Source organism: Lysinibacillus alkalisoli, from assembly GCF_014643595.1.
GTDB lineage: Bacteria > Bacillota > Bacilli > Bacillales_A > Planococcaceae > Metalysinibacillus > Metalysinibacillus alkalisoli.
This window is the reverse complement of sequence record NZ_BMJT01000004.1, coordinates 230,686-288,356: the sequence shown is the minus strand read 5'-3', so window position 1 is coordinate 288,356 and position 57,671 is coordinate 230,686. Positions and strand designations below refer to the sequence as shown.

Genomic DNA, 57,671 nt, shown 5'->3' with positions numbered 1-57,671 from the left:
CTACAGCTGGGTCTAGTGTACCTGTATGACCTACTTTTTTTGTTTGTAATATCTTTCGTAAATGAAAGACACAATCATGGGATGTCATACCCTGCTCTTTCCACAACGGTAAAATACCATGCATGACGCGTCTCCTCCTTTAAATAAAATGACTGTACAGCACAAAGAGCGTGCTACAATTATTGTAGTCACGCTCTTGTTTATTATTTTTCGTCATTAATTTGACGAAGTAATGTGTTAATGCGATTACCATATTCTACTGAGCTATCAAACTCAAAATAAATTTCTGGTGTGCGACGTAAACGAATACGTTTGCCAATCTCGCTTCTAATAAAACCAGATGCTTTTACTAACGCTTGCAATGTTTCTTCTCGTTCTCTCTCATTTCCAAGCGATGTAATATACACGGTTGCTTGTTGTAAATCACCTGTTACTTCAACATCTGTAACAGTGACAAAGCCCACACGTGGGTCTTTGATTTTACGCGTAATTAAATCGCCTAACTCTTTTTTCATTTGCTCTGCTACACGGTTTGAGCGTAAAGACATAATAATGTCACCTCTCGACTATACATAGTCGCGCCAAATATTCAACTCTTCCCACTGCGGATTCGAAGCTAGATAATGCAAGGCATTAGTTAACTCTCGATCTGCCGCCTCTCGTGATGAGGCAATCGTTACAATGCCTAACCGGACTCTTTGCCACGTGTTTTGGTGGTCAATTTCTGCGATTGAGACATTGTACTTTTGCTTAGTACGAGTGAGCATACGCTGTAATACGGCGCGCTTTTCTTTTAACGAATGGGCAGTCGGAATGAAGTATTCACACTCTGCGTAGACGATCATTATCTTTTAATTTCTTCCATAATGAAAGCTTCAATAATGTCGCCTTCTTTAATATCGTTGTAGTTTTCAATCGTAATACCACATTCGTAACCTTTTGCTACTTCTTTAGCTTCGTCTTTAAAGCGTTTTAATGTATCTAATTCGCCTTCGTAAATCACCACGTTGTCGCGAATAATACGTACGCCACTATCACGTGTAATTTTACCTTCTGTTACATAAGAACCTGCAATCGTACCTACTTTAGATACTTTAATGGTTTGACGAACTTCAGCTTGACCGATCACTTTTTCCTCATATTCAGGGTCTAGTAAACCTTTCATCGCTGCTTCGATCTCTTCAATTACTTTATAAATAACGCGGTGTAAACGAATGTCTACTCCTTCTTCTTGTGCGGCACGTTTTGCATTCACATCTGGACGCACATTAAAACCAATCACAATCGCATTAGACGCAGCGGCTAAGCTAATATCAGATTCTGTAATTGCGCCTGCACCTGTGTGAATGATCTTAACATTTACACCCTCTACATCAATTTTCATTAATGAAGCTGCCATTGCCTCTACAGTACCTTGAACATCGGCTTTTACGATTAAGTTTAATTCTTTTACGTCGCCCTGACTCATTTGCTCGAATAAGTTATCTAATGTCACACGTTGCGTTTCAGAACGCTGTGCTTGAATAGCTGTTGTCGCGCGTGCCTCACCTACTGCGCGCGCTGTTTTCTCGTCTTTAAAGACTACAAAGCGGTCACCTGCTTGAGGTACTTCATTAAGACCTGTAATTTCTACAGGAGTGGATGGGCCTGCTACTTTTACGCGGCGACCAATATCATTCACCATAGCACGTACACGACCAAATGCTGTACCTACAACGATTGGTGAGCCTACTTCTAATGTTCCATCTTGAATAAGTAGTGTAGCAACTGCACCGCGACCTTTGTCTAATTGCGCTTCAATGACTGTACCTAGCGCTAAACGGTCTGGATTCGCTTTTAACTCTGCTACTTCCGCTACTAATAATACCATTTCTAATAATTCATCAATACCTTCGCCTTTAAGCGCTGAGATTGGTACGAAAATAGTTTCGCCACCCCATGCTTCTGGTACTAATCCATGTTCTGTTAACTCTTGCATAACGCGATCTGGATTGGCTGTTGGCTTATCCATTTTGTTAACAGCTACAATGATGGGTACTTCTGCTGCTTTTGCGTGATTGATAGCTTCTACAGTTTGTGGCATTACACCATCATCTGCTGCTACAACTAAAATCGTTAAATCCGTCACTTTAGCACCACGTGCACGCATAGTTGTAAATGCTGCGTGTCCTGGTGTATCTAAAAATGTGATTTTTTTGTCGCCTTCTGTTACTTGATAAGCACCGATATGTTGAGTAATACCGCCTGCTTCTCCCGCCGTTACTTTTGTTTGACGAATAGAATCAAGCAATGTTGTTTTACCATGGTCAACGTGCCCCATAATTGTAACAACTGGTGGACGTTCGACATAATCTTCTTCATTAATTTCTTGATTTTCTTCTTCAAAATATGTTTCTAAATCCGTACGGTCAATGCGAATTTCTTCTTCTACTTCTACACCATAATCTGCACAAATTAACTCGATCGCATCTTTATCTAACTCTTGGTTAATAGTAGCCATTACACCTAAGCCAAACAATTTTTTAATGATTTCTGATGGCTCACGATAAATTTTCTTCGCTAACTCTGCTACAGATAAAGACTCATAAAATGTGATTTTTTCTGGCAGTTCTTTTGGTGCTACTGGTGCCACTGGTTGACGTGGTGGACGACGACGGCCACCATGAATACCAGGACGTTGGCGCTGATTACCTCGTTTGTTGCGGTTATTTGCATTGCCTTGCTGGGCACCTTGCTTTTTATTACCTTGTTGATTATTCGGTTTATTGCGATTTTGATTTTGTGATGCTGAACTTGTTGTAGTGCTTTGGCCCTCTTTAGCTTGTGGCTTATTTGCAGGCTTTGGTTTTGATGCATTATTTTGATTTTGTGGTTTGTTTGTAGGTTTTTTAAATATTTTATCCAACTTATTAATTACCTCTTTTTCAAGCGTTGACATATGATTCGTTACTTTTTCGTTTAATTGCGTCAGTTGTTCAATAACTTCTTTACTTGATTTATTTACTTGCTTTGCGTACTCATGAACTCTGATTTTGGTCATCTGCTCACCCCCGATTATTTTTCGTTGAGTAGACTAGACAATTTTTGTGCAAAACCTTTGTCCTTAATAGCAAGAGCTACTCGTGCCTCCTTGCCAGTCGCATGCCCCAAATCATAACGATTGCTAAAAACATGATACTCAACATTGTAATACTTACATTTATCTGTAATCTTCTTTGTCGTATTATGTGAAGCATCTTCTGAGAGAATGACAATTTTTGCATGCCCGCTTCTAATATCTTTCACGACAAGTTCTTCTCCAGAAGTTACCTTTCTTGCACGTGCGGCAATACCGAGTAGATTTAAAACAGCTTGTTCATTCATAGAAGTGACTCCCTGCGAATTAGCAAAATCAATTCTTCATATACTTCTTCTGGGATTTGCACGCCTAGCTGATGCCCTAATGTATTTTTACGTTTCGCAAGTTCAATCACTTCTTCTTGCTTAGAAACGTAGGCGCCACGCCCAGGTTTTTTACCAGAGATATCAACGCTCACTTCGCTCTCTTTAGAACGAACAATGCGAATCATTTCCTTTTTCGGTAACATTTCACCTGTCACGACACACTTGCGTAATGGTACCTTCCTTTGCTTTGACACCAGCACCACCTCCTTTACCTTACCATGACTGTTTTAGTCTTCTTCTGAGTATAAATCAAAGACTTCTTCTTTTGGTTCATATGATACAGATGTTTCAGATGGGTAAATACCCAATTCACGCGCATCCGTTTCACTCTTAATATCAATCTTCCAGCCTGTTAGTTTAGCAGCTAAACGTGCATTTTGCCCACGTTTACCAATAGCTAATGATAATTGATAGTCTGGTACAACGACTGTTGTTGATTTCTCTTCTTCATCGACTTGTACATCAAGTACTTGTGATGGGCTTAATGCATTTGCTACGAAAACAACAGGATCTTCTGACCATTCTACAATATCAATTTTCTCACCATTTAATTCATTAACAATAGTCTGTACACGCGCACCTTTTGCACCTACACATGAACCAACAGGATCAATTTCTTCATTATGCGCAAAAACAGAGATTTTTGAACGATCGCCTGCTTCTCGTGCAATAGATTTAATTTCCACTGTACCATCATAAATCTCTGGCACTTCCATTTCAAATAAACGGCGTAATAAACCAGGATGTGTACGGGAAACAATAATTTGTGGACCACGTGTCGTGCGCTCTACTTTTGTAATATACACTTTAATGCGCTCATGTGGTGCATATGTTTCACCTTGAATTTGTTCATTGACAGGTAATGCTGCTTCTACTTTACCAATGCTAACATAAATGTTACGTGCATCAAGTCGTTCTACAATACCTGTTACAATATCTTCTTCTCGGTCTACATACTCTTCATAAATTAAGCCACGTTCGGCTTCACGCACACGCTGTGTTACTACTTGTTTGGCTGTTTGTGCTGCTACGCGCCCGAATTCATTTGGTGTTACTTCTTGTTCAACAATATCTTCTAATTGGTAAGCTGAGTTAAGACTACGTGCTTCTTCTAATGAGATTTCTAAGCGTGGATCAAAAACTTCCTCTACAACCTCTTTACGAGAAAATACACGTGCCTCCCCATTGTTAAAATCAACACGTACGTTTTGAGCTTGATTGAAGTTGCGTTTATAAGCATTAATCAAAGCTGCTTCTAACGCTTCCATTAATACTTCTTCAGAAATGCCTTTCTCTTCCACTACGGCAGCTAACGCCTTCATTAATTCACTACTCATCTTTGTTCACTCCTATTTATTTTGCAGAAAAATCAATCGCAAGACGGGCAAAGGCCACCTTGTTTGTTTCGATTGTTACTGTTAGTTTACGTGTTTTAATTTGTGCTTCTACAGTTATGGCTTCTTCATTGTAATCCGTTAAATAACCATAAAATTCTTTTAAATCTTTTACAGGTTCATATGTTTTAACATACACATATTTGCCTACTGCTTTTTCAAAGTCTGTAGCCTTTTTTAAAGGACGCTCCGCTCCTGGTGAAGATACCTCTAAATAATAATTAGGCTCAATGGGGTCTTTTTCATCTAGTACAACACTTAAGCGTTCACTCACTTGTGCACATTGGTCAATATCAATACCACCTTCAGGAGTATCGATATACACACGTAAAAAGTAAGTGCGCCCCTCTTTGACGAATTCGACATCGACTAGCTCTAATTGTAATTCCTCTACAATAGGTAGCGCTAGTTGTTCTACAACGGATGCGATTTGACTCATCTATTATCCTCCTGACATGTTATAAATCGACATAACAACACAAAAGAGCGGGGAAAACCCCACTCTTTTGTTGCGCATGTATCAACAAATATTAAATTAACATTATCATAATTGGCCCTATTTTGCAACTTGACTAAAATAATGATAATTGATTAGCATCAGGCATGCCTTCTAAACAACCTAGCTGATCCATATATTCAATAATTGTCTTTGATACGCGACCGCGTTGCTGCAAATCTTCTTTTGACAAAAACTCGCCATCTTTACGTGCTTCAACAATTACTTTAGCTACGTTTGTACCTAAACCTGGAATCGCATCAAATGGCGGTATTAATGTATTACCTTCAATAATAAATTCGCTTGCTTGTGAGCGATACAAGTCTACTGTTTGGAAGCTCATACCTCGCTCACACATCTCAAGAGATAATTCTAGTACAGTTAATAAGTTTTTTTCCTTAGTCGAAGCATCTAAACCTTTTTGTTCAATCTCATCAATTTTAGTGCGAATCATAGCAGGCCCTTGCACCATTGCTAATAAATCAAAGTCTGCTGCACGTACTGTAAAATAAGCCGCATAATATAAAATTGGGAAATGCACTTTAAACCAAGCGATGCGTACTGCCATTAGCACATATGCAGCAGCATGGGCTTTAGGGAACATATATTTAATTTTTTTACATGAATCAATATACCATTCGGGCACTTTATTTTCGCGCATGGCTTCTTCAAACTCGTCTGTTAAGCCACGCCCTTTACGTACAAATTCCATAATATTAAACGCTAATGATGGCTCTAAACCTTGGTAAATTAAATACACCATAATATCATCACGACAACCAATTACCTCACTTAATACACAAGTACCATCTTCAATTAATGTTTGTGCATTGCCAAGCCATACGTCCGTACCATGCGATAAACCTGAAATTTGTACTAACTCTGAAAATGTAGATGGTTTTGTACTCTCCAACATTTGGCGCACAAAACGTGTACCAAACTCTGGAATACCCAATGTCCCTGTTTTACAATTAATTTGCTCTGCTGTTACACCTAATGTATCTGGTGAACTAAAAATACGCATTACTTCTGGGTCATCTGTTGGAATTGTTTTTGGATCAATGCCAGATAAGTCTTGTAACATACGAATAACAGTAGGATCATCGTGTCCTAGTATATCCAATTTTAAAATGTTATCATGTATCGAATGGAAGTCAAAATGTGTTGTTTTCCATTCTGCATCTTGAGCATCTGCTGGGAATTGCACAGGTGAAAAATCAAAAATATCCATATAATCTGGCACGACAATAATACCTCCTGGATGTTGACCAGTGGTGCGTTTTACACCTGTACAACCTTGTACAAGGCGCTCTACTTCTGCACCCCTATAATGAAGCCCATGGTCATTTGCATAGCCTTTAACATAGCCATAAGCTGTTTTTTCAGCTACTGTACCAATCGTGCCCGCTCGAAATACATAATCCTCACCAAATAATACTTTTGTATAATTATGTGCCTGTGGCTGATATTCGCCTGAAAAATTGAGATCAATATCTGGCACTTTATCTCCTTTAAATCCTAAGAAAGTTTCAAACGGAATATCTTGACCGTCTTTTTTGTAAGGCGTTCCGCATTTTTCACAATCTTTATTTGGTAAATCATACCCCGAACTCACACTACCATCTGTAAAGAAATAAGAATGCTTACAAGATGGACAGATATAATGAGGTGGTAAGGGATTAACTTCTGTAATCTCCATAAAGGTAGCTACTAACGATGAACCTACTGACCCTCGTGAACCTACTAAATAGCCATCTGCTAGAGACTTCTTAACAAGTTTTGCCGAAATTAAATAAATTACACCAAACCCATGCCCTAAAATAGACTTTAATTCCTTATCGATTCGTGCTTGAACAATTTCTGGTAATGCTTCACCATAAATAGACTTCGCCATCTCATAAGTTAAACTAGTCACTTCCTCATCAGAGCCTTCAATCTTTGGTGTGTATAAATCATCTTTGATTGGCTTTACATCACCAATTAATGCTGCCACTTGGTGTGTATTGGTCACGACAACCTCTTGTGCTAATTCTGGGCCTAAAAAATCAAATGCTGCTAACATTTCATCTGTCGTACGGAAATGAACCTCTGGTAATCCTTGACGATTTAACATATTTGCATTGCCTTGTGAGCCTACTAAAATTTGACGGTATTTAGCATCCACTTCATGAATATAATGCACATTACCTGTAGCTACGACAGGTTTACCCATTTTTTTACCTAACTTTACTAACTTACGTAATACGTCCTCAACTGCCCAACGATCACGCAATATCTCTCGCCGTACAAGATGATCATATACAACAGGTGGATGTACTTCGATATAGTCATAAAACTGAGCAATTTTCTCAGCTTCATCCATTGATTTTTGCATCATAGCTTCAAATAATTCACCTTTATCACAACCCGAGCCAATAAGAATACCTTCCCGGTACTCCTCAACCGTAGAACGTAATAATCGTGGTATACGATAAAACGTTTGAGTATGTGAGATGGATACTAACTTAAATAGATTTTTTAAACCTTCTGCATTTTGTGCTAATAACGTACAGTGAGTAGGTCTTGCTCTTTTATAGGCATCTGCACCGCCAGCATGTGCGTTAAATTCATCATGTTGGGTAATGTCTTTCTTCTTCATCGCTTCGTTTAATAAATGTAAAAATAAATGACCAGTTGCTTCTGTATCATAGATCGCTCTATGATGTTGAGTCAGCTCAATATTAAATTTCTTACATAATGTATTCAGCCTATGGTTTTTCATCGTTGGATAGAGCATTCTTGCTAATTCAAGTGTATCAATCGTAGGGTGCTGTGTATCCGCAATTTCGTATTCACGATATGCTGCATATAAGAAGCCCATATCAAACGCTGCATTATGTGCAACGACAATAGCGTCGCCAATAAAGGCATGGAACTCTGTTATGACATCTTTAATCTCTGGTGCGTTGCGAACCATGGCATCTGTAATGCCTGTTAAATCTGTAATCATGGCACTAATTGGTTCATGTGGATTACAAAAACGCTCAAAGCGGCCAATCTCTTCACCGTCTTTATACTTAACCGCTGCTAATTCAATAATTTTATTATACGTAGAGGAAAGACCTGTTGTTTCCACGTCAAATACTACATATGTGGCGTCTTCTAAGTTTTGTGACGTAGGATGATAGGCAATTTGCACGCCGTCATCCACTAAATTAGCCTCCATACCATAAATGACTTTAATGTTATTTTTCTTACCAGCAGCATACGCATCAGGGAAAGCTTGTACAACTGCATGGTCTGTAATAGCAATCGCCTGATGTCCCCATTTGGCTGCTTGTGTGACAAGTTGCCCCACATCTGCCACAGCATCCATTTGGCTCATTTTACTGTGTGCATGTAATTCTATGCGCTTTTGTCCATCAGGTGCTTGGTCTTTACGCATTTGCTTATTCACTTCAACTAAATTACGCATCATAATCGTTAACTCTTGAGAAAAGCTATCTGTTTGTGCAGGCCCCTCAAAACGTACCCACATACCCTTTTTTAACCGGGCCAATTGAGCTTCATCCGCTGGACCATCTGTAAATTTTTTCACTGTGAATGAATCTGTATAATCTGTGATTTTGAGTTGATAGATTTTTTTATCATTGCGTAACTCTCTTACATCGATAGCAAATATTGTACCTTCTAAAGTCACCCAACGCTCATCCTCTAGAATACTTGCCATTTCTACAGGCTCGCCTTTTATAGGTTTACCAATAACGATAGGACCTGCTGGCTCGTCTACTGCTTCTCCTGTTTGCTCTCTCTCTGCCATTTGTTTATGAATGCGCTCTGCTGTTTCTAATTCTACCTTACGTTTATGTTCCTCTAATGCTTGTTGCTCAGCTTCTACTTTCGCAATGTCTTCTTGCTTATCACTCACCTTAAATACAAATTGAGCCATAGGGAAACCAAAATTACGCATACTATCATTTAGTCTGTCTACATACGTGTTTTGCAACATCTTCATTTCTGCTTCTTCTAAACAGAGCAATGTTAACTTGTTATTTTCAAGTTGCGGTAATTGTGATAATAAACGTGTAGACATAAATGGTGTGACGTCTGCTGTATACTCTACAATAGATGGCCAATAGGCTTGCACCTTTTTCTCATCTAGTACAGTAACTTTCGTTTGTACGGTAAAAACAACATGCGCAATATGTGAAAACTGCTCGTGTAAACGAATACGTAACAAATCATACATAGCAAATGGTAATACATCTGTTAATGTGAAGGTAAATTTCCATAGTCTTGTTTTTTTATGCACGGTTAATCGCGTTAATTCCCCACCTTCAAAAAAGGTAGCATGTGCATCTTCTGTTAAATTTAATTGTTGTAATAATACTTGTAAACGCGACTTTGCTGCTTCATTATTTTCCATTTACAATACCTCCCTAGCAATAGAAATGAGGAATGGCGCTAGCGCGCTATTCCTCATCGTCCGATACCGTTACTACATGCCTTTAATTCCGAAACATTTCTGTCAATTTGTCAATTAATTCTTCTTTTTGCCAATCATACGTTTCACCTGTCGTACGAACTTTAACTTCTACAATGCCTTCAGCTGCCTTCTTACCAATCGTTACACGAACAGGTAAGCCAATCAAATCTGCATCTGTAAATTTAACACCTGCACGTTCATCACGATCATCGATTAATACTTCAAAGTGGTAAGATTTTAATAAGCCATACATATCTTCGGCTAGCCCTAACTGCACTTCGTCTTGTATATTAACTGGAATCAAGTGAACGTGAAAAGGCGCGAGATGTTTAGGCCAAGTAAAGCCACCATCATCATGATATTGTTCAGCTAATGCTGCTACTAAACGAGAAATACCCATACCGTAACAACCCATTTGGAGTGCGGTTTGTTGTCCTTCTTCATTAGTAATAATAGCAGCCAGCTGCTCACTATAAACCGTACCTAGCTTAAAAATATGCCCAACTTCAATACCTCTACCAAATTTTACCGTCGTCGCACCATCTGGACTAACTTCACCTTCTTGTATATACCTAATATCACCAGATATATTAATGGCAAAATCTCTTTCTGGATTTACGAATTGATAGTGATAACCTGATTCATTGGCACCTGCTACAGCATTACGCATAGCAAGTACAGCATGGTCAGCCACTACTCTAATATCAAGTGGTAATTTAATTGGGCCCACATAACCGACCTCACACCCTAAAACTTCTGCTACCACTTGTTCATCAGCTAATGCTACTGTATGTGCTTGTAGCAATACCTTCACTTTAGCCAAACTAACATCGTGATCGCCGCGCACTAATGTTACCACAATATCACCATCGACTAACAACACAAGCGTTTTAATACATAATTTTTTTGGCATATCAAACCATTCGCTTATTGCTTCAATCGTGCGTTGTTGTGGTGTAGCAACTAGTGTCAACTCTCGCATAGGTTCTTCTGACGTTTCATACACGGTATTCACTTCAGCTAATGAGAGCGTAGCCGCATATGTGCCATGAGGTGTATAGGCAAAAACATTTTCTCCATTTGGGGATACTACTATAAATTCATGTGTGTCCTTCCCGCCAATGAGATCCGACTCCGCTATTACAGCGTGATATTGCAAGCCTAGACGCGTAAAAATAGACGCATACGCATTAAACATTTCATTATACATATCATCTAAGCTAGCTTTTGTATCATGAAATGAATAGGCGTCTTTCATAATAAATTCTCGTGCACGTAATAACCCATGACGGGGTCTATTTTCATCTCTAAATTTTGTTTGGATTTGATACATCATTAATGGTAAGCGTTTATATGTGTTGATTTCATCGCGCACTAGGGATGTTATACATTCTTCTTGCGCAGCAGCTAACATGTATTTACGCTCATGCTGGTCTTGTAATGTAAATACTTCTTTGTTGTTTGTATGCTGCCTACCTGAAGTCTGCCATAACTCTACTGGTTGCATAATAGGTAATATTGTTTCTACTGCATTCAATTTTTCAAGCTCTTCCCGAATGATTTTTTCAATCTTTCGTATAACACGTGTGGCAAGAGGTAAGTAAGAATAAATACCGCTTGCCATTTGACGAATAAAACCTGCGCGCAACAAATGTTGATGTGATCGTAATTCTGCATCTGCAGGTATTTCGCGTAACGTGGGAATAAAGATTTGACTTTGTTTCATGCATATCCACCTTTTATTTCTTTATAGTTTAAAAGAAGAAACGTTGAATATCATTCCATGTAACAGCAATCATTAATAATAAAAGTAACATAATGCCTACAAAATGCACCATGCCTTCTTTACGACGATCTACTGGTTTGCCACGTACGGCCTCAATCATAATGAAAATTAAGCGACCACCATCTAAAGCAGGTATTGGTAGTAAATTCATAATCCCTAAATTCACACTTAACATACCTGCAAAGCTAATCAAGTTAGCTAAGCCATTTGAAGCAACCATGTCTGTTACTTTATAAATTCCAACAGGACCAGATAAATCATCAATAGAAAACTGCCCTGTCACCATCTTACCTAACATTTTAAAGATAAGCGTTGCCCAGTACCATGTTTGTTCACCGCCATCTTTAATTGATTGGATGACACCATGTTCCATAGCACCGCCGTATGTTACGCCAATAACCCCTTTACGAAACTCTTCCTTACCTTGTTTCATAACACTTTCTTGTACTTTCATCGTAAAGGTCATGGGCTTATTATCACGAATAACGTCCATCTGGATCTCTTTATTAGCACTTTCTTGAATCATGCCAACCATTTGATCCCAAGCTGTAATTTTTTTGCCATCAATAGCGGTCACAACATCACCCTTTTGTAAGCCTACTTCTTGTGCTACACCATCGGATGTTGTATCGCCTAATATAGGTTCGTTTTTAGAGACGCCCATAAATAACGCACCTGCTGTAAAAATAAAGAAGGCTAAAATGAAGTTAAACAACGGACCCCCAAAAATGGTAGCAAAGCGATGTCCCACTGATTTGGATTCAAATTGACGATCAAATGGCGCAATGACATTTTCCTGCCCATTCTCAACTACAACAGCTGTGCGTGCCACTTGATAGCGTACAAACTGCTCTTCTTCATCATACCCTTCAATCCAAAGGTCATGAATCAAATCTGCCTTCTCTACTTCCATAAAGACGATATCTGACAACTGTTTATCATTTTGATTTAAAATGACTTTCGTTACAATATCTTCATCATTTAACTGTAAAGCGACGCGATAACCTGGCACTAATTCCACTGTATCCATCTCTGCACCTGCATAACGCACATAACCACCAAGTGGCAATAAGCGAATGGTATACAATGTCTCACCTTTTTGGATACCTAATAACTTTGGACCAAATCCAATCGCAAACTCACGTACTAAGATCCCTGCACGTTTAGCAAAGACAAAGTGCCCTAACTCATGGAAAAATACGAGTGACCCAAAAATTATAATGAATGCAATCGCTGTTTGCATAAAATCCCACCTTTAATTTAAACTTGATTAACCTTTTGTTATTTTATCATGTCTGTCACTTGTTTTCTCGTTTCACTATCTACATGTAAGATTGTTTCTAAATCAGGTTGTCGAATAGTTTGATGTTCATGCATAACGCGTTCAATCACTTCATCAATGTCAAGGAAGCCAATTTTATCCTGCAAAAAGGCTGCTACAGCTGCTTCATTAGCTGCATTCATCGCTGTTAAAATGGTACCTCCTTCTCTACCTGCATCAAATGCTAATTGCAACGCTTTATAACGCTTAAAGTCCATTTTCTCAAAATGCAATGTACCAATATCAGCCAAGCTCAAACGCTGGCTATTTTGTAATGGTATTCTTTCTGGATACGTTAGTGCATATTGAATTGGCGCACGCATATCTGGTGTGCCTAATTGTGCAATGACACTCGTATCTTCATATTCAACAAGTGAATGGATAATACTTTCTCGGTGTAATAACACATCAATTTGATCGTATGGCATATCAAATAAAACATGTGCTTCAATAACTTCTAAGCCTTTATTCATCATAGTAGCTGAATCAATGGTAATTTTAGCACCCATTGACCAGTTAGGGTGATTTAATGCATCCTTTACTGTCACATGCTTTAACTCTGCACGCGTGCGGTCTCTAAAACTGCCACCAGAAGCTGTAATAATTAAGCGTGAAATGTTTTTGGGATTTTCACCATTCATAGATTGAAATAATGCGGAATGTTCACTGTCTACAGGCAAAATCGGTGCATTGTATTTCTTAGCTTCAGCCATCACTAAATGGCCCGCTGTTACAAGTGTTTCTTTATTTGCAATTGCGATCGTTTTACTCATGCGAATAGCTGCCAATGTAGGCGCTAATCCAACACTTCCTAACACAGCATTGACTAAAATAGTCGTCTCAGGATGTGTAGCAACATCTATTAAACCTTGTGCACCATGTACAAAGCTAATGGTAGGATACGCTTTTGCAAGCTGCAAAGCATCTTGCTCATCTTGTACTGAAACTAATTCTGGTTGTAAGGCGTCAATAATTTTACGCGTTTGTTCTAAATTTTTACCTGATGAAAATGCTTGCAATTGGAACATTTCTTTATTTGCTTGTATCACATCAATCGTTTGTAGACCGATAGACCCTGTAGCCCCTAGTAAACTAATTTTCTTCATTCTGCTATTCCCTTCTTCATCCTACAATATGTAGAAAATGTAATAATGGTAAGACAAATAATAAACTATCAAAACGATCTAAAATACCACCATGCCCTGGCAATAGTGTACCCGAGTCTTTTACATCATAGTGACGTTTGATAGCTGATTCAACTAAGTCACCTAATTGGCCAAATATCGACGCGATGATCGTTACACCTACTAAAGCAAACCATGTATGTGTAATTGGCTGTATCAATTGCATGCCAATAGCAAAAATCACAGCTATGCCAATCCCACCCACAAAACCTTCAATTGTTTTATTCGGCGAAATTTCTGGCCATAATTTATTTTTACCTAACTTACGCCCTACAAAATAAGCACCCGAATCCGTTGTCCAAACAATCAATAACGCAAAGACAATATACTCTAAGCCTGCGATTCTTGTTTCGATTAAATAGTGGAAGCCTAACCCTACATAAAAAGCGCTAATTAAAATAAAGCCAACTTCGTCAAAAGTAAATGTATTTTTAATAAGTACCGTATACACTAGTAATAAAATCACCACTAAAAAGATAATTTCAATCTTTCCTAAAGTTAACCATTCTTTAATGTTTAACTCCCATTGTTCAGGCATAACAATTGCTGCTAAAGCAAACAACCCCAATACACCTGGTACTGAGGCTAGTGAAATGTGCTTCATACGTAATATCTCAAAAAAACCTACACCCGCCATTGCGAATACGAGTGCAGCAAACGGCCAATTACCATATACAACAAATGGAATAAAGAATGCTGCTGCAATAACTGCCGTTATAATTCGTTGTTTCAATTTGTTTCTTCTCCTTTCAAGCCACCATATCGACGATTTCTCTTTTGGTAGCCTTGCACTGCATCTAAAAATGCATCTTCTTCAAAGTCTGGCCATAAAATATCAGTGAACCAAAACTCTGTATAAGCTAATTGCCATAGCATGAAGTTGCTAAGACGCACTTCGCCACTAGTACGAATTAATAAGTCTGGCTCAGGTAAATGCGATGTCATCATATGTTGTGACAGACAAACTTCATCCACATCTTGTATGCATAAGTCACCTTGTTGTACTTTTTGCATAACAGCTTTCATCGCTCTTACCATCTCATCACGACTGCCATAATTCAACGCAAAGTTCAGGATAAGACCTGTATTGTGTTTTGTGCGTTCCATCGCCTCAAACAGGGCTCCTTGAGTATGTTTAGGTAAGACGTCAGGCTCACCAATCATCTCTACACGCACATTTCGTTCAATTAACTCAGGTAAAAACGTATCTAGAAAATCAACTGGCAATCGCATAAGAAAATCGACTTCTTCTTTTGGTCTTTTCCAGTTCTCTGTTGAAAATGCATACACAGTAAGCACTTCTACACCAATATCCGATGCACACCTTGTAATTTTCTTAACGTTCTTCATTCCTTCACGGTGACCAGCGATGCGCGGTAGTGCTCGCTTTTTTGCCCAACGACCATTGCCGTCCATAATAATCGCAATATGAGAAGGAACTGATTCGCGCTTTACTTGTTCTTTGCGCGCCTCAATTGGTTGCGCGATATTAACTTGCTTATTTAAAAAATTTTTAAACATACTTCTTCCTCCACTACAATTAATCGGACGTTTACTACCTTATCATAACAAAAAAGGCGCCTCTTTGCGCCCTTTTATTTCATAAAAAAAGCGTCCTATTTTTTACTAGGACGCTCTTTCGTACAAAAAGTTTAGTTTATACTTCTAAAATTTCTGCTTCTTTATCTTTAGCAATTTCATCAACTTTTGCAATATAGCTATCTGTTAATTTTTGAACGTCATCACTTAAGCTATGCAATTCATCTTCTGTAATTTCGCTTGCTTTTTCTTGTTTCTTTAAATCATCGTTAGCATCACGTCGTACATTGCGTACTGCTACTTTAGCTGTCTCTGCTTCTTTACCTACTAATTTCACAAGTTCTTTACGGCGCTCTTCTGTTAATGCTGGAATCATAATACGAATAACAGAACCGTCATTTGTTGGTGTAATTCCTAAATCTGAGCGTAAAATGGCTTTTTCAATTTCACCTAAAACAGATTTATCATACGGTTGAATAACTAATAAACGTGCCTCAGGAACAGAAATACCTGCCATTTGGTTTAATGGTGTCGGTGCCCCGTAATACTCTACCTGAATGCGGTCTAAAAGTGATGCATTCGCACGTCCTGCACGAATAGATGCCAGTTCGCGTGTATAAGCGCTAATTGATTTTTCCATTTTATCTTTTGCTTGAGCTAAAACTTCGTTTGACATTATACATTCCTCCTAACAACTGTTCCAATTTTTTCACCAAGTACAGCACGTTTAATGTTTCCGTTCTCTGTAATAGAGAATACAATTAATGGAATATCATTATCCATGCAAAGTGTTGAAGCTGTTGAATCCATTACTTGTAATCCTTGCTGAATTACGTCTAAGTAAGAGAGTGTGTCATATTTGATAGCGTCTTCGTCGACTTTAGGGTCTGCAGAATAAACACCGTCTACATTATTTTTCGCCATAAGAATAGCGTCTGCATCAATCTCCGCTGCACGCAATGCAGCTGTTGTATCCGTTGAGAAGAATGGATTACCTGTACCTGCCGCAAAGATTACAACACGTTTTTTCTCTAAATGGCGCACTGCTTTACGACGAATATAAGGCTCTGCTACTTGTGTCATAACAATTGACGATTGTACACGTGTTTCAATACCTAACTTTTCAAGTGCATCTTGTAATGCTAATGAATTCATTACAGTAGCTAGCATGCCCATATAATCAGCTGCTGCGCGGTCCATGCCCATTTCACTGCCGATTTTACCACGCCAAATGTTGCCACCGCCAACTACTACAGCAACTTCTACATCTAAGTCTACTACTTCCTTCACTTCTTCTGCAACAGACTTAATAATGGCTGGTGACAAACCAAAACCTGCTTCACCAGCTAATGCCTCACCGCTTAATTTAATGACTACTCGTTTATATTGTGGCACACTCATTGCTTAAACCTCCATCAGACTTTTGTATATGTATCACACACATACTTCTCGTTTTTTTCCAAAAAACAGGGAACACTATATGAAACGTGTTCCCTTTTATACTGTATAGGTATTAAATTAGCTTGACGACGCAACATAAGTAACTGATACGTTGTTAGTCGTTTCAGTCTAAATTAGTTACCTTTAACTTGACTCATTACTTCTTCAGCGAAGTTATCTTCACGTTTTTCAATACCTTCACCAACGCTGTAACGTACAAATGCTTTTACATCTGCATTAGCAGCTTTTACGAAGTCACGCACTTTTTGGTCAGAGTTTTTAACGAAAGCTTGATCAAGTAAGCAAATTTCTTCGAAGTATTTACCAAGGCGACCTTCTACCATTTTAGCAACGATATTTTCTGGCTTACCTTCGTTTAATGCTTGTTCTGTTAATACTTTACGCTCGCGCTCAACTTCATCTGCTGACACTTCGTCACGAGAGATGTATTTAGGGTTGATTGCTGCGATATGCATAGCAACATCACGTGCAACTGATTCATCAGTAGAGCCTTCTAGCACTACTAACACACCAATTTTACCGCCCATGTGTAAGTAAGGACCAAATGCATCTGCATCTGTTTTTGTTTTGATTTCAAAGCGACGTAATGTGATTTTCTCACCAATCGTTGCTACTGCTGTTGAGATTTGATCTACGATTTTAACACCTTCAGCATTTTCAAGTTCAAGCGCTTCTTCAACTGATGCTGGTTTAGCTGTTAAAATTTGTTCTGCTAAAGCTGATACTAAAGCTTGGAACTTATCATTCTTAGCAACGAAGTCTGTTTCAGCGTTTACTTCTAAAATAATTGCTTCATTATCTTTTGTTAAGATATAAGTTGTACCTTCAGCAGCAATACGGTCAGCTTTTTTAGAAGCTGAAGATAAACCTTTTTCACGTAAAAAGTCGATTGCAGCTTCGATGTTACCATCAGTTTCTACTAAAGCTTTTTTACAGTCCATCATACCCGCGCCTGTTTTTTCGCGTAGTTCTTTTACTAATTGTGCAGTGATTGCCATTTGGATTGCCTCCTCAAATTTATGTTACCTTCTAAAAAAAGGTGATAAGGGGTTCTGAGCCACTTATCACCTTTGCATAAACGTGAACTATTACTCAGCTGATTCTACTGTTTCTTCTACAACTGGAGCTTCTTCTTCACCTTGTTTAGACTCGATTAATGCATCTGCCATTTTAGCTGTTAATAACTTAACGGCACGGATTGCATCATCGTTTGCAGGGATTACGTAGTCGATTTCATCTGGGTCACAGTTTGTATCAACAATACCTACTAATGGAATATTTAATTTACGAGCTTCAGCTACAGCGATGCGCTCTTTGCGTGGGTCTACTACGAACATTACGTCTGGTAAACCTTTCATGTCGCGGATACCGCCTAAGAATTTCACTAAACGTTCGTGTTCTTTTTTAAGTTGAACTACTTCTTTTTTAGGAAGTACATCAAAAGTACCGTCCTCTTCCATTTTTTCGATTGCTTTCATACGAGCAACACGTTTTTGGATTGTTTCGAAGTTAGTTAAAGTACCACCTAACCAACGTTGGTTAATGTAGTAGTTACCAGAGCGCTCTGCTTCTTCTTTAATAGCTTCTTGTGCTTGTTTTTTCGTACCAACGAAAAGCACCTTGCCGCCATCAGCACCAACTTGGCGCATGAAGTCATAAGCTTCCTCTAATTTTTTAACTGTTTTTTGTAAGTCGATAATGTAAATACCGTTACGCTCAACGAAGATATATTTCTTCATTTTTGGGTTCCAACGGCGAGTTTGGTGACCGAAATGTACACCAGCTTCAAGTAATTGTTTCATTGAAATTACTGACATGTTTGTTTCCTCCTAGTTTTGGTTAATTTCCTCCGCAGATGTTCATCTATAACAAGCTACTCTAAACATTAGAGCACCACTTACTATATCCCACCGCGTGTGTGATGATAACACCATTTGATAATATATCATAATGTTTGTTGTTAATCAACTATTTACTGCTTAAACTTTAATAATAATTCGATTTCGGTTTTGCCTTTTTGTAATTGTTTCGCAATTTGTTCAATACTTTTTCCTTCGTCAGCTAATTGTACCACTTGTTGCTCAAGCGTTGGTGGTTTTATTACTTTTGACGGTTGTTCTTCAGCTGCAGCAGGTGATTTAATATGCTTTTGATACGCTGCTTTTGCTTTAGTTTTAGGCATCGTAAATTTAGGCACTTTCACTTCTTCTGGCTTGCGATTCGCTGATGGTTGTTCCACTACACTAGACTCATTAACTTGAACTTGCATAGTTAATGGTTCTTGCATGACTGCTCCTGATGGTTTTGGTGTATCTTTTAATGCTTGAATAAAGCGATTATTCTCTTCTTGTAACTGCATCAAGTAAGCACCTACTGTTTCATCCATCTCTCGCATTAAACGATTTTGTTTTTCTTCTAACTGATTAAAACGCGCCATCTTAACATTCAATAACACAATGAAAAAGAAAGCGATTAACTGCAAAACGAATAACACAATAATACTGATTACAATCATCATTAACTCCTATCCACTAAAGTCCACAAAGTTACCTTTGAAGGGGTGATTATTAGGTTGCTTTTCTTTTTGTGCTTTCGCTTCTTGTATTTTTCTCTTTTGCGAATCTCCTTCATATTGACTACCATTTTCATCTTCATCGTTAATGGCATCCATTTCTTCAGACGTATTCACAATTTTTTGTTGTCGCTCTAATTCTTTTTTTAATGCATCATTAGCATGCATTTGATTTACATGATTTTGTTGTTGCGCTTGGTCTGCCATTTTACCTGCATCAAATGTTTTGGGTATTGCAATTTGTAGTTCAACACCTTTTAAACTCATCGCACATCCTCCTCATGACGTTTTCATTGCTTCTTTTGATAATAGTTCTTTTAATTTAAACAATGCTTTAGAGTGAATTTGTGAAATACGAGAAGTTGATAAATTTAACACTTCTCCAATTTCCGTTAATGTCATTTCTTCGGAATAAAAAAGACTAATAACGAGTTGCTCATTTCGATTTAATCTTTCAATATGTTGGGCTAATTCACCCAGTAACTCAGTATGTATTACGGTTTGTTCAGGTGTTTTAGTAGCATCATCACGAATCACAAATGATTTGCCTTCATAATCATCTAGCTCTTGTTGTTCATTAATTGATAGCACATTGGCAAAAAAATGCTCTTGTACAGTGCGATATACTTCATCGACTGTAATATTCATTTCAGTAGCTACTTCTTCTGGCGTTGCATGACGTTGAAGGCGTTGTTCTAGTGCTTCAATTTGTGCTTCCATTTTTTTAGCTTTTTCTCGCGCAGACCGTGGTAACCAATCTTCTTTACGTAAGCCATCAATAATAGCCCCTCTTACCCTAAATGACGCATACGTATCGAATTTTAATTCCCGTGATAAATCAAATTTATTTAATGCATCAAATAAACCAAGCATAGCTAAACTAGTTAATTCATCTTTAGACACACTTTTCGGCAAGCCTACGCTAATACGCTGCACATGATATGTAACTAACGGCATGTATCTTTTAATTAACAAATCTCCTGCTTGTGGGTCTCTCGCTTTAATCCAACGATGCCATAGTTTGTCCTCTTCTGCATTCACATATGCCATACAACCCCACCTTTCGTTCAATTTATTAGTTTTATTGTAACAAAAATCGCTTTAAACTTCATGTTTCGTTATTGTGACATAGATGATTACTTTTGCTGATGATTCTAATTTACCATAAAATGAAACAAAAAAAGAAGAGGGCTTTCGCCTCTCTTCTAAAAAAATTATTGTGCTGCAGGTTCTTCATGCATCATTGTTTTTACGACATTCGCTACTTCTTCTGGATTTTCTTCTGCAAACTCTTCAGGTGTTGCTTGTACAGGTTTTGCTACTTGCTCGTCATCTTCTATGTGTTCCTCTTCTTCAGGTGTATAGCAAATATATGTAATAAGGTAACGCACAACATACATTAGTAAAAAACCAACGATTGCTGCAATAAAAGATTTCAAAATTATTGATAATGGTGGTACAGGTTTTAAGAAATTAATAAAAAAGTAAAGACAAAAGCTGCCAAGCGCTCCCCAAAGGTTATATAAAATTGAACCAAACATTAAATTTCACTCACTCCTTGATTAACAGTACGAACCATTAGTTTTGAAGTTTCCGGATCAAATTCAATAGTACGTCCACTACTTCCTCCTGTGTCCTCTGCTGTAATACGTATACCGCTTTTTCGTAAAGCTTGCTTTACTGCTTCCACATTTCTTGGGCCAATGCGCATTGATGACTGGTCTGAAGAAAATTTAAACATTTGTGCACCGCCTGCTATTTTGGCTTTCAAGCTGAATTTTTGAACACCTTGTTTTAATAAAAGTTCAATCATTGCTTCAATACCTGTATCTGCAAACTTTGCTACGTTTCCTGGCACTACTTTTCCAAGTGTAGAATCTGGTAACATCACATGTATTAATCCTGCTATTTTTTTCCTCTCATCGTATAAAACAACACCGACACAAGAGCCTAATCCTGATGTACGGATTGTGTTCGGTGTTGTGACAACATCCATTTGTGCAATGCCCACTTTGACTACTGTTCCAATGCCCACGCTCATGAAACTCCTAGTGCATTAAATATTGCATGAAATGATGCTGGTTCAGGCAAGAGGAAAAAATGGCCCTTGACTGTTTCATTTTGTTCATAGCCTTCTTCTAAAATGGATGTATTAATTACTATGACATGATCGCTAACATGTGATAATTCAATCAACCCTGTACTAATGATCGCGCCAAACATATCGACACTTAACCCCGGTACAGTAGGATATATTTTCAATCCTGTAAAATCGGAAAACGCAGATAAATAAGACCCTGATAAAATATTACCCATTTCCTGCATAGCAGAGAGCCCTATTTCAGGCACAGGAATAGCATTAAAATCAAATGTCTCATCTTGAATTAAGCGTTTAATAAACCGATTCGCCTGCTCAACGGGTAGTATAAAAAACATACTACCTGACGCATCGCCTTCAATACGCAAATAAATTCCGACCACAACATTTTCTGGGCCACCTACAAGCTCCATCATATCGTTAAAAGGCACCATTTCTACTTTGGGTACAATCATATCAATTTTTTTATTAAGTAATAATGATAATGAGGTTGCTGCATGTGCAGCCCCTATATTACCAATCTCTTTTAATACATCTAAATGTAAGGATGTAATATCGGCATCCATACCTTACAGCCTCCTTACGTATTTAAGACTTTTTCTAATTGCAATAAAATAAGCAAGCGATTATCTAAACGAGCAACACCTGAAATGAACTCTTCTTCTTCAGAGCCTACTACTTCTGGCTGTGGCTCAATCGCACTCATTTTAATATCCAATACATCATTAGCTGAATCTACAATAAAGCCCACTTCTGTATTACGTATTGATACAATTATAATGCGCTCTGTATCTCGATTTTCTGTCGCTGGTAAATTGAAGCGGTCACGTAAATCGATAATTGGCGTTACAACACCTCTTAAATTAATTACACCTTTAACATAACTAGGTGTTTTAGGAACACGGGTAATATGCATTAAACGCTCAATCCCTTGAACGTTGGAAACAGGAATGGCATATTCCTTATTCTCTAATTGAAATACTATTACTTTCATATTATCTTGTTCAATTGCAGTAGACATACTTCTCACCTCATTATGAAATTATTTAATTAGTGCATTACAATCTACAATTAACGCTACCTTACCATTACCTAAAATTGTCGCTCCAGAGATTGCAAAGATGTTGGTTAAATAGTCGCCTAATGATTTTAAAACAATCTCTTGTTGACCAATGAATGAGTCTACTACGAGCCCTGCTAATTTTTCACCTTTTCTAACGACTACAACTGAATGGAAATCATCTGCTTTTGGCTCTGGACGTGGCACTTCAAAAATATCTTCTAAAAATACAAGGGGTACAACTGTGCCGCGATAGTTAATTACTTTTTGGTTATGTGCATTCAAAATTTCTTCATGTTTAATGATGCTTGTTTCGATAATAGAAGACAGTGGGATAGCATAAATTTCTTGTTCAATCTCTACAAGCATGACTGAAATAATCGATAACGTTAATGGGAGCTGGATTGAAAATACAGAACCTGAACCTTGAATAGAATCAATGGAAATATTGCCACCTAATGATTCAATCGTTGTTTTTACAACATCTAAACCAACACCTCGTCCTGAAACATCTGAGATGACCTCTGCTGTAGAGAAGCCCGATGCCAAGATTAACTCATTAATCTGTTTGTCTGACATTGTTTCCGCTTGTTCAGGCGTTACTACACCTTTAGCTAACGCTTTAGCTAATACTTTATCTTTATTAATACCTGCCCCGTCATCCTCAATTTCTATGAACACATGGTTACCACTGTGATATGCACGTAAAACAACCGTTCCTTCTTCTGGTTTACCATTTGCTGCACGTTCTGCTGGACTTTCAATCCCATGGTCTACAGAGTTACGAATTAAATGGACGAGAGGATCACCGATCTCATCGATTACTGTGCGATCTAACTCTGTCTCAGCTCCAATAATTTCTAAGCTGATTTTTTTGTTTAATTCTCGTGATAATTGTCGAATCATTTTAGGGAAGCGATTAAATACCGTTTCTACTGGCACCATACGCATCGTTAAAATAATATTTTGTAGATCACCCATCACACGGCTCATGCGCTCTACAGTTTCATTAAGTTCATTATGATTCACTTCTGAGGAAATGGATTGCAATCGTCCTCTGTCAATCACTAGCTCTTCAAATAAATTCATAAGAATATCTAAACGTTCAATATTCACACGTATCGTCTTATTTCCTACTGGTGCTGCTGCTTTTTTAGCAGGTGTTTTCGCGCTATTTGTTTTTTTAGTTGAGGCAACTTGTTCGGTTTGTGTAGCCTTCTCAGATGCAGCTTTACTAGTTGCTTGCTCTACTGATTCTTGTTTCTCCTCTGGTTTAAGTTGTTCTGCTTCAATTGCTGTAATTAACACCTCTGAAACTTCCGACACTTTCATGATTTTAGCCTGTAACTCTTCTGAAGCTGTCTGCGTTAAAAAAGCAATATGGAAAGTTTGATCAAACTGTTCTTCTTCTAGACTCTCAACAGAAGGGCTCGTTTTAATTACTTCGCCTTCCGTTTCTAACACTTGGAAAACCATCATGACACGCGCTGCTTTTAACAAGCAATCTTCCCTTAAGGAAACGGCTATCTCATAAGCATTAAATGCTTGTTCAAATGACTGAAGTATAATACTCTTTTCATAATCATCATATGTAAGTTGAGTATTTTCAATTGTTGCTGGCATTTCTTCAGCGACTTCTCCTGCCTCTATAGCCTCTCCAGACTCAATTTGTTTGAGTAAAGCCACTGTACCTGTGACGTCTCGTTTACCGTCACCACCTGCTGCGATATCCATTACCATCTCTTCTAAATGATCTACAGATTCAAAGACAACATCTAGTATTTCAGGTGTTACAACAATTTTTTCATTACGTATCGCATCTAACACATTTTCCATTTTATGTGTTAGATTTGCTAAATCCTCAAATCCCATTGTTGCAGACATACCTTTCAGTGTATGTGCTGAACGGAAGATTTCACCTACAATCGTCAAATCTTCAGGATTCTTCTCAAGCTCAAGTAAATGCTCACTACAAGCTTGTAGATGTTCTTTACTCTCTTCAATAAACATTTCTAAATATTGATTAACATCCATTATCAGACACCCCTTTTAAGGCAAATATTTCATAATTGTTTGTGCGATATCTTCGACAAATACAACTTCATCAACAAGTTGTGTTTCTACTGCTGCTTTTGGCATACCATAAACGATACATGTTTCTGCTGACTCTGCTATTGCTATAGTATTACCTGTTTTTTTCAAACGTGTTAAGCCTTTTGCTCCGTCTGCGCCCATGCCTGTCATGACGACAGCTACTTTATCTAACTCTTTAAAACGACTAATATCTTCAAACATCACATCTACAGATGGTCGATGTCCAGAGCGTGGTGGCTCTTTTTTATCTAATGCAATAACATAATGCGTATTCACTTTCTTAAAGCGCAAATGATAACCTCCTGGGGCTACATAAGCAACACCATTTTGCAAAATATCACCATCTTCTGCTTCTTTAACGGTTATCGCACTTAATTGGTTTAAACGCTCTGCTAGTGATTTAGTAAAACCTGCTGGCATATGTTGAACAATTAAAATAGGTGCTTTAATCTGTTTAGGTATTTTAGTGATAACGTTTTGTAAAGCTCTCGGGCCACCTGTTGAAGTACCAATTAACACTATTTTTTGATTGCGCGATACAAATGACGACGCTGTTATTTTTTTAGGTGATATCACTCTTGCAGGAGAAGGTACTTTTGTGACTTGAAGAGAATGATCAAATTTACTTTTTGGTACTTTAACTGCTTGTTCCACTGTTTCAATTAAAATATCTTTTACTTTATGTAAATCTAAAGAAATAGTCCCACTTGGCTTAGCTACAAAATCAAAAGCACCATTCTCCATAGCACTCAATGTACTATGTGTACCTTCACGCGTTTTACTAGATAACATTACAACTGGCATCGGGTATTTTTTCATAATTTCTTTTAACGCCTCAATACCATCCATAACTGGCATTTCCACATCTAATGTAACTACGTCAGGTCTCAATGTTTCTACTTTTCGTAAGGCATCTTGACCATTACGCGCTGTCCCTACAACTTCAATTGTTGGATGATCATTAAAAAAATCACTAATAATCTTACGCATAAATGCTGAATCATCTACGACTAACAATTTATGCTTATCTGAGAAAGCCAATTAATCACGTCCTTTCGAGAAAATACTTCTGAGTTTATTTAAAAAGTTAGTTTTTACCTTTGGTATGTCCTCTTGATTAGGCTCATCCAAAAAGCGTAATACTACAATTTTTAAGGCTTTAGTAATCGCTGCATTACGATGCCCTATAGAAAAAGGTGTTTGTTCTCTCACAGCTTGACGAACAATGACGTCTTCTGGTAGAGAACCTAATACATAAATATCTTTTTCTAAAAATCGTTGCATGACTAATTTTAATCGAGAAGTAGTTTCCTCACCTTCTTGTTGAGAAAGTGCACGATTACATAAAAGGTAAAATTGCTTTTCTGCATCTCGTAAATGAATATATTTCATCATAGAATACGCATCCGTAATAGATGTTGGCTCAGCAGTTGTGATAACAATAATATCGTCTACAGACATCAATAAGTCTAGAGACCAATTTGTTGCCCCTGCGCCCATATCAAATAAAATATAATCATATTGTTTTAACAACGCATGAAATGCTTCTATCAGTTTTTCAAACATTACGGGTGTCCACTCTAAAACAGTATTCATACCAGAACCACCAGCAATATAATCCACGTCATAAGATGTATGTAACAGTACATCACTTAGTTCTTTTTCCCCTTTTAAATAGTCGCTCAAACTATCTGGAGCACTCTCACCAAGTAAAATATGGATATTACCCATACCGATATCCATATCTACCACAACAACCTTTTTACCTTGACTGCCAAGCATAATCGCAAAATTCATAGTGAAGTTACTTTTACCAACGCCACCTTTTCCACTCACAACTGCGACTGCTTTTCCTAATTGTCCTTCTGCTTGCATAATTTTTATTCGTAATGTCTCAGCTTGGTCTCTCATAGTGCTTCACCTTTGAAAAACAATTGTAGAATTTTTTCTATTGTAGCTTCTTCAATATGCTCAGGGACTTCTTGCCCATTCGTATAGTAAGCAATACCCTTATTATATTTAATCATTAAATTAATCATCGTGCCAATAGAATTTGTTTCATCTACTTTAGTAAAGATAAATTTTTCGATCGGAATCTCTTTAAATTGGTCAATAATCGCAATCATATCGTTTTCTTTTGCATTTGTAGATAACACTAAATAGGCAGTTGCATCATCTGAAAATGTAATTAATTTTGTTAAATCATCCACATATCGAGCTTCTTTATAATTTCGACCAGCGGTGTCTACAAAAATAACGTCCATTACATCTAACTTCTTTAAAGCTTGTTGATAATCATCAGCACTATATGCCACCTCTACTGGTGATTGTAACAAGCCTGCATACGTCTTTAACTGCTCAATTGCTGCAATACGATAAGTGTCCGTAGTAATAAATCCTACTTTCCTCTTTTTCTCTAGCACTGTTCGTGCCGCTATTTTGGCAATTGTTGTCGTCTTACCTACACCCGTTGGCCCTAGCACATGAATATGACGCTTTGTATCGTCAATCCCACCGAAAGGTAATTGTTGCAATTTTTCAGTTAAAAAGCGGCGTGTAATGGCTTCAAATTGTTTAAAGTTAACATCGCCTTCTTTTTGCATATGCACAAAAAGCTCATCACAAATTGGTGTGATGAGCTCCTCAGCTAACTCTTGACGCTGTAAATATGCAATATAGGGCTCTAATACATCTGGATAAGCAGATTTTTTTGTATACTTCTCAACATTTTGCATTACAGCTTTTAAACTTGCTATTTCTTTTTTCAAAGCTTCGGTAGAAGGATCAACAGTTATTGTTGTTTGTCTTGTATTTTTCTTAGGTACAACTACATCGTCTAAACCAACAACTACCTCAAACTGCTTCTGTTTTAACAAACCAAAGAACTTTTTATTTGTAATTACTTTTGTATTTAAAATTACCGCATCGTCACCATGTTCAGCACGTACTTTTCGCATAGCTTCAGGCATGGAGTCTGCAATATATTTTTTCATCTTCATTCTACATTCACCACTCCGACACTTTGAATTTCTACAGACGCATCTAATTCATTATAAGATAAAATAGGAACCTGTGGGAAGTAGCGTTCTGTTAATTGTCTTAAATACATACGAATCGCTGGTGAGCAAATAATAATAGCAGTTTGTTCCATAAACGACACGCGTTCAACTTCGGATGCAACCGCTTCTAAAATTTGTTGGGATTCGTTTGGATCCATAGCTAAATAATTACCATGTTCCGTTTGCTGAATACTATCAGCAATTGCCTTTTCAATCTTTCCAGACACTGTAATCACTTTTAATGCTTCTTGTTCGCCAACATATTGAGTAGTAATCTGTCTCGCTAGTGCTTGTCGAACATACTCTGTTAAAACATCTGTATCACTTGTTAATTTTGCATAATCTGCTAATGTCTCAAAAATAATAGGTAAATTTCGTACGGATACATTTTCACGTAATAGACGTTCCAATACTTTTTGAATCTCACCAATAGACAACGGTGTTGGCGTTAAATCTTCTACTAAAATTGGATGCGTCTCTCTCAAGTGATCAATCAATTGTTTCGTTTCTTGTCTGCCTAATAATTCACTTGCATTCGCACGAATAATCTCTGTTAAATGTGTAGATACCACACTTGGAGGATCTACTACAGTGTAGCCAAACATCTCAGCATTCTCTTTCTCTTCTTCAGTAATCCATTTCGCTGGTAATCCAAATGATGGCTCAACAGTGTCAATACCTGTAATATTATCATCATCACCAGGGCTCATTGCTAAATAGTGGTCAAGTAACAACTCGCCTTTAGCCATTTCGTTTCCTTTGATCTTAATACGATATTCATTTGGCTGTAGTTGAATATTATCTCTAATACGAACGACGGGAATAACAATACCTAACTCTAGAGCTAGCTGACGACGTATCATTACTACACGGTCTAGTAAATCGCCACCTTGTGCAGCGTCAACTAAAGGGATCAATCCGTATCCAAACTCAAATTCAATTGGGTCCACGCTCAATAAACTCACTACATTTTCAGGATTCTTCATAACATCTGTTGCTTCTTCTTCTTCAATTTCGAGTAATTGTTCTTCATCCTCAGGTTTCTTGCGATTCATCATATATGCACCAATAATGAGTGCACCACCAACGGTCATCGTCAAAATCATCGGAATTGGTGTGAAAATCCCTAAAAGAATAATTGTCCCACCTGCGATATACATCAATTTTGCCTGGGCAAATAGCTGATCCATAATATCGCCGCCAAGACTACCATTAGACGATGCTCTCGTTACTACAATACCTGTTGCTGTAGAAATTAATAACGCTGGGATTTGAGCAACAATACCATCACCCACTGTTAATTTAGAGAATTTAGTTGCTGCCTCAGCAAATTCTAAATCCATTTGTACCACACCAATGATAAGACCAAATAGTAAGTTGATGACAACCATCACCATAGATGCAATAGCATCACCTTTAACGAATTTCGTAGCACCATCCATCGCACCATAGAAATCAGCTTCACCTGATACCTTTTCACGACGCTCTCGTGCTTCACGTTCCGAGATTACACCTGCGTTCAAATCAGCATCAATACTCATTTGTTTACCTGGCATCGCATCTAATGTAAAACGCGCTGCTACTTCAGCTACACGCTCAGAACCTTTTGTAATAACAATAAATTGGATTAAAACTAAAATTAAGAATACAACTAAACCTACTAAAATATTACCACCAACAACGAAATCACCAAATGTATCAACTACTTTACCAGCATCACCATTGGCTAATATAGCACGTGTTGTTGATACACTTAAACCCAGCCTAAACAATGTTAACAGTAGAATGATTGAAGGGAAAATGGAGAAATCCAGTGCTTCTTTCATATTCATTGCAGTAAGTAATACCATTAAACCTAGCGAAATGTTAATGACGATTAGAAAACTTAACATCCACGGAGGTAGAGGGATGATGAGCATTGCTACGATCATTATTACTGCCGCTAAAACCCCTATATCCCGAACTTGCATTTTTTTCCCTCCTGTTTAGAACTTAAATTTTGCGCTTAATACGATATACATATGCGAGTATTTCAGCAACTGCCTTAAAAAACTCATCTGGCACTTGATCACCGATTTCTACTTGGTCATACATCGCACGAGCTAAAGCACGATTTTCCACCATCACAACATCATGTTCCTTCGCAATCAGTTTGATTTTTTGCGCAACAAAATCTGTACCTTTAGCCACTATTCGTGGCGCATCCATTTCATCTTCATCATATTTTAAAGCAATGGCATAGTGAGTGGGGTTTGTAATAACAACATCAGCTGTCGGGATTTCTGACATCATTCGTCGCATCGCCATTTCTCTTTGCCTTTGTTTAATTTTTGATTTGATTAATGGGTCACCTTCACTATTTTTATATTCATCTTTAATATCTTGTTTCGACATTTTTAAGTTTTTCTCATAATCATACTTTTGATATGACCAATCTAAAACTGATAAACATAACAACACGAGTGAGGCGCCCACACCCATTATGCCTACTAACTTGGCTACAGTTACTAATGTTTCTGCCGGACTTTTAAATGAGAGTGCTAATACCGATTCGATATTGGTCCAAACAATAATCGTTGTAACGCCGCCTATAAAAACAATTTTCAATATTGATTTCAACAGCTCAACAATAGCTTTAACAGAAAAAATACGTTTCAATCCTTTTATAGGATCCATCTTTTTTAAGTCAAACTTCATTGATTCTGTTGTGAATAAAAATCCGAATTGAACATAATTACCAAAAAGTGCTGCAATAAATGCAATGCCCATAATTGGTAAAATGACTTTACTTAACTCAAAGAAAGTCGATGTAATAAGGGCCATTACATCTTCACTTGTCAATTCTTGAATATGTATATTATGAATTAAAGTTTGTTTAAAAAATGTTTCAATATTATTAACATAAGAGCCCGCAAAAGCTATTAAAAAAATAAATACTGCCAACATTACAATTGCACTTGATATATCTTGACTCTTTACAACTTGTCCTTTTTTTCTTGCATCTTGTCTTTTTTTAGGGGTAGCTTTCTCTGTCTTTTCACCCGCAAAAAATTGTAGGTCTAAACGCAATAACATGTTAGCCACCACCTAAAATCATCATCAAATCTCGCATTGTTGTAACTACAATTGTAATTAACTTCATAATAACTTCCATCATAACAGCAATCATTATAATAATAACAAGAAAACTCACTGTAATTTTAATAGGAAAACCTACGACAAATATATTTAACTGTGGCACTGTTTTCGCTGTAATCCCCAGTGCTAAGTCGACCAAAAATAATGTGGCAATAATAGGAGCCGCCATTTGAAAGGCCAGTCCAAAAATCGTTGTGAACGTCCCAATAATGAAGAGAGCAAATTGTTCATCTCCTAGTGTGGGCATCATTTGAGATACAGGCAAATATTCATAGCTATAAAAAATGCCATCCATAATAACGTGATGTCCATTAACTGCTAATAATAACAGTAACGCCAATGTATTAAAAAATTGACCGATTAATGGGCTCTGTGCGCCTGTTTGAGGGTCAATAATGTTAGCAATAGCAAATCCCATTTGGAAGTCAATAAAACTACCTGCAATTTGGATTGCTGACATTACGATATAACCAGCTAATCCGATTAGTAAACCAAACATAGCCTCTTTTATCACCAGCAAGAAATAAGTACCATCAATTTCAAGGATCGTCGTATCTTGTATCGTATATGACATAATAAAAGCGAGTATAACTGCTAAAGCAATTCGTACTTGTTGCGGTATCGTACGATAAGAGAAAAATGGAACCGTGACGAAAAATGCAGACACTCTAACCAGTATCAATAAAAAAACGGGTAACTTTGGCAACAATTCATTCATTTTTCGTTCATCCTATGTATCGAATCAAGTTTTCAAAAATATCTTGAGCGTAGCCCGTCACTTGTGAAAGCATCCATGGTCCAAAAAATACAATAGCGACTAAAACTGCTACAATTTTAGGTACAAATGCTAACGTTTGTTCTTGAATAGATGTTGTAGCTTGGAATATACTAACTGCCAATCCTGTTAATAAGGCTACAAGTAACAACGGACCGCTCGTTAATAGGACGACCCAGATGGCACGTTCTGCAACTGATATTACCATTTCACCTGTCATACTGATTCATCCCCTAAAAACTTTGTAGTATCGACTTCATCACTAAATACCAACCGTCAACAAGTACAAATAATAATATTTTGAATGGTAATGAAATCATTACCGGTGGCAACATCATCATACCCATTGACATTAAAGTACTTGCCACAATCATATCAATGACTAAAAAAGGTATAAAAATCATAAAACCAATTTGAAATGCTGTTTTAATTTCACTTAACGCGAAGGCAGGCACTAACATGGTTAATGGTAGTTCCTCAACGGTTGTAGGCATTTCTTCTACACCATTATAATTTAAAAACAATTCTAAATCCTTTTGTCTCGTATGCGAACTCATAAATTCTTTAAAAGGTAAACTAGCCTTATCATATGCCTCGTCCAACGAGATTTCATCCGCAAATAAAGGCTGTAACGCTTCTTTATTCACCTCTGTAAATGTTGGTGTCATAATAAAGAAAGTTAAAAACAATGCTAAACCTACAATCACTTGATTAGGCGGCATTTGCTGTGTAGCCAATGCCGTTCTAACAAAGCTTAGAATAATAACAATCCGCGTAAAGGATGTCATTAATATTAAAATACTAGGCGCCAACGATAAGACCGTTAAAAGCAATAATAACTTTACGGAAGTAGAGACATTAGCAAGGTCCATACCATCACCTAGAAAGCTTGCGAAGGTTTGCTGCTGTTGCATAAGTATAAATTCCATTACTTATCTGTCTCCTTCTTCCAATTATTAATTTCTTCTTGACGCTCCGCATTGATTTTATTTATTTTTTCTTGAAATAATGCATTAAAACTTGTGTCGTTCTCTTGCGTGGGTTTGTCTTTTTTGAAGCGTGAAAAAACTTCAGCAAACTTTACTGGTGCAGCTGCTAAAATTTGTTTATCTTCATACATTTTTTGAAGAGCTTCAATTTCAACGGAATCTGTTATTTCTTTTAACAATTGAATATTTTCACCTACACCAACAAGATATAAACGATTACCCATTTGTAAAAGCTGTACAGATTTTTGTGCGCCTAATGTAATACCACCTAGATTTTGAATCATTTGATTATGTTGATATTTCGAATTTCGACTATTAATAAACTTCATCACAAAATAAAGGAGCGCAATTACTACTGCAAAAGCGACAATAGCTTTTAAAAAGTCCACTGTTGTACTAGATGTTTTCGCCACTTTTTGTGATTCTTTTTCCTTGTTGTCTTTTTCTTCTTTATCAGCACATTTATCTGGATTCTTCATACATTCCTGTACAGTACTAGGGCCGTCCTCTGCTAATACCTCTGTGGGAAAAACAGATATAAGCAGTACAGTTAACAAAGTTACAACTTTAACGATGTAAGACATACGCATCGCTTAACTCAACGCTTTTTGAATAGCCTCGATAACGCGATCTGCTTGGAAAGGCTTAACGATAAAGTCTTTCGCACCTGCTTGAATCGCATCAATAACCATTGCTTGTTGCCCCATTGCTGAACACATGATAACAATAGCATTAGGGTCTGTACCCTTAATTTCTTTTAATGCTGCAATACCATCCATTTCAGGCATTGTGATATCCATCGTTACTAAGTCAGGCTTTAATTCATTATACTTTTCTACCGCTTGTTGACCATCTGCTGCTTCTCCAACTACTTCAAAACCATTCTTAGATAAAATATCCTTAATCATCATACGCATGAAAGCTGCGTCATCTACAATTAAAATCCTTTTTGACATACCTATTCTCCTCCAATATCAATTATCTTAAGTGATTGATTCGCTCTGCTTGACTAAGAACATCTGTAATGCGAACACCAAAATTCTCATCAATAACAACAACTTCACCCGTAGCAATTAGACGATTATTGACTAATATATCTACAGGCTCACCTGCTAATTTATCTAACTCGATAATTGACCCGCCAGATAGTTCTAAAATCTCTTTTACAGAACGCTTCGTACGTCCTAACTCTACCGTAACTTGGAGGGGGATATCAAGTAGCATATTTAAGTTTCTATTCTCATTTTGTCCTAATGATGCTGATTCAAAAGCGGCAAATTGCGCAGGCTGTACATTTACTGGCGGCGCTTGTGGCGCGGGTTGTTGATATACAGGCTGTTGATATTGCGGCTGTTGCGGTTGGACAGGTTGTTGATACTCTTGTTGTGGTGCCTGTGGCATGGGTTGCTCTTGAACTGGTGCGGGTGTTGGCGCAGCTTGTTGTTCAATTACTGGTGCCGGCTCTGCTACTTTAGTCTCTTCTTCAACTTCTCCATTTAATAGAGAATTCACTAGACTTTTACTAAAATGCAATGGTAATAATTGCATAATATTAGAATCAATTAATGTACCAATACGTAAACGGAATGACACTTTAACAAGTAAGTCATCCTCTGGAATATTATCTTCGCCTTCTTTTTTTGTAATATTCATTAAATCGATTGAAGGTGGAGAAATATCTACCTTTTTGTTAAAGATCGCTGACATAGATGTCGCTGCAGAACCCATCATTTGATTCATTGCTTCTTGTACAGCACTTAATTGTATTTCACCCAATTCTTCATTAGGATTTAAGCCATCTCCGCCTAACATTAAATCTGCAATAATTGCAGCATCTGATTGTTTAATGACTAAAAGATTCATACCTAGTAAACCAATAGTATATTCTACTTGTACGGCTACATAAGGGTGCGGGAACTCCTCTTCTAACTTATTACGATTAATCATTGAAATACTTGGTGTCGTAATATCTACCTTTTGCCCTAATAATGAAGACAGTGCAGTTGCAGAACTACCAAATGAAATATTGCCAATCTCACCAAGCGCATCCTGCTCTATAGAATCTAAATAATCCTCAATTTTCATCTCGCCTGTTTCTTCACCATTCTCTTCTGTTGATGGTGGTGTATCATCTTCTAAAGATTCACCGCGAAGTAGCGCTTCAATTTCCTCTTGGGATAACATTTCATCACTCATCTTCGTCTCCTCCTTTCACTGGCTCTATAATTTGAACAGCTAATTTTTTGCCTACCTTACCTGGTTGTACAGTAAATTTCGGTAGAGAGCCTACTTTCAATAATAACGGGTTATCTGCTGGTTGATCTAGTTGTACAACATCACCCTGTTGCATGAATAGAAAATCTTCAATTGTAATCGTTGATGTACCTAACTCAACACTTACTGGTAATTGAGCACGTTTCACATTTGTTTCTAGTGCTTTTGTTTGTTCAGGAGACATTTCCTTTGTATTGGATTGCATCCAATAACGAACAGATAGATTAGGAACGATAGGTTCTAATACTACGTGTGGTATACAAATATTAATCATACCGCTTGTTTCACCAATAACTGTATTTAACGAAATCACAACTACAGTTTCATTTGGTGAAATCATTTGTAAAAACTGTGGATTTACTTCAAGTTCTACTAACATTGGGTCAATCTCTGCAATACTTTCCCATGCTTCTCGTAAGTTATCAAAAGAACGTTCAAATAGATTCGTCATAATTTTAGTTTCAATTTCTGTTAAATTATCAACATTACTATGACTCTCTCCCGTTCCTCCCATCATACGATCTAACATTGAATAGGCAATGTTCGGGTTAATTTCCATTAAAATATTACCGTCTAGAGGCGGCACTTCAAACACATTAATTAGTGTCATATTCGGAATCGAACGCACGAACTCCTCGAATGGGATTTGGTCAACTGATGCGACCGTGATTTGTACATATGTACGTAATTGAGCTGAGAAAAACGTTGTAATTAATCGCGCGAAATTTTCATGCACTCGTGTTAAACTGCGAATTTGATCTTTTGAAAATCGAAGCGCACGTTTAAAATCATACACTTTTACACGTTTCTCTTCATCTTCCTTCTTAATATCATCAGCTGTCATTTCACCAGTCGATATTGCGGAGAGCAACGCATCAATTTCGGATTGGGATAATACATCTCCCGCCATTTGCCCACCTCCATTATAAAGTCAATTTAATTAAGTATATTAGCTAATGATACATGATGTAATCGAAACCTCTGTGATCTCGCCATCACGCATTAACTCATTCAATTGCGTTTTTATAGCTGATTCAAACTTTAACTTCCCATCTTTCCCTTCCAAATTTTTAGAAGAGAGCTCTGATAATTCTTTGATAACAATATTTTTTGTTTGGAAGTCACGTTTGCCTAACTCTTCTGCTGCATCTTTGCTTGTCGTTTGAATTTTTAGCGTTAGACGAACAAATTTTTTGTCAGATAAATTAGTTGTAATCTCTTCAACATCAACAGATGCTTCTAATACGTCATCAATGGTTGGTTCTAAAGATTTTGCTGGTTTATCCATTTGCATTTTTAGTACAATGGCAACCACACCAATGAGCACAATTACAACAAGTGCAATGGCTACAATGGTTAATGTTTTATTATTCTTCATCATCTTCACCTCGTAGATGCGGATTTGATAAAATTTGTATATTTAAGTAAAAGGCCTTAACCTTTTCTCGCACCTCTTCTTCTGATTCTTTTACAATTGTCTTTGTACCTGTCGTAAGTGTAATTGTTGTGTCTGGAAAAGACTCAACTGTTTCTATGTATAAAGCATTTAATGTAAACTTTTTACCATTTAGTCTTGTTACTTCAATCATAATTGATAGCCGGGCTGACGAGTGCCGGCCCGACCCTCCTCATTACATGTTTTACCGTTCTAAATTATACGCTTTTATCGCTTCAAGTTCACTAACTCTTGTAAAATTTCATCAGAAGTTGTAATGATACGCGTATTTGCTTGGAAACCACGTTGTGCAACAATCATTTCTGTAAACTCTTCTGATAAATCTACGTTAGACATCTCTAAATAACCCGATTCTACCGTACCAATACCTGCTACTGAACCCGCCTGCATTAATACATTACCTGAACTTTGTGATGGAATATAGTAGTTACCACCCACTTTTTCCATACCACCTGGGTTGGAGAATTTACCTAAAATAGCTTGCCCAGCATATTGTAATTCACCCGCTGCATCTACGTATGAAATTGTACCATCTTGGCTAATGCCCATTTTTTGAGCATCTTTTGGAATACGGATTGGCCCTACTTCAATATCTTCAGCTGATAAATCTGTTGTTGTACCTGAAATGCCATTAGCTTCTTTATCTGTATTAAAATTAGTTGTACCTTTTTCAGGTTCTGCTGCTCCGTCAAAATCTGTATAATACGTATAAATATTTTCATTGGCATGTCCATATAAATATTTACCATCTGCATTCACTAAATAACCGTCCGGGTCCATATAGAAGTTACCAGCGCGTGTGTAAACTAAACCGTCAATCGCACTGTCTCCACCACCATCTTGAATATTACCAAACTCATCTCGCCCTGTACCTGTTGAGTCGCCAACAATGAAGAATCCATCTCCTGAGATTGCCATATCTAATGTGTAACCCGTTGATTGCATAGAGCCTTGACCATGCATAACGTCGATCGCAGACATTTGTGCACCTAAACCAACTTGTTTAGGATTAACACCACCACGTGTAGCACTTGGTGAAGAAGCACCTGATTGAGTTTGTGAAATCAAATCTTTGAAAATAACACGGCTCTTTTTAAACCCGTGTGTATTAACATTGGCAATATTATTACCAATAACATCTAACTTCGTTTGGAAATTGCGTAAACCTGAAATACCTGAATACATGGAACGTAACATAATTGTAGTTCTCCCTTCAATTTTGTCGCACCGCTTCTATCATTCCACAGCGCAAGGCTTCCTTTAAACGAAAGGTCCAGCCCTATAGCACAATTGTGCCATCAATATTCGTAAAGATTTGCTCTTTTGCTTCCGTGCGATCCATCGCCGTAATTACTGTGTTATTTTTTGCACTAATAATTAACGCTGCTTGTTCCATCAATACAAGTGGGTGTTTGACACCCTTCAAACTTGCTTCCTGTACTTTGTTCGATACATGACTCCACTCTTGATCTGAAATATGGATTTGACGATCTTGCAATCGTTCAGTAGCATGTTTACTCACCCTCAATTGTTTAGCAGCTACTTCAAGATGCTGTAAAAAAGATTGAGGAGTCGCTTTATTGTTTAATGGTCGGTTTTGAATCGTTGGCTGAAAAGGCACATTTCCTATGCCATATGTTTTCACCTGATTCACCTACCTTATGCACTAATACCAATAAATTGGCTGTCTGTGATTTTTTCGTTATTATCTAAAATATAAGTTATTTTCCCGTCTTTATTAGATACTGATGTTACTTTAGCTTGTGCTTCTTTTTCTTCATCATTTTCATCTGTATATTTGTATGTCACTGTTTTACCAATTAAAGCGCTAGCGCGTACAATTGCTGATTCATTCGCTGTATTATTATTTAATACACCTGAGATATTACCAACAGCAATTTCTTTGCCGTCTGCCAATTTAAATACAGGCTCGCCATCTTTAAATTGTACAGATTGGATAACACCTTTACCTTCATTCACGATAAAGTTACCTTCATCATCTTTTTCTGTACTAATTTCGTGCCACTGTACTTCTTTACCAATGAAGTTTGTATACTCCATCATTTGTGATTGTTGCTGTGACATTAGCAATGCTTCCATTGCTTTAGTCATATTTTGCATTTGTTCTAAAGAAGAAAACTGAGCCATTTGTGCAATAAACTCACGATCGTCCATCGGATTTGTAGGGTCTTGATTTTGTAATTGTGTAATGAGTAATTTCAAGAAATCATCTTTACCTAACATATTATTACCCGTTTGGCGCACTTCTTCTTTACGATTTTCTAAGTAATAGTTATCGCCAATGACGCCGCCATCTGCTGGTGGCTTACTTCTAAAGTTACTGCCTTGAATCGTTGCCATAGACATTATTACTGCACCTCCTCATTCAAAATATCTTCAAAACTCTGTTCAGGTTCCGCATGCTGTTCTTGTTGCTCTTCTTCTTGTTGTCGCTTAAAGAACTGATTAAAGAAACCTTGTTGCTCACGCTGTTGTCGGTCTGAATCTTGCATCGTTTGGCCTACATCAATACGTTCAACTTGTAATCCTTGTTGTACAAATGCTTGTTTCAATTGATGTAATTGATTGTCCAATAATTCACGGCCTGAAGCTGTCGAGGCTAAAATACGAGCACTTAATACACCTTCATGTTGAGATAGTTCAATACGTAAACTGCCTAAATTCTCAGGATATAACTTGATTAACAAACGTGTTACGCCTTGATTATTCGACATTTGAGCTTTAGCTACAATAGCTTGCATCTCTTTAATTAATGCTTCAGATTGTGCGGATTGATTTTGTGGCAACGTTATTTGAAATGTATTTGGCCTCGTTTGCACAGTATGAGAAGTAATAGGTGCTACATCTGTCGTTGTTTGTTCCTTAGATGACATAAACGTCATAAACGGAACTTTAACTTTAGGTGTTTCTTCTGTACTTTCCATGTTTTTTAGCAATGCTTGCATCATCTGATTAACAGGCTGCGTTTTAGTCTCTTGCATAGATGTTAAATCTACTTCTTTACTTACTAAATTAATCGTTTGTAAAAGTGCTGTTACTTGCTCTGCCTGTTTTGGCGTTAGTTTAGCATCACCTTTATTTCCTGCTGTTAATAAAGATTGTAGCTGTGGTTCGTTACTGATTAACATTGTTAGTAAATCCCAAGCATCCTTTGCTTCCACTTCTTCACCTAATACGTGTTCAACAATTTCTTGCAGTTCAGTTTCACTTATGCCCAGTGCTTGTAGTAATGGGTTTAACTCTTCTAACGCTTGATTTAGATCCATAACTTGACCATCTTCTAAAACAATTAAAGCATCGTCTAAAGTAATACCTAGTAAATCAAAAAGCTCTTGTACATCTTCACTTTTCAACACAGCTTGGATGAATTCTGTACTTTCCATATTAGTTTCACTAACTGACTCTTTGACTGTTGGTTGAGTCAGCGCTTGCTGAAATACTTTACCAAACTGATCCGATTGTTTAGCGTCAATTGGCTCAGGTGCTTTCGTACTTGCTTTTGCCTGTACCATTTGCATAAACTGTACATTCATCGTCATTCACCTCCTTTTACTCTTTGGCTAATAACTCTGTATATTTCGCAGCTTGTTCTGGCGTCATCTTTTCAAAAATTTTAGCAACGGTATCTGGTTTTAAATTAGACAAAATTCGCAGTGCTTCCACATCACTCATTTTAGCAATTACAGGAGCTGCTGCTTTAGGCGCCATTTTTTCATATGTTGAAATAATTTCACTGAACTCTCGCTTAGTATCATCTTGCTCACGTTGCACTTTTTCCATCTCAAATACTAATTTTTCTTGTTCAGTCACTACTTTTTCTTTCTCTTGGTTTGCTGTATCTAACTCTGTTTGTAATTGCGCAATTTGTGCTTCCTTTTCCGCAATCACACCTTGTAGCTCTAACACCTTTTGATCATTATTCTTTACTTGCTCTGCTGCCTTCTCTTTATCTTTATCCGTTGAAGAGATAAACGGAATGTTCAATTGGTCTAATTTAAAAATATTTCCTCCTGAAAGCTGCATGATGACAAGTAATGCTGCTGCGATAAATGCGATTGGTACAATGCCAAATAAAAAGAACTTCTTAAAAAACCCGCCACGCTTCTTTTCTTTTTCTTGAGGTAGTTTTGCTTCTTTTGCCATAAAAAACTCACCTTATTTCTTTCTTGTTATACGTTTGTAGAGAAATCTCATCTAGAAAGTTCATTTCGATGCGATTCTGTTCTTCTTGAAAAATGTTATAATCACGTTCTTGCATTTTTTCGAATTTACGTACTTCTAAGTTTTTCTCTAATAACTTCTCTTCATACCACTGCATTTTGGCACGGGCCTGAATTACTTTTTGTTGCACATCACTAATCGTTTTTTCTAAACTATCAATAAAACGAGCATAATGATGGACTTCATCTATAGAAGAACCTACCGCAAGGCGCTCTTGCTGATAATCAATCAATTCTTCTTTCTTTTTCAATAAATCATATAGCTTTGTTGCCGCAGCTTCAAAGGCTTTAGTCGCTTCTTTATAAGCCATTTCAGTCTCGTTTTTTTCCTGCTCACGAATATTTAATATTTGCGAAAAACGATATTGATACCTCACTATCTCACCCCACCATTTGATAATGCTACTAATTCTGACACGCTATCTTCTAGTGATACTTTATCCATGAAACCTTGTTTCAAATAAGAAGTTATAAGTGGCTCATATTGAATAGCTTCATCAATTTCTTGTGATGTCCCTCGCTTATAAGCACCAATGTTAATTAAATCCTCTGACTTATTGTATGTATAATACAGATTACGCAAACGCTCTGCTGCACTTCGATGTTCTGGTGTTGCAATATGGTTCATTAAACGACTCACACTTTTCAACACATTGATTGCAGGATATTGTCCTTTATTCGCTAATGTACGATCTAATACAATGTGACCATCTAAAATCCCTCGTACAGTATCTGCAATAGGCTCATTCATATCATCACCATCAACTAATACGGTATAAAAAGCCGTTATCGTCCCATGTAGATTCGTACCCGTGCGCTCTAATAGTTTAGGTAAAATTGCAAACACAGATGGTGTATACCCTCGTGTTGCTGGTGGCTCTCCAATCGCTAATCCTACTTCTCGTTGAGCCATGGCTACTCGCGTTACAGAATCCATCATTAACATGACACTAAGCCCTTTATCTCTAAAGTACTCTGCAATCGCTGTTGCTGTAAAAGCACCTTTAATACGCATCAAAGCCGGCTGGTCTGATGTGGCAGCCACAACAATTGAGCGACTTAGCCCTTCTGGACCTAAATCTCTCTCAATAAACTCTCGTACCTCACGCCCACGTTCGCCAATTAAGGCAATGACATTTAAATCTGCTTTTGTATTTCTGGCAATCATACCGAGTAATGTACTTTTACCAACACCCGAACCTGCAAAGATACCGATACGTTGACCACTTCCTACTGTCAACATCCCGTCAATTGCCTTCACACCTACTTCTAAACGTTCATTAATAGGTGGTCGTGTTAATGGATTAGGTGGATCTTGTTCAGTTGCCACAGTTGGTAAGCCATTGGGCAGGACTGTACCATCAATCGGGTTGCCCATGGAATCAAGCACTTTACCGATTAATTCATTTCCTACTTTAATTTCGAGTGGTGCATGCGTTCCCTCTACTAAACATCCTATCGAGATTTCTCTCAATGAAGTATACGGCATTAAGACAACAATCTCATCTTTAAACCCAACCACTTCAGCTAATATAATTTGATGCCCATCACGTATAGTTGGGACATGTATTTTGCACACGTCTCCAATCGAGCTTTCAGGCCCTTGCGACTCAATCATCAGCCCAATAACACGTGTAACACGCCCAAATTTTTTAAAGGTTGGAATTATAGGAATTTGATTCATTAAATCTGCTGCTTTCATGCCATCATTCCTTGTTATTTAATAGTTCGAACAGTTTATGTCTTAGTTCATTCAGTTGTTCATCAATGGAGACAACAATACGTCCATGATTTGTTTCAATATAGCATTCTGTCTCTTCTAATTCTTCTAAAACAAAGATTAAGAATGGTACATCAGGTGGGAATATGCCTGAGAGTTCTTCACGATTGACTGTTAATAACTCATAATATGCTGGTGCTACATAAATTTTTATCTCTTTCATTTCACGAGCTTCTTTTAAGCCACGCTGAACAATGGATAAAAATGTTTCTGCATGGTCTGCTAATTGCTGATCGATAATACGAGAGGCTGCTTGTAGCGCTAACGATAAAATTACATTTTCTTGTTCTTCTAAGTAGCGTGTGGCATTCTGCTCTGCTAATTGAATAAGCGCATTAGCCTGTGCTAAGTCTGCTTGCATAGCAGCTGTGGCCTTTTGCATTCCCTCATCATAGCCTTGAGCAAACCCTTCATCATAAGCGGCTTGCACATGTTGAGGCCGCTCATCTTCCCACGCTTGTTTTGCTGCCTCAATCTCCATTAATGCTGCTTGTTTATAAGCTTCAAATGCTTGTTTCTCATCCTCAATTTGAACATTCGCATCATGTAACATCTTTTGACGTTCACTTTGAATATCACTTAGAGAAAGCTGTGGCACAGGTTGCTCTTGTGCCACATCTTCAAATAGTTTTTGAATTTTAATCTCTCTTGCCTCTACTTCTTCTGTATTGGCACGATAGGAACGGATGATTCTAGACAATGACATCATCGCCTCCACCACGAGCAATAATAATCTCACCTGCGTCTTCTAGACGACGAATTGTCCCTACAATACGTGTTTGAGCTTCTTCAACATCACGTAAACGCACAGGGCCCATGATTTCCATTTCTTCTCGGAATGTCTCTGCCATACGCTGTGACATATTATTGAATAGGATTTCTTTTACTTCTTCACTTGATACTTTCAGTGATAATAATAAATCTTCATTTTCACAATCACGAATCACACGTTGAATAGAACGATTATCTAGTGTAACAATATCTTCAAAGACAAACATGCGCTTTTTAATTTCTTCTGCTAATTCTGGATCTTGAATTTCAAGTGCATCCAAAATGGTTTTCTCTGTTTGTCGGTCTACGCCATTTAACACTTCTACTACTGCATCTACGCCACCTGTTTCTGTGTAATCTTGTGTAACAGTAGAAGATAATTTTCGTTCTAAAACCGATTCGATTTCACTGATAACTTCTGGTGAAGTTGAGTCCATAATCGCAATACGTTTTGCAATATCTGCTTGTACTTCTTGAGGAAGGGATGACAAAATTACACCTGCTTGCTCAGCTTCTAAGTAAGATAAAATTAATGCGATAGTTTGTGGATGCTCATTTTGAATAAAGTTAAAAATTTGAGCTGGGTCTGCACGGCGCGCAAAATCAAAGGGTCGCACTTGTAAAGAAGAAGTCAAGCGATTAATAATTGCTTGCGCTTGGTCTTCTCCCAGTGCTTTTTCGAGTACTGTTTTCGCATAGCCAATACCGCCTTGTGAAATGTAGTCTTGTGCCAAAGCAATATTATGGAACTCTTCAATAATCTCTTCTTTAACACCTGGCTCCACTTTTTTAACACTTGATATTTCCAGTGTTAAACGCTCAATTTCTTCTTCATCTAAATGTTTATAAACAGCTGCAGACACTTCAGGCCCCATTGAAATTAATAGTAAAGCCGCTTTTTGTCTACCTGTTAATTCTTTTTCTTTTTTAGACACAGGGGAACCTCCTAATTAGTCTTCTGAAATCCAGCTGCGTAGCAATTTCGCGAAGTCCTCTGGTTTTTCTTTTGCCATTTTCTCAAGTTGTTTACGTCGCAATGTTGCTTCCGTTTCTACTTCTTCATTGACATCATCAATAATCATTTCTTCTTGTTCTTCTAAAATAGCTGCTTCTTCATCTTCTTGCGCTTTTTTACGTGAACGTATGATGAAGAAAATTAATAAGCCAATTACGGCTAATAAAATGCCACCAACTACCCATGCCCACCATGGAATCGTCGGTTTCTCATTAGCTGTCATATCTGCTTTACCTAGCATTTCTTGAACAGATAGCGAAACTTTATTTTCGATATCTTCATCTGTAAATTCGCCAATGGCTTCTTTATCTAGAGATGTACGAACTACAGTTTGTAGAATATTTTCAATTTCAGCTTGTACAGCTGGATCTAATGACGTTGCATCATCTGCTTTTGGTGGTTCAATAATCGCTTGAATACCTAAATCGCGAATACGATATGGCGATTTTTGCACCTCTTTACGAATACGGTTCACATCATAGTTTACTGTATCCTCATTACGCTCATACTCGCCATCCCCAAATGCACCTTCTTGATATCCCACTAAATTATCTTCTGGGCGACCACCCTCTGGTGTACCTGTTGGCGCAACGCCTGTACCTGTATACGACTCTGCAATACGCTGTGCACTAATCTCAATACCAGCCATATTCTCTTCATCGACAGGCTCTACATAATCACCTGTTTCATTCACTTGATCAAAATCAATATCTGAAGTGACGATGACTGCAACTTTCTCAGGCCCCATTAATGTGCTCAACATCGTTTGTACTTGACGTTGTAGGTTTGCCTCAATCATACGTTTTGTCTCAATTTGTTGGGTGACTAAATCACCACCTGATGATTTAGGTGTCATCGAGAAGTCTTCTAAGTATTGGTTCGTTATGCGAATATTTTCTGGTTTTAAATTAGGCACACTCTTTTCAACAATACGATACATTGTTGCAATTTGTTCATCTGTAAATTCTTGTCCTGGTGCTGTATTTAATGTAATAGCTGCTTGTGCCTCTTTATCTTGCATACCTGGTTTAACAAATACTTCGCTTTTTGGCAACGTCAACATGACGTTAGCATCTTTTACACCTTCAAATACAGTCAATAAGTTCTTAAGTTCATTTTGTGTTGCAGCTAAATTAAGTACTTGGAATTCATTATCTGTAACACCAAACCCTGTATTACCTATAGACGAATAACTAATCGTACCTGTTTTAGGATATCCCTCAGAGGCTAATTGAACGAGTAGTTGGTCTGATAGTTCCTCAGGTACTAGTATAGAAGTACCTCCTGGTCCAATTTCATATTGAACAGCCTGTGCATCTAGCGCTTCTTTTATCGCGCCTATCTCAGCAGTTGACAAGTCTTGATAAAGTGGCACAAAGTTTGTACGTGTGGCATAAAATGTGATAATAGCTGCTAAAGCAATTACACCAATGATTGAACCAATCATGACACCCTTTTGTGTTTTACTGCGACTTTGCCAAAATGCCTTTGAATCATCTTTTATTTTGTTTAGTCGTTCATTCATTACGAATCCTCCGGTTATAGTGAATGCTCCTACATTGAATACCTCGCGATAACCGTGTGATTATACACTCATACGCATTATTTCTTGGTAAGCATCAATCACCTTATTACGAACTTCCATCGTTGCACTCAAAGTAACGCCTGCTTTTTGCGAAGCAATCATCACTTGATGCAATTCTACATTTTCGCCATTTATTAACTTTTGTGTTAAGTTATCGGATTGAATTTGTTGATTGTTCACCTCAGCAATTGCTTGCTTTAACTCTGTTGCAAAACTTTCTTGTGCTTTGTACGGTGTAGTATTATGTAAATTTGGCTTAATAGGTTGCTCAATGGCATTAGGTGCAAAATTGTTAGTTATTGCATTGATTGGCATTATGTATTCACCCCTTTATTATTTTCCAATTTCTAGTGCTTTCGTCAACATACTTTTATTAGCATTGAATACTGTAACATTTGCTTCATAAGAACGTGTTGCTGATATTAAATCTACCATTTCACGCAGTGGATCTATATTTGGCATTTCTATGTAACCTTCTTCATTTGCATCAGGATGCCCTGGATTATAAACAAGTTTAAATGGTGTCTCTTGGTCTTCTTTAATGCGTGAGACAGTTACACCATTGCCAACTGCACCTTTATCGCTTCTTCCCATTGCCACTTGTAAAAAGTTAGAAAACTTACCTTCTGCAGCAGATAACGTAACGGTTTTACGACGATAAGGTTCCCACTCACCATCTACTTGTTTGGCTCTCGTAGTATCAACATTTGTCATATTAGATGAAATGACATCCATGCGCAAGCGCTGTGCTGTTAATGCGGAAGCTGTCGTATTCATACTATGAAATATACTCATTTATTATTTGCCTCCTTTGATGACATTATTAAGTGAACTGAACTTACCATTAATACGTTCTACTAATGCGTTGTTGTAAATGATATTCTCTGCCATTTTAGCTTGTTCAGCGTCCATATCAACGCCATTACCTGATACACGATAACGTAAATTATTATAACCAAAAACACCAGGCGTTTTTTGATTGATTGCAAAATCATAATGTTTAGTATGCGTACGGTTGGCATGGAGAGAACCTGTAGTCTGTTCTTCTAACATTTTTTTAAAACTAACATCTTTTGCCTTATAGTGCGGAGTGTCTACATTCGCAATATTTTGAGCAATTGTTTTTTGTTTTACTGTAGAATAATTCAAACCATTCTCTAATGAGCGAATAGTACCACCGAATAAATTCATTATTTTCACCTCGTTTGTATGTATGCAGTGTTGTCACAATTGTATATTAGATAACTTAATTGTAATTAAGATATGCCCTAGTGTCTATTGGTCATTTTAATCAGTACCTAGGCGATACTAACTATTTTTAGGCTTTTTTTCTCATATACAAATGGTTTAGAAAGTGTTTCGTTCTAACGGTTTTTTTATAACTTTAGCGTCATTACAGCTTTTGTCAACATTTATGATTTATATGATTTTTTACTCATAGCAACAAATTCGATAATAATAAGTCTAAAGACTTATTTTTATAAATAATTAATCTTTTATTCATAAATCCGCCATAATTCTCACTTTTCACAAGAAAAGACTGTACTAAGCACGAAACTTAGCACAGCCCCCTATTATACACGTACTTATTTCATTTTAACTTCTGCAAGCGCAGCTAGGAACTTATCGTTTAACACTTTGATATATGTCCCCTTCATCCCTAAAGAACGGGATTCAATAACTCCTGCACTCTCTAGTTTACGCAGTGCGTTTACAATAACAGAGCGCGTAATCCCAACACGGTCTGCGATTTTAGAAGCAACAAGTAAACCTTCTGTACCGTCTAGCTCTTCAAAAATATGATCAATCGCTTCTAACTCACTAAATGATAATGAATTAATCGCCATTTGTACGACCGCTTTACTGCGCGCTTCTTCTTCGATTTCTTCTGCTTTTTCGCGCAAAATCTCCATACCAACAACCGTTGCTCCGTACTCTGCTAAAATTAAATCCTCATCCACAAACTCCGCTGATAAACGAGCTAAAATTAATGTACCTAAACGTTCACCACCACCAATAATCGGCACGATTGTTGTTAAACCTTTTTCAAATAATTGACGATTCTCTACAGGGAAAGCAGTGTGTACATTGTAAACATCTAGGTTTGGTGATGTTTCTGAAATATGGAATAAGTTATTTGTATATTCTTCTGGAAATTGACGCTCTTCAAACATCTTTTTCATACGTTCGTTTTCGATTTGCTGATGAATTGAGATTCCTAATAACTTACCTTTACGACTCACGATAAATACATTGCTATCAATTGTGTCACCTAAAATATCAGCCATTTCTTTAAAATTAACAGGTTTACCTGCTGAAGCTTGTAACATTGAGTTGATTGTACGTGTTTTCGCTAATAAGTCCATGATAAATTTTCCTCCTAAATTGAATATCAGCTATTTTCTTAATATTTTAAAGCTTTTTATATAATAGCGATACTAATTTCTCTTATAAATTATAAAATAAATTGTGATAAATCTTTATTCTTAACAATATCGCCTAATTTACCATCTACATAGGCTGGTGTAATTTCGATATGGGCTGGTGCAATTTCTGAAGCTTCAAACGATACTTCTTCTAGTAAGCGCTCTAAAATTGTGTGAAGACGACGAGCACCAATATTGTCGGTCTCTTGATTCACTTCTATTGCGATTTCAGCAATACGTGCAATCGCATCTTCTGTGAAGTTAATCGTAACACCTTCCACTTCAAGTAGTGCCTTATACTGCAAAACTAACGATTGGTCAGGCTCTTGCAAAATACGCACAAAATCGTCCTTTGTTAACTTATTCAATTCGACTCGAATTGGCAATCTCCCTTGTAACTCCGGAATTAAATCTGACGGTTTTGACATATGAAATGCACCCGCACCAATAAATAACATATAATCTGTCTTTACTGGTCCGTATTTTGTCGTAACTGTTGACCCTTCAATAATTGGTAAAATATCGCGTTGCACACCCTCACGAGACACATCCGCAGATGAGTTTGAGCTGCGGCTTGCGATTTTATCAATTTCGTCAATAAAAATAATACCTGTCTGTTCAGCTCTTGTAATTGCTTGTTGAGATAGTTCATCTGCATCAATCAACTTATTTGCCTCTTCCTGCGTTAACACACGACGAGCGTCTTTCACTTTTAAACGACGCTTCTTCATTTTTTTAGGCATAAGGTTAGCTAACATATCTTGCATACCTTGATTTTGATCCATACCTGGTAATGCATCTAACATTGAAAGGTTTTGTTCCTCTACTTGAATGGTAACATACTCTTCTTCTAACTTACCCGCTTTTAAATCAATAGCGATTTGAGCTCGCTTAGAACGCACAGTGACTTCTTCCTCCTGATCGGCATCATCTGGTTCGGATTTTTGTTGCCCACCAAATAACATCTCAAACGGATTTTGTGTCGTTTGCTTTTTCTTTTGCGAAGGAGCAAGTAATTTGATTAAACGTTCATTAGCCAACTCCTCGGCTTGCTCTTGTACATTTGCTACGAGTTCATCTTTAATTAATCGATGTGAAATCTCAACTAAATCACGAACCATAGACTCTACATCTCGACCGACATAGCCTAATTCTGTAAATTTAGTAGCCTCTACCTTGATAAACGGTGCATTGGTTAGCTTAGCAATTCGACGGGCAATTTCTGTTTTACCAACGCCTGTTGGCCCTATCATTAATATGTTTTTTGGCACAACCTCATGTTGTAAAGCTTCAGGTAATTGCGAACGTCGATAACGGTTGCGTAGCGCGATAGCTACAGCTCGCTTAGCCTCATCTTGCCCTACGATGTGTCGACTTAACTGTTCTGTAATCTGTCTTGGCGTTAAATTTGTTGTCGTCATTATAGCGCCTCCAATATGATGTTATGATTAGTAAACACACAGATGTCAGCCGCTGTTTGCAATGCAGCCTTTGCAATCTCTGAGGCACTTAAGGCATCCCCTGCGTGTTGCTTCAAAGCTCTTCCTGCTGATAACGCATAATTACCACCTGAGCCTATGGCTAAAATACCATCATCTGGTTCTATTACTTCCCCAGTTCCAGATACTAATAACAATGTTTTTTCATCCATTACTAATAACATTGCTTCTAATTGGCGTAACATCTTATCACCACGCCACTGTTTAGCTACCTCAACAGAAGCACGTTGTAAATTACCATTGTACTCATTTAATTTAGCCTCAAACATTTCAAATAATGTAAAAGCATCTGCTACAGAACCTGCAAACCCCGCAAGTACTTTGCCATTAAACAGACGTCTTACCTTTTTTGCGGTGTGTTTCATCACTACCGCATTGCCAAGTGTTACTTGCCCATCACCAGCCATTGCACACTGCCCTTTATGATGAATCGCAAATATTGTCGTTGCATGAATTTGTCCCATTGTACTCCTCCTATATTAAGCTCTCGGGTGAGCATTCATATATGTGTTACGTAAATGTTCTTTTGTTACATGCGTATAAACTTGGGTTGAAGATAAACTACTATGCCCAAGCAACTCTTGTACTGTACGCATATCTGCGCCATTATTTAGCAAATGAGTTGCAAATGTGTGACGTAACATATGCGGATAGATTTTGGCATGCAAAGAAGCGCGTTTCATAATGTCAGATAGTACATAGCGTACTCCTCTTGATGTTAAAGGGGCTCCCTTCACATTAACAAACACGGTTTGATGCGTAGTATTTTTCATGAACTTTGGACGTGCATCATCAATATATTGTTGCAACGCCTCATGTGCATAATGTCCAAACGGTACAATACGCTGCTTTCTTCCCTTCCCTGTCACACGTATGATGCTATATTGAAAATCAATATCTTCCATCATGAGTGTTGTGAGCTCACTAACGCGTATTCCTGTTGCATACAGCAACTCTAATAACGCGCGATCCCGCATATCCTTAATACGTGTGCCTGCTACTGCTTTAAATAATTCTTCTAGTTCATCTGCATAAAAAAACTGCGGCAAGCGCTGTTCCTTCTTAGGATGATACAGCAATTGAAACGCATGGTCATCAATTGCGTATTCTTTATTTAAAAAGCGATAAAATGAACGCACAGCAGATATCCGTCGAGATATCGTTGTACGTGCCAAGCCTTTATCATATAAAACTGTTATATATTTTCTAGCATCTGCATACGCAACATGCGTCAACAAAATGTCTTCTTTTTGTAGGAACACTAAAAAGTGCTGAATATCACTTTCGTATTCCGACACAGTATGCGGAGAAAAATTTTTCTCTACAGTAATATATAAAACAAATTGATCTAAAGCTTGCACTGTTGAAATGCCCACTGCAAACACCACCACCACAAATTGTTTTACGATTTAGCATTCTTTGAAACACACATAATGACACTATACCTAAAGTGCAAATAGTGCAAGTAAAAACATAAGAATGTTCGAAAAAAAATGCAATATCGCTTTTTTCCTTTAACAAGTTATCCATATTATTGCTAGCATTTTACTTAAAGTAAAAACCCTTAAAAGTATATCAACTTTTAAGGGTTTTTTGCAATTAAATTGTCTGTGAATTCACAAAGTTTCGAATTGATTCAATTGCTCGATTAGCATGCATTTCTGCACGTTCTGGTTTGGAGCGTCGGCCTGGTGGCAACTCAGGGAAAATACCGAAATTCACATTCATAGGTTGGAAGTTCTTTGATTGCGCTTCTGTAATATAACGCGCCATACTACCTAACGCTGTCTCAGAAGGGAAAATAATTGGCTCTTCGCCTTGTACTAACCGAGCTGCATTAATCCCCGCAATTAACCCACTACCTGCTGATTCCACATAGCCTTCCACACCTGTCATTTGACCCGCTAAAAACACATGCTTATGCTCACGCATTTGATATGTTTTTTCTAATACTTCTGGTGAGTTAACAAATGTATTACGATGCATGACACCATAACGTACAATTTCTACATTCTCTAATCCTGGAATCATCTGCACGATTTCTTTTTGAGGTCCCCATTTTAAATGCGTCTGGAAGCCAACAATGTTATATAATGTGCCTGCTGCATCGTCTTGACGTAGCTGCACTACCGCATAAGGACGTTTGCCTGTTTTAGGGTCTTCTAACCCCACTGGCTTCATCGGGCCAAATAACATTGTTTTCTCGCCACGTGTAGCCATCACTTCAATTGGCATACAGCCTTCAAAGTAAATTTCTTTTTCAAATTCTTTTAAAGGAACAACTTCCGCTTCGATTAAGGCTGTGCGGAATGCTTCAAACTCTTCTTTTGTCATCGGACAATTAAGGTATGCAGCTTCACCTTTATCATAACGTGATTTCAAATATACTTTATCCATATTGATGCTTTCTTTTTCAATGATTGGTGCTGCTGCATCATAAAAATATAAATACTCTTGCCCTGTCAATCTTTGAATTTCTTTCGCTAACGCTTCAGATGTTAATGGCCCCGTTGCAATAACAGTGATTCCCTCTGGCAATGTTGTTACTTCTTCATTGAATACTGTAATATTCGGATGATTTTTCACTGCATCTGTTACATAGCCTGCAAATTCATGACGGTCTACAGCAAGTGCCCCTCCTGCTGGTACAGCACAACGATCTGCTGCCTTTAAAATCACAGAATGTAAATGACGCATCTCCTCTTTTAAAACACCAACAGCATTTGTTAAACCATTCGCGCGTAAAGAATTAGAGCAAACTAACTCCGCAAACTTATCGGTGTGATGTGCTGGTGTCTGTTTTACAGGACGCATTTCATATAAATTTACTTGAATACCACGCTCAGCAATTTGCCAAGCCGCTTCAGAGCCAGCTAAGCCAGCTCCGATTACATTAACTGTTTGTGTCATCTTTATTACCGCACTTTCTTATTGTGTAGGTGTTTCCTCATAGTCACATTCTTCATTCGTACACTTGATTTGCACACCTTTTTTAATTTTCTTCTCCACTAACAATGATTCGCACTTTGGACATGGACGACTAATTGGTTTATCCCATGACACAAATTCACATGTTGGATATTGATCACAGCCGTAAAATGTTCGACGGGTTTTACTTTTACGTTCTACAATCTCACCATTCTCGCAACTTGGACACTTCACGCCAATTTGCTTCATAATTGCCTTTGTATTACGACAATCTGGGAAATCAGAACAGGCCATAAACTTGCCATAACGTCCTAGTTTGAATACCATAGGTGCGCCACATTTCTCGCAATCTTCACCAGCTGGTTCATCTTTGATAACAACTTTCTCCATCTCAGCATCTGCATGTTGCACATGCTTTTCAAAGTCTTGGTAAAAGGCATCAATTACATCTACCCATTCTCTTTGCCCTTCTTCAATGGCATCTAAGTCCTTCTCCATTTGTGCTGTAAATTCGATATTTAAAATATCTGGGAAGAACTCTAAAACAAGTTGATGAACGATTTCGCCTAATTCTGTTGGAATAAAACGTTTTGTATCAAGTGTTACATAACCACGACGTTGTATAGTATCTAAAGTAGGCGCATACGTAGATGGACGCCCTATACCTAGTTCTTCCATCGTTTTAACTAAACGTGCTTCTGAATAACGCGGCGGCGGCTGTGTAAAGTGTTGTTTTGGTTCAATGGCTGTTGCTTTTACTATATCGCCTTCTGCCATCTCTGGTAAATATGCATCTTTTTCTTCTTTCTGATCATCTGAACCTTCAATATATACCTTCATAAAGCCAGGGAATTTCACTTGCGAACCGCTTGCACGAAACATCACATCACCTTGTTGCAAATCAACTGACACGGTATCTAAAATAGCTGGTGCCATTTGACTTGCAATAAAACGCTCCCAAATTAAGCGATACAAACGCAGTTGATCACGACTTAACACTGTTTTTAAATCTTCAGGAGCACGCGTCACACTTGTTGGACGAATCGCTTCATGCGCATCTTGGGAATTTGTATTTTTCTTCGCTTGTCGTGGCGTTGTTGCAATGAATTCTTTCCCGTACTTTTCTTCAATGAATTGGCGTGCTTCTGTTTTTGCTGTATCAGCAATACGCGTTGAATCTGTACGCATATATGTGATTAAACCAACTGTGCCTTCTTTTTTACCAATATCAATACCTTCATACAATTGTTGTGCTAGCATCATCGTCTTTTTAGCTCTAAAATTCAATTTACGAGCTGCCTCTTGTTGCAAAGAAGATGTTGTAAAAGAAGGAGCAGCATTTCGCTTGCGCTCTTTTTTTGTCACAGAAGTAACGTTAAAATCGTCACCTTTCAATTGCGCTAATATCGCTTTAACTTGTGCTTCATTCGTTAATTTTATCTTTTCTTGACCATTACCATAGTACAAAGCATCGAATGGTTTCTTACCTTTTTCAAAGGCTGCTTCTATTGTCCAGTATTCTTCAGGTTTAAAATTTTTAATTTCGTTTTCACGGTCAATAATTAAACGTAAAGCTACAGATTGGACACGACCTGCGGACAAACCTTTTTTTACTTTTTTCCATAAAATTGGACTGATATTATACCCTACTAAGCGGTCCAACATACGTCTTGCCTGTTGTGAGTCTACTAAGTCCATATTGATTGGTCGTGGATGTTTAAACGACTCTAATACTGCATCTTTTGTAATCTCATTGAATACAACTCGACAATCTGAATCCGTGTCAATGTTCAATGCTGTAGCAAGATGCCAAGCAATTGCTTCACCTTCACGGTCGGGGTCAGCTGCAAGATAGATTTTTTTAGCTTTCTTTGCTGCTGTTTTCAACTCTTGTAACACAGGCCCTTTACCACGAATTGTAATATACTTCGGGGTATAGTTATTTTCTGTATCAATACCCATCTGGCTTCGTGGTAAGTCACGGACATGCCCTACAGAGGCTTTTACTTTATATTTTTTTCCTAAGTAACGTTCAATTGTTTTTGCTTTTGCGGGTGATTCCACAATTACTAAATAATCTGCCATATTTAATTCCTCCTTAAGTAGAGGCTTACTATATACCTTTAAGTTCACCTGTTGCAAAATGTATAACAGATTGCAAGATAATGCAACTCATTTTCCATGATTCAAAAAAATTAGTTGCATTGCATCAATAATTTGGTTGCCATTTATAATAGGGATTGCGCCCTCTTGTAATAAATAATTTGTCCCTTGTGATAATGGTGAATGTATGGGACCTGGCACGACAAAAACGTCTTTTCCTTCTTCTAAGGCAAACTCTGTTGTAATGAGTGTACCACTGCGCATAGCTGCCTCTGTTACAACTAATGCTTGAGATAAGCCACTAATAATTCGATTACGCATAGGAAAATGATGACGTGCAGGTGGCATATGTGGTGCAAATTCGGTAAGTAGTAAATGCTCTGTTGCTATTTTTTCAGCTAACAGCTCATTCTCCCTCGGATACATATGATAAAACCCATGCCCTAAAACTGCAATCGTTTGCCCTCCACAAGCAATTGTATGTTCATGTGCATAAGTATCCGCCCCCTTCGCTAAGCCGCTCACAATGACAGTATTGGCCTTTATAAGTGGTGGAATAATCGCTTCTAATACGACTTTAGTATATAAACCTGCTTTTCTAGATCCAATAATCGCAATTGCCATTTGTTGTAGTAAATTGATATTCCCTTTTGCGTATAACAATGAAGGGGCATCGTAACTATTTAAAAGCATGGTGGGATAGGCATTGTCTATATACATAATGGGTGTAATATGCTGTTGTGCGTAGTAAGAGAGAAAATCATAGTGTTGGATTTTTTCGTAGTTGTGAAAAATTTGCTGTGCTTTTTTTGCACTAATAGGCAGAGATTTTCGAAGTGATGTAGGCGAGATTTCTGTTAATTGTGTTACGACTTTAGCACTAATTGGAAACAAATAATGTAAAGCTAATAATTGTTGTTGTGTAAGCATACGTACCTCCTTAAATGAACTCATTTATTATAGAAGAAACTATGCTACCAATAAAAAGTGAAAAAGTGTGGCGATAAGACGCCACACTTTTATATTAATGTGTTTTACACTTTTCGTATAGACCTTTTTCTTTAATTACTCGAATTAACGTTTCGCCAATAACAGATGGTGTTTCAGCTACTTCAATACCCGCTTCATTCATCGCTTTAATTTTCTCAGCTGCTGTACCTTTACCACCTGCAATAATAGCGCCTGCATGCCCCATACGCTTTCCTGGAGGTGCTGTTTGTCCACCAATGAATCCTACTACTGGTTTCTTCATATTAGCTTTGATCCATTCAGCCGCTTCTTCCTCGGCTGTACCACCAATCTCACCAATCATAACTACCGCATAGGTGTCTTCATCTTCATTGAATAACTCTAATGCATCGATAAAGTTAGTACCATTCACAGGGTCCCCACCAATACCAACAGCTGTTGTTTGACCAATACCAGCTTGTGTTAACTGATGCACAGCTTCATAAGTTAAAGTACCTGAACGTGAAATAACACCTACATGGCCTTTTGTATGAATATAACCTGGCATGATACCAATTTTACATTCATCTGCTGTGATTACGCCTGGACAGTTCGGTCCTACTAAACGTGTTTTCTTGCCTTCCATATAGCGTTTCACTTTAACCATATCCAACACTGGAATATGCTCTGTAATACAAATGGTTAAATCTAATTCCGCATCAACGCCTTCTAAAATAGCATCTGCTGCGAATGGCGCTGGCACATAAATAACTGAAACTGTTGCACCTGTAGCTTTCACTGCTTCTTCAACTGTGTTAAAAACAGGTACGCCTTCGATTTCTAGTCCACCTTTACCAGGTGTAACGCCTGCAACAATTTTAGTACCGTAATCAAGCATTTGGCGCGTATGGAAGAGCGCTGTTTCGCCTGTGATCCCTTGAACAATTACTTTTGTATCTTTGTTAATTAAAACAGCCATTCAAATATCCTCCTCATTACCCTACTAGTTTTACGATTTTTTGTGCGCCATCTGCCATAGAATCTGCCGCTACGATGTTTAAACCTGATTCATTTAACATCTTTTTACCTATATCAACGTTCGTTCCTTCCAAACGTACGACTAAAGGTACCTCTAAGCCAACTTCTTTTGCTGCTGTGATAACACCATCTGCGATAATATCGCATTTCATGATGCCACCAAAAATATTTACAAAAATGCCTTTAACATTTTCATCTGACAAAATAATTTTAAATGCTTCTGTTACTTTTTCCGCTGTTGCACCGCCCCCAACATCAAGGAAGTTAGCTGGTGAACCGCCATAGTAACTGATGGTATCCATTGTAGCCATTGCTAAACCTGCTCCGTTGACCATACAGCCAATACTACCATCAAGTGAGATGTAGCTTAAGTCATGTTTAGATGCTTCAATTTCTTTCGGATCTTCTTCATTGAAATCACGTAACTCTAAAATATTTTTGTGACGATACAATGCATTTGCATCAAAGTTAAACTTCGCATCTAATGCGATAACTTCACCATCACCTGTAACAGCAAGTGGATTCACTTCTACTGTTGACGCATCTGTATCAATAAATGCATCATATAAACGCAACATTAACTTTGTTGCACTGCCAACTAATTTGGCTGGGATATTCATATTGAAAGCCATGCGACGCGCTTGGAATGCTGTTAAACCAACTACTGGATCAACAACTTCTTTGAAGATTTTCTCTGGTGTTGCTTCCGCTACCTCTTCAATATCCATACCG

At 37.6% G+C, this 57,671-nt stretch carries 62 protein-coding genes (2 of these 62 only partly in view); all 62 read right to left on the bottom strand.

Going from position 1 to position 57,671, the window contains the following annotated elements; genetic code table 11:
- Positions 1-124 carry the 5' end (the start) of a tRNA pseudouridine(55) synthase TruB gene (gene truB / locus IEW44_RS07815; RefSeq protein WP_188614489.1) on the bottom strand. Its footprint begins 782 nt before the window's first position, so the window shows 124 of its 906 coding nt (coding positions 1-124); it begins with the start codon at positions 122-124; its stop codon lies off the left edge, out of view.
- Positions 125-203: 79 nt separating this feature from the next.
- Positions 204-548, bottom strand: a complete 345-nt coding sequence (gene rbfA / locus IEW44_RS07810) for a 30S ribosome-binding factor RbfA (protein ID WP_188614488.1) — start codon at positions 546-548, stop codon at positions 204-206.
- An 18-nt stretch (positions 549-566) separates the two neighbouring features.
- Positions 567-845: a DUF503 domain-containing protein gene (locus IEW44_RS07805; protein WP_188614487.1), complete on the bottom strand. Its 279-nt coding sequence runs from the start codon at positions 843-845 to the stop codon at positions 567-569.
- Positions 845-3,040, bottom strand: coding sequence for a translation initiation factor IF-2 (gene infB, locus IEW44_RS07800; protein ID WP_188614486.1), 2,196 nt, complete (start codon positions 3,038-3,040; stop codon positions 845-847). The genes IEW44_RS07805 and infB overlap by 1 nt, the downstream gene beginning before the upstream one ends.
- Positions 3,041-3,054: 14 nt before the next feature.
- The gene (locus tag IEW44_RS07795; RefSeq protein WP_188614485.1) at positions 3,055-3,363 is read right to left on the bottom strand and encodes a YlxQ family RNA-binding protein; all 309 of its coding nucleotides are present in this window, start codon (positions 3,361-3,363) and stop codon (positions 3,055-3,057) included.
- Positions 3,360-3,638: an RNase P modulator RnpM gene (gene rnpM / locus IEW44_RS07790; protein ID WP_188614484.1), complete on the bottom strand. Its 279-nt coding sequence runs from the start codon at positions 3,636-3,638 to the stop codon at positions 3,360-3,362. Before rnpM ends, IEW44_RS07795 begins: the two co-directional genes overlap by 4 nt.
- Before the next feature lie 33 nt (positions 3,639-3,671).
- A complete protein-coding gene (gene nusA, locus IEW44_RS07785; protein ID WP_188614483.1) occupies positions 3,672-4,781 on the bottom strand; it encodes a transcription termination factor NusA in 1,110 nt (369 codons plus the stop codon).
- A 16-nt stretch (positions 4,782-4,797) separates the two neighbouring features.
- Positions 4,798-5,277: a ribosome maturation factor RimP gene (gene rimP, locus IEW44_RS07780; protein WP_188614482.1), complete on the bottom strand. Its 480-nt coding sequence runs from the start codon at positions 5,275-5,277 to the stop codon at positions 4,798-4,800.
- A 133-nt stretch (positions 5,278-5,410) separates the two neighbouring features.
- Positions 5,411-9,739 (bottom strand): PolC-type DNA polymerase III, encoded by a 4,329-nt coding sequence (locus IEW44_RS07775; RefSeq protein ID WP_188614481.1) that lies wholly within the window; start codon positions 9,737-9,739, stop codon positions 5,411-5,413.
- 82 nt (positions 9,740-9,821) lie between these two features.
- Complete coding sequence (locus tag IEW44_RS07770) at positions 9,822-11,525, bottom strand: proline--tRNA ligase (RefSeq protein WP_188614480.1); 1,704 nt, start codon at positions 11,523-11,525, stop codon at positions 9,822-9,824.
- A gap of 28 nt (positions 11,526-11,553) precedes the next feature.
- Complete coding sequence (rseP, locus tag IEW44_RS07765) at positions 11,554-12,828, bottom strand: RIP metalloprotease RseP (protein ID WP_188614479.1); 1,275 nt, start codon at positions 12,826-12,828, stop codon at positions 11,554-11,556.
- Positions 12,829-12,866: 38 nt separating this feature from the next.
- On the bottom strand, positions 12,867-14,012 hold the full coding sequence (locus IEW44_RS07760) for a 1-deoxy-D-xylulose-5-phosphate reductoisomerase (protein WP_188614478.1): 1,146 nt from the start codon (positions 14,010-14,012) through the stop codon (positions 12,867-12,869).
- A gap of 16 nt (positions 14,013-14,028) precedes the next feature.
- Positions 14,029-14,823: a phosphatidate cytidylyltransferase gene (locus IEW44_RS07755; RefSeq protein ID WP_188614477.1), complete on the bottom strand. Its 795-nt coding sequence runs from the start codon at positions 14,821-14,823 to the stop codon at positions 14,029-14,031.
- Complete coding sequence (uppS, locus tag IEW44_RS07750) at positions 14,820-15,611, bottom strand: undecaprenyl pyrophosphate synthase (protein WP_188614476.1); 792 nt, start codon at positions 15,609-15,611, stop codon at positions 14,820-14,822. Before uppS ends, IEW44_RS07755 begins: the two co-directional genes overlap by 4 nt.
- A gap of 136 nt (positions 15,612-15,747) precedes the next feature.
- A complete protein-coding gene (frr, locus tag IEW44_RS07745; RefSeq protein WP_188614475.1) occupies positions 15,748-16,305 on the bottom strand; it encodes a ribosome recycling factor in 558 nt (185 codons plus the stop codon).
- Complete coding sequence (gene pyrH, locus IEW44_RS07740) at positions 16,305-17,030, bottom strand: UMP kinase (RefSeq protein WP_188614474.1); 726 nt, start codon at positions 17,028-17,030, stop codon at positions 16,305-16,307. The genes frr and pyrH overlap by 1 nt, the downstream gene beginning before the upstream one ends.
- 173 nt (positions 17,031-17,203) lie before the next feature.
- The gene (tsf, locus tag IEW44_RS07735) at positions 17,204-18,088 is read right to left on the bottom strand and encodes a translation elongation factor Ts (protein WP_188614473.1); all 885 of its coding nucleotides are present in this window, start codon (positions 18,086-18,088) and stop codon (positions 17,204-17,206) included.
- Between the two features lie 90 nt (positions 18,089-18,178).
- On the bottom strand, positions 18,179-18,907 hold the full coding sequence (gene rpsB / locus IEW44_RS07730) for a 30S ribosomal protein S2 (protein WP_188614472.1): 729 nt from the start codon (positions 18,905-18,907) through the stop codon (positions 18,179-18,181).
- Between the two features lie 155 nt (positions 18,908-19,062).
- A complete protein-coding gene (locus IEW44_RS07725; protein ID WP_188614471.1) occupies positions 19,063-19,605 on the bottom strand; it encodes a hypothetical protein in 543 nt (180 codons plus the stop codon).
- A gap of 9 nt (positions 19,606-19,614) precedes the next feature.
- Entirely contained in the window at positions 19,615-19,929 is a 315-nt protein-coding gene (locus IEW44_RS07720) for an RNA polymerase subunit sigma (RefSeq protein ID WP_188614470.1), read from the bottom strand.
- A gap of 12 nt (positions 19,930-19,941) precedes the next feature.
- Positions 19,942-20,712: a FliA/WhiG family RNA polymerase sigma factor gene (locus IEW44_RS07715; protein ID WP_188614469.1), complete on the bottom strand. Its 771-nt coding sequence runs from the start codon at positions 20,710-20,712 to the stop codon at positions 19,942-19,944.
- A 164-nt stretch (positions 20,713-20,876) separates the two neighbouring features.
- Positions 20,877-21,203, bottom strand: a complete 327-nt coding sequence (locus IEW44_RS07710; protein ID WP_188614468.1) for a hypothetical protein — start codon at positions 21,201-21,203, stop codon at positions 20,877-20,879.
- Positions 21,203-21,703, bottom strand: a complete 501-nt coding sequence (locus IEW44_RS07705; protein ID WP_188614467.1) for a chemotaxis protein CheD — start codon at positions 21,701-21,703, stop codon at positions 21,203-21,205. The genes IEW44_RS07710 and IEW44_RS07705 overlap by 1 nt, the downstream gene beginning before the upstream one ends.
- Positions 21,700-22,326, bottom strand: a complete 627-nt coding sequence (locus IEW44_RS07700) for a chemotaxis protein CheC (protein WP_188614466.1) — start codon at positions 22,324-22,326, stop codon at positions 21,700-21,702. Before IEW44_RS07700 ends, IEW44_RS07705 begins: the two co-directional genes overlap by 4 nt.
- Positions 22,327-22,340: 14 nt before the next feature.
- The gene (locus tag IEW44_RS07695) at positions 22,341-22,781 is read right to left on the bottom strand and encodes a chemotaxis protein CheW (protein ID WP_188614465.1); all 441 of its coding nucleotides are present in this window, start codon (positions 22,779-22,781) and stop codon (positions 22,341-22,343) included.
- A gap of 21 nt (positions 22,782-22,802) precedes the next feature.
- Positions 22,803-24,854, bottom strand: a complete 2,052-nt coding sequence (locus IEW44_RS07690) for a chemotaxis protein CheA (RefSeq protein WP_188614464.1) — start codon at positions 24,852-24,854, stop codon at positions 22,803-22,805.
- A 15-nt stretch (positions 24,855-24,869) separates the two neighbouring features.
- Positions 24,870-25,904 carry a protein-glutamate methylesterase/protein-glutamine glutaminase gene (locus tag IEW44_RS07685; RefSeq protein ID WP_229704194.1) on the bottom strand — a complete coding sequence of 345 codons (1,035 nt, stop codon included), beginning with the start codon at positions 25,902-25,904 and terminating at the stop codon, positions 24,870-24,872.
- Positions 25,905-25,955: 51 nt separating this feature from the next.
- Entirely contained in the window at positions 25,956-26,825 is an 870-nt protein-coding gene (locus tag IEW44_RS07680; RefSeq protein WP_188614462.1) for a MinD/ParA family protein, read from the bottom strand.
- Positions 26,822-27,913 carry a flagellar biosynthesis protein FlhF gene (locus tag IEW44_RS07675; protein ID WP_188614461.1) on the bottom strand — a complete coding sequence of 364 codons (1,092 nt, stop codon included), beginning with the start codon at positions 27,911-27,913 and terminating at the stop codon, positions 26,822-26,824. Before IEW44_RS07675 ends, IEW44_RS07680 begins: the two co-directional genes overlap by 4 nt.
- Positions 27,910-29,943 (bottom strand): flagellar biosynthesis protein FlhA, encoded by a 2,034-nt coding sequence (flhA, locus tag IEW44_RS07670; protein WP_188614460.1) that lies wholly within the window; start codon positions 29,941-29,943, stop codon positions 27,910-27,912. The genes IEW44_RS07675 and flhA overlap by 4 nt, the downstream gene beginning before the upstream one ends.
- A gap of 22 nt (positions 29,944-29,965) precedes the next feature.
- Entirely contained in the window at positions 29,966-31,048 is a 1,083-nt protein-coding gene (gene flhB / locus IEW44_RS07665; RefSeq protein ID WP_188614459.1) for a flagellar biosynthesis protein FlhB, read from the bottom strand.
- A gap of 1 nt (position 31,049) precedes the next feature.
- Complete coding sequence (gene fliR, locus IEW44_RS07660; protein ID WP_188614458.1) at positions 31,050-31,829, bottom strand: flagellar biosynthetic protein FliR; 780 nt, start codon at positions 31,827-31,829, stop codon at positions 31,050-31,052.
- Between the two features lie 7 nt (positions 31,830-31,836).
- Complete coding sequence (gene fliQ, locus IEW44_RS07655) at positions 31,837-32,106, bottom strand: flagellar biosynthesis protein FliQ (protein ID WP_188614457.1); 270 nt, start codon at positions 32,104-32,106, stop codon at positions 31,837-31,839.
- A 13-nt stretch (positions 32,107-32,119) separates the two neighbouring features.
- Positions 32,120-32,758: a flagellar type III secretion system pore protein FliP gene (gene fliP, locus IEW44_RS07650; protein WP_188614561.1), complete on the bottom strand. Its 639-nt coding sequence runs from the start codon at positions 32,756-32,758 to the stop codon at positions 32,120-32,122.
- A gap of 56 nt (positions 32,759-32,814) precedes the next feature.
- Positions 32,815-33,465, bottom strand: coding sequence for a flagellar biosynthetic protein FliO (locus tag IEW44_RS07645; protein ID WP_188614456.1), 651 nt, complete (start codon positions 33,463-33,465; stop codon positions 32,815-32,817).
- Between the two features lie 3 nt (positions 33,466-33,468).
- Positions 33,469-33,831 (bottom strand): response regulator, encoded by a 363-nt coding sequence (locus IEW44_RS07640; protein WP_188614455.1) that lies wholly within the window; start codon positions 33,829-33,831, stop codon positions 33,469-33,471.
- 22 nt (positions 33,832-33,853) lie between these two features.
- A complete protein-coding gene (fliY, locus tag IEW44_RS07635; RefSeq protein WP_188614454.1) occupies positions 33,854-35,071 on the bottom strand; it encodes a flagellar motor switch phosphatase FliY in 1,218 nt (405 codons plus the stop codon).
- Positions 35,064-36,059, bottom strand: coding sequence for a flagellar motor switch protein FliM (gene fliM, locus IEW44_RS07630; protein ID WP_188614453.1), 996 nt, complete (start codon positions 36,057-36,059; stop codon positions 35,064-35,066). Before fliM ends, fliY begins: the two co-directional genes overlap by 8 nt.
- A 39-nt stretch (positions 36,060-36,098) precedes the next feature.
- On the bottom strand, positions 36,099-36,527 hold the full coding sequence (gene fliL, locus IEW44_RS07625; protein ID WP_188614452.1) for a flagellar basal body-associated protein FliL: 429 nt from the start codon (positions 36,525-36,527) through the stop codon (positions 36,099-36,101).
- The gene (locus IEW44_RS07620) at positions 36,517-36,738 is read right to left on the bottom strand and encodes a flagellar FlbD family protein (RefSeq protein ID WP_188614451.1); all 222 of its coding nucleotides are present in this window, start codon (positions 36,736-36,738) and stop codon (positions 36,517-36,519) included. Before IEW44_RS07620 ends, fliL begins: the two co-directional genes overlap by 11 nt.
- A gap of 74 nt (positions 36,739-36,812) precedes the next feature.
- Positions 36,813-37,802, bottom strand: a complete 990-nt coding sequence (locus tag IEW44_RS07615) for a flagellar hook-basal body complex protein (RefSeq protein ID WP_188614450.1) — start codon at positions 37,800-37,802, stop codon at positions 36,813-36,815.
- 82 nt (positions 37,803-37,884) lie between these two features.
- Positions 37,885-38,250 carry a TIGR02530 family flagellar biosynthesis protein gene (locus tag IEW44_RS07610; RefSeq protein WP_188614449.1) on the bottom strand — a complete coding sequence of 122 codons (366 nt, stop codon included), beginning with the start codon at positions 38,248-38,250 and terminating at the stop codon, positions 37,885-37,887.
- Between the two features lie 14 nt (positions 38,251-38,264).
- Positions 38,265-38,966, bottom strand: a complete 702-nt coding sequence (flgD, locus tag IEW44_RS07605) for a flagellar hook assembly protein FlgD (protein ID WP_188614560.1) — start codon at positions 38,964-38,966, stop codon at positions 38,265-38,267.
- 8 nt (positions 38,967-38,974) lie between these two features.
- Positions 38,975-40,159, bottom strand: a complete 1,185-nt coding sequence (locus IEW44_RS07600) for a flagellar hook-length control protein FliK (RefSeq protein WP_188614448.1) — start codon at positions 40,157-40,159, stop codon at positions 38,975-38,977.
- A 16-nt stretch (positions 40,160-40,175) separates the two neighbouring features.
- Complete coding sequence (locus IEW44_RS07595) at positions 40,176-40,769, bottom strand: MotE family protein (protein ID WP_188614447.1); 594 nt, start codon at positions 40,767-40,769, stop codon at positions 40,176-40,178.
- Between the two features lie 7 nt (positions 40,770-40,776).
- On the bottom strand, positions 40,777-41,226 hold the full coding sequence (gene fliJ, locus IEW44_RS07590) for a flagellar export protein FliJ (RefSeq protein WP_188614559.1): 450 nt from the start codon (positions 41,224-41,226) through the stop codon (positions 40,777-40,779).
- Positions 41,223-42,548, bottom strand: coding sequence for a flagellar protein export ATPase FliI (gene fliI, locus IEW44_RS07585; RefSeq protein WP_188614446.1), 1,326 nt, complete (start codon positions 42,546-42,548; stop codon positions 41,223-41,225). The genes fliJ and fliI overlap by 4 nt, the downstream gene beginning before the upstream one ends.
- Before the next feature lie 4 nt (positions 42,549-42,552).
- Positions 42,553-43,332 carry a flagellar assembly protein FliH gene (fliH, locus tag IEW44_RS07580; RefSeq protein ID WP_308421632.1) on the bottom strand — a complete coding sequence of 260 codons (780 nt, stop codon included), beginning with the start codon at positions 43,330-43,332 and terminating at the stop codon, positions 42,553-42,555.
- The gene (gene fliG, locus IEW44_RS07575; RefSeq protein WP_188614444.1) at positions 43,319-44,332 is read right to left on the bottom strand and encodes a flagellar motor switch protein FliG; all 1,014 of its coding nucleotides are present in this window, start codon (positions 44,330-44,332) and stop codon (positions 43,319-43,321) included. Before fliG ends, fliH begins: the two co-directional genes overlap by 14 nt.
- Before the next feature lie 15 nt (positions 44,333-44,347).
- A complete protein-coding gene (gene fliF / locus IEW44_RS07570; RefSeq protein ID WP_188614443.1) occupies positions 44,348-45,937 on the bottom strand; it encodes a flagellar basal-body MS-ring/collar protein FliF in 1,590 nt (529 codons plus the stop codon).
- Between the two features lie 60 nt (positions 45,938-45,997).
- On the bottom strand, positions 45,998-46,312 hold the full coding sequence (gene fliE / locus IEW44_RS07565; RefSeq protein ID WP_188614442.1) for a flagellar hook-basal body complex protein FliE: 315 nt from the start codon (positions 46,310-46,312) through the stop codon (positions 45,998-46,000).
- A gap of 18 nt (positions 46,313-46,330) precedes the next feature.
- Positions 46,331-46,792: a flagellar basal body rod protein FlgC gene (gene flgC, locus IEW44_RS07560; protein ID WP_188614441.1), complete on the bottom strand. Its 462-nt coding sequence runs from the start codon at positions 46,790-46,792 to the stop codon at positions 46,331-46,333.
- A 3-nt stretch (positions 46,793-46,795) separates the two neighbouring features.
- Complete coding sequence (gene flgB / locus IEW44_RS07555) at positions 46,796-47,188, bottom strand: flagellar basal body rod protein FlgB (protein WP_188614440.1); 393 nt, start codon at positions 47,186-47,188, stop codon at positions 46,796-46,798.
- 395 nt (positions 47,189-47,583) lie between these two features.
- The gene (gene codY, locus IEW44_RS07550) at positions 47,584-48,363 is read right to left on the bottom strand and encodes a GTP-sensing pleiotropic transcriptional regulator CodY (RefSeq protein ID WP_188614439.1); all 780 of its coding nucleotides are present in this window, start codon (positions 48,361-48,363) and stop codon (positions 47,584-47,586) included.
- Positions 48,364-48,452: 89 nt separating this feature from the next.
- Positions 48,453-49,844 carry an ATP-dependent protease ATPase subunit HslU gene (gene hslU / locus IEW44_RS07545; protein WP_188614438.1) on the bottom strand — a complete coding sequence of 464 codons (1,392 nt, stop codon included), beginning with the start codon at positions 49,842-49,844 and terminating at the stop codon, positions 48,453-48,455.
- Complete coding sequence (hslV, locus tag IEW44_RS07540) at positions 49,844-50,386, bottom strand: ATP-dependent protease subunit HslV (RefSeq protein WP_188614437.1); 543 nt, start codon at positions 50,384-50,386, stop codon at positions 49,844-49,846. Before hslV ends, hslU begins: the two co-directional genes overlap by 1 nt.
- A gap of 15 nt (positions 50,387-50,401) precedes the next feature.
- A complete protein-coding gene (gene xerC / locus IEW44_RS07535) occupies positions 50,402-51,298 on the bottom strand; it encodes a tyrosine recombinase XerC (protein WP_188614436.1) in 897 nt (298 codons plus the stop codon).
- Between the two features lie 223 nt (positions 51,299-51,521).
- A complete protein-coding gene (trmFO, locus tag IEW44_RS07530) occupies positions 51,522-52,832 on the bottom strand; it encodes an FADH(2)-oxidizing methylenetetrahydrofolate--tRNA-(uracil(54)-C(5))-methyltransferase TrmFO (RefSeq protein WP_188614435.1) in 1,311 nt (436 codons plus the stop codon).
- 18 nt (positions 52,833-52,850) lie between these two features.
- Positions 52,851-54,935 (bottom strand): type I DNA topoisomerase, encoded by a 2,085-nt coding sequence (gene topA, locus IEW44_RS07525; RefSeq protein WP_188614434.1) that lies wholly within the window; start codon positions 54,933-54,935, stop codon positions 52,851-52,853.
- 87 nt (positions 54,936-55,022) lie between these two features.
- On the bottom strand, positions 55,023-55,883 hold the full coding sequence (dprA, locus tag IEW44_RS07520) for a DNA-processing protein DprA (RefSeq protein WP_188614433.1): 861 nt from the start codon (positions 55,881-55,883) through the stop codon (positions 55,023-55,025).
- A gap of 94 nt (positions 55,884-55,977) precedes the next feature.
- Positions 55,978-56,880 carry a succinate--CoA ligase subunit alpha gene (sucD, locus tag IEW44_RS07515; protein WP_188614432.1) on the bottom strand — a complete coding sequence of 301 codons (903 nt, stop codon included), beginning with the start codon at positions 56,878-56,880 and terminating at the stop codon, positions 55,978-55,980.
- Between the two features lie 16 nt (positions 56,881-56,896).
- A protein-coding gene (sucC, locus tag IEW44_RS07510; RefSeq protein ID WP_188614431.1) for an ADP-forming succinate--CoA ligase subunit beta crosses the window boundary here: on the bottom strand, positions 56,897-57,671 show its 3' portion. The gene runs 386 nt beyond the window's last position; only the last 775 of its 1,161 coding nucleotides appear in the window; its start codon lies beyond the right edge, outside the window; it ends in the stop codon at positions 56,897-56,899.

Excerpts from the sequence above, each read along its gene's own strand:
- rbfA (WP_188614488.1), bottom strand. The coding sequence starts at position 548 with ATGTCTTTACGCTCAAACCGTGTAGCAGAGCAAATGAAAAAAGAGTTA.
- IEW44_RS07805 (WP_188614487.1), bottom strand. The coding sequence starts at position 845 with ATGATCGTCTACGCAGAGTGTGAATACTTCATTCCGACTGCCCATTCG.
- infB (WP_188614486.1), bottom strand. The coding sequence starts at position 3,040 with ATGACCAAAATCAGAGTTCATGAGTACGCAAAGCAAGTAAATAAATCA.
- IEW44_RS07795 (WP_188614485.1), bottom strand. The coding sequence starts at position 3,363 with ATGAATGAACAAGCTGTTTTAAATCTACTCGGTATTGCCGCACGTGCA.
- nusA (WP_188614483.1), bottom strand. The coding sequence starts at position 4,781 with ATGAGTAGTGAATTAATGAAGGCGTTAGCTGCCGTAGTGGAAGAGAAA.
- rimP (WP_188614482.1), bottom strand. The coding sequence starts at position 5,277 with ATGAGTCAAATCGCATCCGTTGTAGAACAACTAGCGCTACCTATTGTA.
- IEW44_RS07775 (WP_188614481.1), bottom strand. The coding sequence starts at position 9,739 with ATGGAAAATAATGAAGCAGCAAAGTCGCGTTTACAAGTATTATTACAA.
- IEW44_RS07770 (WP_188614480.1), bottom strand. The coding sequence starts at position 11,525 with ATGAAACAAAGTCAAATCTTTATTCCCACGTTACGCGAAATACCTGCA.
- rseP (WP_188614479.1), bottom strand. The coding sequence starts at position 12,828 with ATGCAAACAGCGATTGCATTCATTATAATTTTTGGGTCACTCGTATTT.
- IEW44_RS07760 (WP_188614478.1), bottom strand. The coding sequence starts at position 14,012 with ATGAAGAAAATTAGTTTACTAGGGGCTACAGGGTCTATCGGTCTACAA.
- uppS (WP_188614476.1), bottom strand. The coding sequence starts at position 15,611 with ATGTTTAAAAATTTTTTAAATAAGCAAGTTAATATCGCGCAACCAATT.
- frr (WP_188614475.1), bottom strand. The coding sequence starts at position 16,305 with ATGTCAAACGAAGTTTTAGCTCAAGCAAAAGATAAAATGGAAAAATCA.
- pyrH (WP_188614474.1), bottom strand. The coding sequence starts at position 17,030 with ATGAGTGTGCCACAATATAAACGAGTAGTCATTAAATTAAGCGGTGAG.
- tsf (WP_188614473.1), bottom strand. The coding sequence starts at position 18,088 with ATGGCAATCACTGCACAATTAGTAAAAGAACTACGCGAAAAAACAGGC.
- rpsB (WP_188614472.1), bottom strand. The coding sequence starts at position 18,907 with ATGTCAGTAATTTCAATGAAACAATTACTTGAAGCTGGTGTACATTTC.
- IEW44_RS07725 (WP_188614471.1), bottom strand. The coding sequence starts at position 19,605 with ATGATTGTAATCAGTATTATTGTGTTATTCGTTTTGCAGTTAATCGCT.
- IEW44_RS07720 (WP_188614470.1), bottom strand. The coding sequence starts at position 19,929 with ATGAGTTTAAAAGGTGTTGAACTACAAATTGCAATACCCAAAACATTT.
- IEW44_RS07715 (WP_188614469.1), bottom strand. The coding sequence starts at position 20,712 with ATGGCATATGTGAATGCAGAAGAGGACAAACTATGGCATCGTTGGATT.
- IEW44_RS07710 (WP_188614468.1), bottom strand. The coding sequence starts at position 21,203 with ATGTTTGGTTCAATTTTATATAACCTTTGGGGAGCGCTTGGCAGCTTT.
- IEW44_RS07705 (WP_188614467.1), bottom strand. The coding sequence starts at position 21,703 with ATGAGCGTGGGCATTGGAACAGTAGTCAAAGTGGGCATTGCACAAATG.
- IEW44_RS07700 (WP_188614466.1), bottom strand. The coding sequence starts at position 22,326 with ATGGATGCCGATATTACATCCTTACATTTAGATGTATTAAAAGAGATT.
- IEW44_RS07695 (WP_188614465.1), bottom strand. The coding sequence starts at position 22,781 with ATGTCTACTGCAATTGAACAAGATAATATGAAAGTAATAGTATTTCAA.
- IEW44_RS07690 (WP_188614464.1), bottom strand. The coding sequence starts at position 24,854 with ATGGATGTTAATCAATATTTAGAAATGTTTATTGAAGAGAGTAAAGAA.
- IEW44_RS07685 (WP_229704194.1), bottom strand. The coding sequence starts at position 25,904 with ATGCGTAAGATTATTAGTGATTTTTTTAATGATCATCCAACAATTGAA.
- IEW44_RS07680 (WP_188614462.1), bottom strand. The coding sequence starts at position 26,825 with ATGAGAGACCAAGCTGAGACATTACGAATAAAAATTATGCAAGCAGAA.
- IEW44_RS07675 (WP_188614461.1), bottom strand. The coding sequence starts at position 27,913 with ATGAAGATGAAAAAATATATTGCAGACTCCATGCCTGAAGCTATGCGA.
- flhA (WP_188614460.1), bottom strand. The coding sequence starts at position 29,943 with ATGCAAGTTCGGGATATAGGGGTTTTAGCGGCAGTAATAATGATCGTA.
- flhB (WP_188614459.1), bottom strand. The coding sequence starts at position 31,048 with ATGTTATTGCGTTTAGACCTACAATTTTTTGCGGGTGAAAAGACAGAG.
- fliR (WP_188614458.1), bottom strand. The coding sequence starts at position 31,829 with ATGAATGAATTGTTGCCAAAGTTACCCGTTTTTTTATTGATACTGGTT.
- fliQ (WP_188614457.1), bottom strand. The coding sequence starts at position 32,106 with ATGACAGGTGAAATGGTAATATCAGTTGCAGAACGTGCCATCTGGGTC.
- fliP (WP_188614561.1), bottom strand. The coding sequence starts at position 32,758 with ATGGACCTTGCTAATGTCTCTACTTCCGTAAAGTTATTATTGCTTTTA.
- IEW44_RS07645 (WP_188614456.1), bottom strand. The coding sequence starts at position 33,465 with ATGCGTATGTCTTACATCGTTAAAGTTGTAACTTTGTTAACTGTACTG.
- IEW44_RS07640 (WP_188614455.1), bottom strand. The coding sequence starts at position 33,831 with ATGTCAAAAAGGATTTTAATTGTAGATGACGCAGCTTTCATGCGTATG.
- fliY (WP_188614454.1), bottom strand. The coding sequence starts at position 35,071 with ATGAGTGATGAAATGTTATCCCAAGAGGAAATTGAAGCGCTACTTCGC.
- fliM (WP_188614453.1), bottom strand. The coding sequence starts at position 36,059 with ATGGCGGGAGATGTATTATCCCAATCCGAAATTGATGCGTTGCTCTCC.
- fliL (WP_188614452.1), bottom strand. The coding sequence starts at position 36,527 with ATGAAGAATAATAAAACATTAACCATTGTAGCCATTGCACTTGTTGTA.
- IEW44_RS07620 (WP_188614451.1), bottom strand. The coding sequence starts at position 36,738 with ATGATTGAAGTAACAAGACTAAATGGTAAAAAGTTTACATTAAATGCT.
- IEW44_RS07615 (WP_188614450.1), bottom strand. The coding sequence starts at position 37,802 with ATGTTACGTTCCATGTATTCAGGTATTTCAGGTTTACGCAATTTCCAA.
- flgD (WP_188614560.1), bottom strand. The coding sequence starts at position 38,966 with ATGGCAACGATTCAAGGCAGTAACTTTAGAAGTAAGCCACCAGCAGAT.
- IEW44_RS07600 (WP_188614448.1), bottom strand. The coding sequence starts at position 40,159 with ATGAATGTACAGTTTATGCAAATGGTACAGGCAAAAGCAAGTACGAAA.
- IEW44_RS07595 (WP_188614447.1), bottom strand. The coding sequence starts at position 40,769 with ATGGCAAAAGAAGCAAAACTACCTCAAGAAAAAGAAAAGAAGCGTGGC.
- fliI (WP_188614446.1), bottom strand. The coding sequence starts at position 42,548 with ATGAAAGCAGCAGATTTAATGAATCAAATTCCTATAATTCCAACCTTT.
- fliH (WP_308421632.1), bottom strand. The coding sequence starts at position 43,332 with ATGTCATTGTCTAGAATCATCCGTTCCTATCGTGCCAATACAGAAGAA.
- fliF (WP_188614443.1), bottom strand. The coding sequence starts at position 45,937 with ATGAATGAACGACTAAACAAAATAAAAGATGATTCAAAGGCATTTTGG.
- fliE (WP_188614442.1), bottom strand. The coding sequence starts at position 46,312 with ATGCCAATCAATGCAATAACTAACAATTTTGCACCTAATGCCATTGAG.
- flgC (WP_188614441.1), bottom strand. The coding sequence starts at position 46,792 with ATGAGTATATTTCATAGTATGAATACGACAGCTTCCGCATTAACAGCA.
- flgB (WP_188614440.1), bottom strand. The coding sequence starts at position 47,188 with ATGAATTTATTCGGTGGTACTATTCGCTCATTAGAGAATGGTTTGAAT.
- codY (WP_188614439.1), bottom strand. The coding sequence starts at position 48,363 with ATGGACTTATTAGCGAAAACACGTACAATCAACTCAATGTTACAAGCT.
- hslU (WP_188614438.1), bottom strand. The coding sequence starts at position 49,844 with ATGACGACAACAAATTTAACGCCAAGACAGATTACAGAACAGTTAAGT.
- hslV (WP_188614437.1), bottom strand. The coding sequence starts at position 50,386 with ATGGGACAAATTCATGCAACGACAATATTTGCGATTCATCATAAAGGG.
- trmFO (WP_188614435.1), bottom strand. The coding sequence starts at position 52,832 with ATGACACAAACAGTTAATGTAATCGGAGCTGGCTTAGCTGGCTCTGAA.
- topA (WP_188614434.1), bottom strand. The coding sequence starts at position 54,935 with ATGGCAGATTATTTAGTAATTGTGGAATCACCCGCAAAAGCAAAAACA.
- dprA (WP_188614433.1), bottom strand. The coding sequence starts at position 55,883 with ATGCTTACACAACAACAATTATTAGCTTTACATTATTTGTTTCCAATT.
- sucD (WP_188614432.1), bottom strand. The coding sequence starts at position 56,880 with ATGGCTGTTTTAATTAACAAAGATACAAAAGTAATTGTTCAAGGGATC.